The organism is Mesorhizobium sp. M8A.F.Ca.ET.218.01.1.1 (assembly GCF_004791165.1).
GTDB lineage: Bacteria > Pseudomonadota > Alphaproteobacteria > Rhizobiales > Rhizobiaceae > Mesorhizobium.
Genome location: NZ_SRUZ01000001.1, coordinates 556,808 through 612,772, shown reverse-complemented (window position 1 = coordinate 612,772; position 55,965 = coordinate 556,808). Strand labels below are relative to the sequence as shown.

Here is a 55,965-nt window from a genome sequence, read left to right as displayed (position 1 = left end):
GCGAAATTGGTCAGCCACGGCCCGAGCGAAATCCGCTTGACGCCGGCCATGGCAAGGTCGGCGATGGTGAAGCCGGGTCTCGCCATGACGTTGACCGGCTTGGTCACCGCCGAGCAGAGCGTGCGCACCATCTCGACGTCGCCGATGCCCGGCGCATAGAGCACGTCGGCGCCGGCCTTTTCGAAGGCCTGCAGCCGCTTGATCGTGTCGTCGAGGTCGGACTTGCCCCACAGGAAATTCTCGGCCCGCGCCGTGAAGACAAAGTCGCGCTTCAGCGCCCGCGCCGCCTCCACCGCGGCGGCGACACGCTCGACCGCGTGCGAAAACTCATAGATCGGCTTTTCCGGATCGCCGGTATGGTCCTCGATCGAGCAGCCGGCAAGCCCCGCGGCCTCCGCCGCGAAAATGGTCTCGGCGGCCTGCTCGGGGCTGTCGCCCTTGCCTTTTTCGAGATCCGCCGAGACCGGCAGTTCGGTCGCGGCCGTCACCTCGCGGCAATGATGGATCATCTGGTCGAAGCTCACGGCCCCGTCCGGCAGGCCGCGCGAAAAGGCAAAGCCGGCGCTGGTCGTGGCCAGCGCCTTGAAGCCGAAGGAGCCAAGCAGCTTCGTCGTGCCCGGGTCCCAGGGATTGGGCATGACGAAGGTCGAGGCATGCAGGTCGCGAAAGATCTTGCCCTTGTCCATGAATGGCTCCCCATGACGAGTGTCGGGGCGGATGCTAGCGCGCCGTTTCCGGCCGGGCAAACAAATGCGGTTGGTTCAGAAGCGTTTCTCGTTGTCTGCTGCCAATTTTTCGAAGGCATCGGAATCGGCGACGTAGCCCGCTGTTTTCTTGTCCCAGCGGTAGGTTACGGAAATGTCGTTCGAGACGGCTTTGGGGGCGGGTTCGTCGCACGTCTCTTCGCCAGGTGCCGTCTTGTCGGTTATCGTCGCCTTGATCGCGGCGTAGGGCTGGCCATCGCTCACGGCCTGGAAGGTCAGGTCCTGGGAGCGCCGATAGGAACAGACATTTTCGTCGAACGTGTTGATGAGGTCGATCAGCTCAAAACGGTCGTCTCGCACCAGGATAAGCGGCGTCGACATGTAGCCCTGGTTCGAGTTGAAATGCGTGCTGGAGATCATCAGCGCATCGTCGCTGGCGCCGAGCGAAAGTTTGCCGGGGTGGCGAAAGAAGGTGAAACGGTCGGTCGCCACATTGACGGCATCGAGCAACCTCGGTTTGCCGGTGAGATCGTAAAGCGCCAGCACCGCATAGCCCTCCGCGCTGTCGGGCGATTCGCCGAGATCGAAAAGCATGGCCAGCCGCTCCTTGCCTCCGGCCTTGATGCCAAGCACGCCGGCGCTGAAAACGCTCGGTGCTTCTGGTGGCGAGCTGTCATTGTCGGGACCGGCAATGTGCCGCATCTCGATCGGCGAGGAGCCGACATAGTAGTCGCCCTTCGCCGTCAGATCCGGAATGACCATCCTGATGAGATCGGCATAGGTCGTGCCGGCGTGGCCATCGATGGGTTTGCCGAGGTCCGGGCTGGCCGCGTCCTGGGCGCCGGCCGCGCCGCCCAGCAATGGCAGCAGCAACAGGCAGGCAAAGACGAGCCGATGCAAAAATCCCGACATGCTTGATATCGTCCCCTCACCGCAAGCACCGCGAAGCTGACACTTCCGGGCGACATGCATTAGCCCATCCGGCCGGCAAAATCAGTGGATCGGCACCAGCCCGGCGAGTTCGCGCATGTCGTCGAACAGGATGCCGCCGGCCTGGATCAGGCCGTCGCGGTCGGAATAGGGGTCGCCATGATAGGAGAACACCCGCATGCCGGCAGCGATGCCTGCCTGCGTGCCGGCGACGCTGTCCTCGATGACGATGCAGTCGGCCGGCTCGAAGCCCATGGCTTTGGCCGCATGCAGGAACAGGTCGGGGAACGGCTTGCCGCGCGAGACCATGGTGGCGCTGAACATCGCATGTTCGAACAGCGGCAACAGCCCGGTCTGGCCAAGCGTTATGTGCATCTTCGAGATCCTGGCCGAGGTGGCGACGCAGTAGGCGAGGCCGGCGGCGCGGACCGCCTCGATGAACTCCCGGACATAAGGGATCGCCTCGACGCCATGAGCGAACAGATCCGGCAGGCCGGCATTCCAGCGCTCGACGAAATCGGCGCCGAGCCTGGCGCTGGTCGTCTCCTCGATCTCCTTCTGCACCGAGACCATGCTGCGGCCGGAGAAGTTCTTGCGGCAATATTCGAAGGTCGTTGGATAGCCGCTCGCGCTGAGCCATTCGGCCAGGCGTCGGTTGGCGAGGTTCTCCGTGTCGACCAGGATCCCGTCGCAGTCGAAGATGACAAGTTTCGGCAAGGGCATTGGATTCGCTATCAGGCGGTGCCGGTCGATCCGAATCCGCCCGAGCCGCGCGCCGTGCCGCCGGCGAGCGAACGCTCTTCAACCGCCACCTGCGTCACGGCGGCGAAAACGATCTGGGCAATGCGCATGCCGCGCGTAACGGCAAAGTCCTCGTCGCCGAGATTGACCAGCAGCACCTTCACTTCGCCGCGATAGTCGCTGTCGACCGTGCCGGGTGAATTGAGGACGGTAAGGCCGTGTTTGAAGGCAAGGCCCGAGCGTGGCCGCACCTGGCCTTCCATCCCTTCGGGAATTTCCAGGATCAGCCCGGTCGGCACCAGAGCGCGCTTGCCCGGCAGGATCAGAAGCGGCCGGTCTTCGGGCACCGCTGCGCGCAAATCCATGCCGGCGGCGCCGGTGCTTTCATAAGCGGGAAGCGGAAGTCCCTCGCCATGCGGCAGCCTGACGAAGCCGACGGTGGGACCGATGACGGAGGGTGTTTGAAGGGCTGCGCGCATAAAATCGATCCTATCGGCGCGATTGCCGATTCGGTCAATTCGCCCGCAGGGCTATCAACGGCTTTCTTTCGGGCATCACTATGGCCTGAGGGCGGCTCAACGCACTTCCATCGGAACCACCGTCGTCTCCTTGATCTCCTCCATGACGAAGGAGGCGGAAACATCCGACAGCGCCACCTTGGCGATGAGCCGCTGGTAGAGCCGGTCATAGGCCTTCACGTCGGCGACACGGGCGCGCAGTACATAATCGAGATCGCCAGACATGCGATAGACGCCGATGATCTCTGGCAAGCCGCTTACCGCAGCGCGGAATTTCTGCAGCCAGTCCGGGTCGTGGTTGGATGTGCGGATCAGGATGAACACCGAAAGGCCAAGCCCGAGCTTTTCGGCATCGACCAGCGCCACGCGGCCGGTGATGACGCGATCTTCCTCCAGCCGCTTGACGCGACGCCAGCAGGCATTGCGCGACAATGCCACCCGCTCCGACAGCTGGTCGACCGACAACGTGCCGTCTCGTTGCAATTCGGCAAGCAATTTTCGGTCGATTTCATCGATTTCCAGTGTCATTTGGGATGTTTGTCCCATGAAGTGGCAAAATACAAGGATATTTTGGGACCAATGAACCGGTGAGACGTGTCAGGATACTCATATCAGGAAGCTCCAGCGCTGAAGGGGAACCAGCATGTCGCTCGCAAGCATTTTCACCTCTCATCCGGCCAAGGTCGGCGAAACCTATTTCGGCCATATGGCCTTCGCCGCCTGGTTCTCGTCGCGCCTGCTGATGGCGGCGGGAGCAGCGCTCGTTCACGCTTTCTTGCCATTTCTCTTCGAGACTACCGCCAGCCGAATCATTCGCGAGCTCTACGAGCGGACGCACAACAGAGGCAATCATACGGTCGATGCGCCGGCGGCGCTTGCGGATCGTGCCTAGGGGACGACAAAGCGATGTGCCGATGGGCGGCCTATCTCGGTGAAGCGGTCGTTCTCGAAGATATCCTCACGGCGCCCTGTCACTCGCTGATCGCCCAGAGCCACTGCGCCCAGGAAGCCAAGTCGCCGACCAATGGCGACGGTTTCGGCCTTGCCTGGTATGGCGAGAGGCCCGAGCCCGGCCTCTACCGCGACATCCTGCCGGCCTGGTCCGACCCCAATCTGAAAAGCCTGTGCCGGCAGATCAAGTCCGGCCTGTTCCTCGCCCATGTCAGGGCCTCGACCGGCGGCGCCACCAGCCGCATGAACTGCCATCCGTTCATCTCCGACCGCTGGTCGTTCATGCACAATGGCCAGATCGGCGGTTTCGAGAAAATTCGCCGCGCGCTGGAGAACTCGCTGTCCGACGCTGTCTTCGACCAGCGCGAAGGCACCACCGATTCCGAACTGTTTTTTCTCCTGATGATCGACGAGGGCCTTTCGGCCGACCCGCAAGGCGCCGTCTCGCGTGCCACCAGCCGCGTGCTGGAAGCCTCTCGCCGCGCCGGTCTCGAGCCGGCGCTTAAACTCACCGCCGCTTTCTCCGACGGACAGGCGCTGTATGCGGTCCGCTACGCCACCGACGCCCACGCGCCCACGCTCTACACGTCCATCTTCCGCAAGGGCGCTGGCCGCTGCATCGTCTCCGAGCCCTTCGATCGCGAGGGCGGCGACTGGCAGGCGATCCCGCCATCGAGCTTCGTCACCATGACCAGGGATGGCATCGACATAAGTCCATTCGTTCCGGTCGCGGCGAAGCTGGCGCTGGTTGGATAGCAAATCGTTTCGGTCGAGTTCCTCCGCGCCCCTCTCTGTCCTGCCGGACATCTCCCCCAGAGCGGGAGGCCAGATGTCGCGATGGCCTTCCCAATCTCGAACGTTGAAGAGCGAAGCCGCCGGCGAAGCTGACGTCTCCCACTTGTAGGGGAGATGTCCGGCAGGACAGAGGGGGGCGCCGTAGAGTGCCGCCTCGGAAGCAGCCATTGCTACTGCGCAAACCGCGCCAGCCCGTAAGGCGCCAACAATGCATCGCGCTCGCCTTCAAGAATCTCCCGCGCGGCAAACAGGCCGACGGCTGGTGCCAGCGTGATGCCGGAATGCATGACCGCGACGTAGAGCCCATCCAGGCCCTCGGCGCGGCCGATGATCGGAAAGCCGTCGATCGGATTGGGGCGGTAGCCAATGGTGTGGAAATCGAGTTCCAGCCCCTCGGCGCCACGCAATGCTGCTTTCGTGACCGCGAACAGCGCGCGGGCGGTCGCTTCGGCGTCCATACCGGGATCGCCGCCGGCGAAATCCGAGCCGGCGATGATGCGGCCCTCGGCGGTCTGGCGCATGTGTAGCCTCTCGGCGTGCACCAGTCCGTTGAGCAATTTCCTGTAAGGCCGCGAATGGACGATAAGGCCGGGCGGCGTCTCGATCGGCAAGGTGATGCCGGCCGTCGCCGCAATATCCGGAGAGCCGACGCCAGCGGCGATCACCACCTCGTCGGCGGCAACGAGCCCATGTGATGTGTCCACGCCGGTAATCCTGCCGTTGCTCTGGGCCAGCGCGGTCACCGTGCCGGAGAGGATGCGCGCGCCTTGCCGCGCTGCATCCGCCAGCAGCGCCTTCGCTGTGGCCGCGGGCTCGGCGACACCTTCCTCAGCGATATGCAAGGCAAAATCTGGAGGCTCGGCGAGATTGGGCTCAATGCGTGCCACCTGCTCTCGGCCAACCCGTTCGATGCCGTAGCCCCAGGCCGAATGCTCGTCCGCATAGGCTTCGAGCCTCTCCGCCTGCAGGTCCCAGTTCAGGCCGCCGCACCAGGCCAGCGGCAGGCCGGGCAAATCATTTGCAAGTCGCTTCCACTCGGCCATGGCACGGATGCGCAGCCGGAAATAGGTTTCCGGATTGCCCCAACTGGCGTTGATCCAGGCAAACGAGTTCGGCGTCGCCACGCCGCCCGGCGCGCTGTCGGCAATGACCGTCACCTGCGCGCCAGCTCTGGTCAGATGCCAGGCAACCGAGGCACCAATAATGCCGGCGCCGATGACGATCACTTGTTTCGACGCAGCCATGGTCACTCCTCTGTCTCCTGATTCCAAGGGATGTTCATCCAAGTGGCATTCCTATGGCCGCTTGCCAATGTTGAAATACACGGCTCCCGGCCATTGCTGGCTTCAGCAGAGAGACGGCATCCGGCGGCATCCGTGCCGCCGGAACGGTCGACAGCCCGGCGTAGCGCTGCTAGAAGCCCGGCCTGTCACACGGAAATCCCAACAGAATGCCCGATACAATACCAGAGGAAGTGGCGCGCCGCCGCACTTTCGCGATCATCGCCCACCCCGACGCCGGCAAGACGACGCTGACCGAAAAGCTGCTGCTGTTCGGCGGCGCCATCCAGCTTGCCGGCGAGGTCAAGGCCAAGAAGGACCGTATCCAGACGCGTTCCGACTGGATGAAGATCGAGCGCGAGCGCGGCATTTCGGTCGTCACCTCGGTGATGACCTTCGAATATGAGGACAACGTCTTCAACCTGCTCGACACGCCCGGCCACGAGGACTTCGCCGACGATACCTATCGCACGCTGTCGGCGGTCGACTCGGCCGTCATGGTCATCGATGCCGCCAAGGGCATCGAGCCGCGCACGCTGAAACTGTTCGAGGTCTGCCGGCTGCGCGACATCCCGATCATCACCTTCGTCAACAAGATGGACCGCGAAAGCCGCGATCCGTTCGAGATTTTGGACGAGATCGAGCAGAAGCTGGCGCTGGACACCGCGCCCATCACCTGGCCGATCGGCCGTGGCAAGACCTTCTCCGGCACCTATCACCTGGCGCTGAATGCCGTGCGCAAGGGCGACGACGAGAAGGAGCGCACGCCGGTCAACGGTCCCGATTCCAACCGCGTTGCCGGCCTTCTGCCGGAAAATGAGCGCGAGGCCTTCATCGAGGAACTCGAACTGGCGCGCGAAGCCTGCCGTCCGCTCGACATCGACGCTTTTCGCGAAGGCCATCTGACACCAGTCTATTTCGGCTCGGCGCTGCGCAATTACGGCGTGCGCGACCTGATCGAGGCGCTTGGCGCCTTCGGGCCGCCACCGCGCGCGCAGGAGGCCGACACCCGCACTATCGAGGCGACGGAGGAGAAGATGACCTCCTTCGTCTTCAAGATCCAGGCCAACATGGATCCCAACCATCGCGACCGCATCGCCTTCGTGCGCGTCTGCTCGGGCAAGCTCGAGCGCGGCATGAAGGCCAAGCTGGTGCGCACGGGGAAGCCGATGTCACTCTCGGCGCCGCAATTCTTCTTCGCCCGCACCCGCGTCACCGCCGACGAGGCTTTCGCCGGTGATGTCGTCGGCATCCCCAACCACGGCACGCTGCGCATCGGCGACACGTTGACCGAGGGCGAGGAAATCCTGTTTCGCGGCGTGCCGAATTTCGCCCCGGAAATCCTGCGCCGCGTGCGCCTCGGCGACGCGATGAAGGCCAAGAAGTTGAAGGAAGCGCTGCACCAGATGGCCGAGGAAGGCGTCGTGCAGCTGTTTTCGCCGGAAGATGGTTCGCCGGCCATCGTCGGTGTCGTCGGCGCCCTGCAGCTGGATGTGCTGAAAGAGCGGCTGAACTTCGAATACACGCTGCCCGTCGAGTTCGAAATGTCGCGCTTTTCGGTCTGCCGCTGGATCTCGGCCGACGACAAGGCCGAAGTGCTTCGCTTCATCGAAGCGCATCGCGGCGACATCGCCCGCGACCTCGACAACGACCCGGTGTTCCTCGCCCAGCACGCCTTCTCGCTGAACTACGAAGCCGAGCGCTGGAAGGCGATCCGCTTCGCCACGATCAAGGATTATCAGGTCCGCGACAAGGCGGCGTAACAGCCCTCTTTCCTTCTCCCCGTTCACGGGGAGAAGGTGCCCGAAGGGCGGATGAGGGGCAGCGCCGGCGTTGACTATTCTTTCGCCGCCGCCTCCAATTTGTCGATCTCGATCTTGCCCATCTGCATCATCGCCGACATCACCCGGCCGGCCTTGGCCCTGTCCGGGTCCTGAAGCAGCCTCGGCAGTTGCTCCGGCACGACCTGCCAGGAGACACCGAACTTGTCTTTCAGCCAGCTGCATTGCGACGGTTCGCCACCGCCTTCGATGAGCCTGTCCCAGAAATAATCGACCTCTTCCTGCGTCTTGCAGTCGATCGACTGCGACATTGCCTCGTTGAACTTGAATTGCGGTCCGCCGTTGAGCGCCTGGAACTGCACGCCGTCGAGTTCGAACGTGGTCACCAGCGCCTTGCCTTCATTTGCATGACCCTCTGGCCAGCGCATCACGCTCAGCACCTTCGAGTTCTTGAAAATGGAGACGTAGAAATTCATCGCCTCTTCGGCCTGGTCGTCGAACCACAGGCAGGTGGTGATCTTTTGCATGTCGCGCTCCTCGGTTGCTTCTTGCTGCTACGGTGAAACGGCTGGCTCCGGGAATGGTGCCATTCCCTTGCCGTTGAACCAAGGACGGGCGTCCGGCGCGCGATCCGACAGGGCATGCAATTTTTTTGCAGACGCCGATTTTCGGTAAGACTCTGGCGCATTGCAAAAATGTGGCCAGACCATACTTGCCGGTCTATAAACCCTGCGATCAAAATTCAGCGCCGCCACGCTCCTCACCGAGCGCAGCCAAGCCAGCCAAGGAAAATTCATGCCCGCCTATCGTTCCCGCACCACCACCCATGGCCGCAACATGGCCGGCGCCCGCGGCCTGTGGCGCGCCACCGGCATGAAGGACAGTGATTTCGGCAAGCCGATCATCGCGGTAGTCAATTCCTTCACCCAATTCGTGCCTGGCCATGTCCATCTGAAGGACCTTGGCCAGCTCGTCGCGCGCGAGATCGAGAAGGCCGGCGGCGTCGCCAAGGAATTCAACACCATCGCCGTCGATGACGGCATCGCCATGGGCCATGACGGCATGCTCTATTCGCTGCCGTCGCGCGAACTGATCGCCGATTCCGTCGAATACATGGTCAACGCCCATTGCGCCGACGCCATGGTCTGCATCTCCAACTGCGACAAGATCACCCCCGGCATGCTGATGGCCTCGCTGCGCCTCAACATCCCGACCGTCTTCGTCTCCGGCGGACCGATGGAAGCCGGCAAGGTCGTGCTGGCCGGCAAGACCCAGGCGCTCGACCTTGTCGACGCCATGGTCGCGGCCGCCGACGACAAGATCTCTGACGAGGACGTCAAGGTCATCGAGCGCTCGGCCTGTCCGACCTGCGGTTCGTGCTCCGGCATGTTCACCGCCAATTCGATGAATTGTTTGACCGAGGCGCTGGGGCTTTCGCTGCCCGGCAACGGCTCGACACTGGCCACGCATGCCGACCGCAAGCGGCTGTTCGTCGAGGCCGGCCATCTCGTCGTCGATCTCGCCCAGCGCTATTACGAACAGGATGACGAGAGCGCATTGCCGCGCAGCATCGCTTCCAAGGGCGCCTTCGAGAACGCCATGACGCTTGACATCGCCATGGGCGGCTCGACCAACACCGTGCTGCACATCCTGGCCGCCGCGCATGAGGGCGAGGTCGACTTCACCATGGAAGACATCGACCGGCTGTCGCGGCGCGTGCCGGTGCTGTGCAAGGTGGCGCCGGCCAAGTCGGACGTGCACATGGAAGACGTCCACCGCGCCGGCGGCATCATGGCCATCCTCGGCCAACTCGACGAGGCCGGACTGATCAACCGCGACCTGCCGACGGTGCACACCGCCAGCCTCGGCGAAGCGCTCGACCATTGGGATATTTCGCGCACCTCGAGCCAGAATGTGCGCGACTTCTTCCTCGCCGCTCCCGGCGGCGTGCCGACGCAGGTCGCCTTCAGCCAGGACCGCCGTTGGGACGAGCTCGACACGAACCGCGAGACCGGCGTCATCCGCTCGGCGAAGACGCCATTCTCCAAGGACGGCGGCCTCGCCGTCCTGAAAGGCAATCTGGCGCTCGACGGCTGCATCGTGAAGACGGCCGGTGTCGACGAGTCGATCCTGAAATTCACCGGTCCGGCTCGCGTCTTCGAAAGCCAGGACGCCAGCGTCAAGGCGATCCTCGCCAATGAGATCAAGGCCGGCGATGTCGTCGTCATCCGCTATGAGGGCCCGCGCGGCGGCCCCGGCATGCAGGAGATGCTCTACCCGACCAGCTACCTGAAGTCGAAGGGCCTCGGCAAGGCCTGCGCGCTGGTCACCGACGGACGCTTCTCCGGCGGCACGTCGGGCCTGTCGATCGGCCATGCTTCGCCGGAAGCGGCGGAAGGCGGGCTGATCGGGCTGGTGCATGAGGGCGACACGATCGAGATCGACATCCCCAACCGTACCATCCGCTTGGCCGTCAGCGACGCCGAACTCGACGCGCGCCGCGCGGCGATGGAGGCCAAGGGCGCGAACGCCTGGAAGCCGGAGGAAAAGCGCAAGCGCAAGGTGACGACCGCGCTGCGCGCCTACGCCGCCTTCGCCACCAGCGCCGACAAGGGCGCGGTGAGGCACGTGCCGGAGTAAGGTTCGCGCCGGCCCCCTCATCCGGCCGCTTGCGCGGCCACCTTCTCCCCGTTGGGGAGAAGAGGCTGACGCCCGCGTTGACGACCTCTTCTCCCCTCGGGGAGAAGGTGGCCCGGAGGGCCGGATGAGGGGGTCTGGCACCTACATTCGAAGGCACCCTCACGGCATCAGCTGATATTCATAGAGCTTCTGGTAAAGCCCGCCCTGCTTGAGCAGGGCACGATGCGCCCCGCTTTCCACCACCTTGCCGGCTTCCAGCACCACGATCGTGTCGGCCTGGTGCACGGTGGACAGGCGGTGCGCGATGACGATCGTGGTGCGCCCTTCCGTCAGTTGTTGCAGCGCGTCGCGGAACAGCGCCTCCGACTCCGCGTCGAGCGCGCTGGTCGCTTCGTCCAGCAGCAGGATTTCGGCGTTGCGCAGCATGGCACGCGCGATGGAAATGCGCTGGCGCTGGCCGCCTGACAAAAGGCCGCCATTCTCGCCGACATCGGTTTCGTAGCCTTTCGGCTGCGCGACGATGAAGTCATGCGCGTTGGCCGCCTTGGCCGCGGCGATCACCTCGTCGTCGGTGGCGCCCTCGCGCCCAAGACGGATGTTATGCATGATCGTGCCGGCAAACAGGAACGTGTCCTGGCTGACATAGGCGATCTTTTCCCTGAGCGAGGCCAGCGTGGCATGGGAAATATCCTGGCCATCGAGCAGCACCCTGCCGCTCTTGGGGTCATACATGCGCATGATCAGGTTGAGGATCGTCGACTTGCCGCCGCCGGAAGGCCCGACCAGCGCCGTCATCTTGCCGGCCTCAAGGGTCAGGTCGAACCCTTCCAGCACCGGCGGGCCGTTCTGATAGGCGAAGCTGACGGCGTCGAACCGTATCTCGCCGGGCCCGGCCTGAAGCGGCTTGGCATCCGGCTTCTCGGCCAATGTCAGCGGCTCGTCGGCCAACTGGAACATCATGCGCACGCCGACAATGCCGCTCTCCAACGAGATACGGACGCGTGCGAGGCGTTTAGCCGGCTCGTAGGCAAGCAGCAGCGCGGCGATGAAGGCCATGATGTTGCCAGGCATCTGGCCGCCCTGCAGAACCAGCAAGCCGCTGATCATGACCGCGCCGGCGATCGCCAGCCCGGCCAGCGTTTCCATCACCGGATTGGTAACCGCTTCCAGAGCGGCGATGTTGTTGGCCCGGTCCTCGACATCGGACACCGCCCTGTACATGCGCTTGCGCATCAGGCCTTCGAGGTTGAAGGACTTGACCACGCGCACTCCGATCGCGGTTTCCTGCATCACCTGGACGATCTGGCCGACCGAGCGGAACTCCATGGCAGCGAACTTGCGGACGCGTTTCAGGATGCGGTTGACGCCATAGATGGCCAGCGGACCGACGACGAAGCAGATCAGCGACAGCGCCGGCTGCTGCCAGACCATGACTCCAATCAAGGCGGCCAGCGTCACCAGATCGCGCACATAGGAGGTGACGATGAGGTCGAGCACGTTGCGCGCCGCCTGGGCATTGTTGGTCATGCGGGTGATCAGGTCGGATGACGAGGTCGAATGGTAGAACTCGATGCCTTGCGCCAGGATGCGGTCATAAATCTTGCGCTGCCGTTCGGCGATGATGGCGTTACCGACCCGGCTCATGAAGTAGGCCTGGACGAAGTTGGCGATGCCCTTGACGATGAAGATCGCGGCGACCGCCACGGCAATCATGTTGACGCGGTCGATCCTTTTGTCGATCACGAATTCATTGGTGATTTCGCGCAGGATCCAGGCGCTGGCGGCCGTCATGCCGGCGACCACCAGCATCGACAGGATGGCGGCGGCGTAGCCGGCCCTGTGCTGCCGGAACGATTCCCTGAGCAGCCTTGCGACGAGGCGCTGGTTTTCCGTCGAGCGGAAGAAGCGAAACAACGGCTGATCCTTGATGCCGGGATGACGAAGGCGGCTTATAGAGGGAGTTGCCGCCGGAGGGAACCTTTCGCGACCATGGAAAGAAACCCGCTGCGGCAGGCTGTCTTTTGAGACACGATGCGACTGTGATTCTTCAAGCGGGATGATGAGAGATGGATTTCGACCTAATCGTTCGTGGCGGCACGCTTCCGGATGGCGGCATCGCCGACATCGGCATCAGCGGCGAGACGATCGCGGCGATCGAGCCGAAGCTCGAGGGTTCCGCGCGGACCGAGGTCGACGCCCGTGGCAATCTGGTGTCGCCGCCCTTCGTCGATCCGCATTTCCATATGGACGCCACGCTGTCCTACGGCATACCGCGCATCAACGCATCGGGCACGCTGCTTGAAGGCATCGCGCTGTGGGGCGAACTGAAGCCGCTTTTGACGCACGAAGCGGTGCGCGACCGCGCGCTCGCCTATTGCGACTGGGCGGTGTCGATGGGGCTGCTTGCCATCCGCACCCATGTCGATGTCTGCGATGACCGGCTACTGGCGGTCGAGGCGCTGCTGGAGGTCAAGAAGACCGTCGCCCCCTATATCGACCTGCAATTGGTGGCCTTCCCGCAGGACGGCTTCTATCGCTCGCCGACGGCGCGCCAAAACACCATTCGCGCGCTGGACATGGGCGTCGACATCGTCGGCGGCATTCCGCATTTCGAGCGCACCATGGCCGACGGCACGTGCTCGGTGACCGAACTGTGCGAAATCGCGGCAGAACGCGGCCTGATGGTCGACCTGCATTGCGACGAGACCGACGATCCCCTGTCGCGCCACATCGAGCAGCTGGCCTATGAAACGCAGCGGCTCGGCCTGCAGGGCAGGGTCGCCGGCTCGCATCTCACTTCGATGCATTCGATGGACAATTACTATGTCTCGAAGCTTCTGCCGCTGATCGCCGAGGCCGGCGTTTCCGCGATCCCCAATCCCTTGATCAACATCATGCTGCAGGGCCGCCATGACACCTTTCCCAAGCGGCGTGGCATGACGCGGGTCAAGGAAATGCTGGCGCTCGGCATCCGTGTCGGCTGGGGTCAGGATTGCGTGCTCGATCCCTGGTATTCGCTCGGCACCGCCGACATGCTCGACGTCGCCTTCATGGGCCTGCATGTCGCCCAGATGTCGAGCCCCGCCGACATGGCGCGCTGCTTCGACATGGTCACCAACGTCAACGCCGCGATCATGGGCCTCGATCATCTCGGTCTGGAGGTCGGCAAGCGCGCCAGCCTGGTGATCCTCGATGCCGGCAATCCGATCGAGGCCCTGCGCCTGCGCGCCGAGCGCATCTGCGTCATCGCCAAGGGTAAGGTGGTGGCGGAAAGGACAAGGCAGGATACCAGGCTGTCCATTCCCGGCAGGCCGGGTCAGGTGAACCGCAGACATATATCCACCTAGATACAGCCGATTCCCGACGCTGGTCTTACTCATTTCCTGATTTCTCCTCGTCAAAGCCACCGCTTCCGTCTACGACGCGGCCAGGCGAGGGAGGAATCGGGGTCGGCATGACGCAACCCGTGGCGCGGAATTCCCCAATCAGGAATGTTCTTCTGGCCGGCATCCTGCTGATGCTGGCCGGCGACTTCCTGTTTGCGCTGAACGACGCAATGGGCAAGTGGCTGGTCGCCAGCTTTTCCGTCGGCCAGGTGGTGCTGATCCGTTCGATCGGCGCCTTTATCGTGCTCGGCCCGATGATCGCCAACCAGGGCGCCGGCAGACTGTTCCAGATGGAGCGGCCCGGGCTGCAGATCCTGCGCGTGGTTGCGACTACGCTCGACACCGCTTTGTTCTACGCCGCCGTCGTCTATCTGCCGCTTGCCGATGTGATGAGCTTCTACATGGCCGGGCCGATCTATGTGGCGGCGCTGTCACATTTCCTGCTTGGCGAAAAGGTCGGCTGGCGCCGCTGGGTGGCGATCCTGCTCGGCTTCTGCGGCGTGGTGATCATGCTGAAACCGTCCTCCGCCGCGTTTTCGTTGTCGTCGAGTTTCGCGCTTGTCGGCAGCCTCGCCTTCGCCTTCGCCATCATCCTCAACCGGCGCCTGCGCGGCACGAGCGACACCAATCTGGTGACATGGCAGACGATCGGCACGCTGGCGGTTGGCGGCGTGCTGACCATCGGCGCCTGGAAGACGCCGTCGCCGCTCGATCTCGGCGCCATGCTGCTGCTCGGCATCGTCTCCTGCGGTGCGCATCTAATGATCACCCGGGCGCTGAAACTGGCGCCGGCCTCGACGCTGGCGCCGCTGCACTACACGCTGCTCCTGTGGGCGGTGGTGTTCGGGCTGGCATTCTTCGGCGACGTGCCCAGCCCGCGCATCCTGACCGGCTCGGGCATCATCGTTCTCGCCGGCCTGTTCATCTTCCACCGCCAGAAGGTGGTCGATACCACGGTGCCGCCGGAGAACGTGCCGAAGGGTGTGAACTAAAGCCCGGATTTCGGGTGACTAGCCCTGGCGTATCGCCGCAAGGTGCCTGGAAAACTCTGGCGTCTCCATCAGCGCCTTGCAGCGCGCGAAGCGGCCGTCGGCATAGGCGCGGAAATCGTCCACCGGATTGTTGTTGGCGAGCTGGATCAGCCCCCACAGCGTCCATAACAGGTCGCACATAGCCTTGTAGATGGCGACGCGGCCGCGCTCCGCCGGCTTCGCCTCGCCGCCGAAATAGGCGCGCATCAGCTCTTCGTCCTGGGCGACGTCGAACTTGCCTTCCACGCTGAGATCGCCGAGGTCCCAGAGCGGATCGTTCATCCCGGAATATTCCCAGTCGACGATCCACATCCGCTCGCCCGTATCGAGGAAGTTTTCGCACAGCGGGTCGCAATGGCAGGCGACGAGAGGCAAGGGGCGGACGGCCAAGGCCTCGCGCACGCCGCCGGCCTCGCGCACCACGTCGTGATAGCCGGCGGGCAGGGCGACATCCCTGGTCGACAGCACCTTGAGATAGTCGTCGATCATCGAAAACAGCTCGAAGCGGAAGGGGAAGACCGCGCCGGACGCGTGCAGCTTGCGGAAGGCCTCGGCCGCCCGGGCCGGACTGCCCTGCCGGTCCCTGAATTTCTCCGGGGACATCGTCTCGGCACCGGCGATGTAGCGCGTCATCATGACTCCAGTACCGGGATCGACATGCAGCACCTCGGGGCTGACACCGGCCTTTGCAGCCTTGCGCGCGGCCACCGCTTCATTGGCGCGGTTGATGTATTCCTCGGTGCCTTTGCCTGGAATGCGCAGGCAGTAGTCGCCGGCCTTGAAGACGAGATTGGTCAGGCCGCCGAGCCGTTCCAGCGGCCCGGTGTAGCCGGCCAGCACCGGAATGGCGGCAAGTCTTGCCCGCGCCTCGTCTGTCCCCATGCCTGCGTTCCCACGCGTTATTTCTTCGCTGCAACGGTTCCACAATTTTCGCCGTTTGGCTATCATTCCGGCAAGACGAAGGAGTTAGTGGGCACGTGGCGGACAGCAAACATCATGGCGCGCTCGGCGAAGTCTACGCGGCCAAGCGCCCGGAAGAGGTGGCGGCACTCTATGATCGCTGGTCGCAGACCTACGACGCCGACATGTCGGCGGCCGGTTACCGCCACCCGACGATCTGCCTTGCCTTGCTCGCCCGTCATCTGCCGCGCGGGTCAGCCCCGCTGCTCGACGCCGGGGCAGGGACCGGGCTGATCGGCGAATGGCTCGATATTGCCGGCTATCCCCAGGTCGAGGCGCTGGATATCTCGCAAGGCATGCTGGATCAGGCCGCGCGCAAGGGTGTCTATTCGGCGCTGCATTGCCTGGCGCTCGGCGGCGCCTTGCCTTTTGCCGACGACGCCTATGCCGGCATCATCTCGGCCGGCGTCTTCACCTCGGGTCATGTCGGCGCCGAGGGCTTGGACGAATTGATCCGCATCTGCCGGCCGGGCGGGGTGATCGTGCTGACGGTCAAGAACACGCTATGGGATCAGGGCTTTGCCGCGCGCATCGCCGAACTCGAAGCGCAAGGCCTCGTCACCCGCGCCGAGGAAACCCGCCCTTACGTCTCCATGCCTGGCGAGGCCGATACCGTGCCCAGTCGTGGCCTCGCCTTGCGCGTAAGCTAAGCCTTCACGCGCTCCATTGCCGGGTCGTATAGTGGCTCGAGATGGATATTCGCCGGCGTCCGCTGCATCGCGACCACCAGTTCATAGCTGCCCGAGGCGAGGAAATCATCGCTCACCCCGTCGGCGCTGCGCACATAGCCATTGCCGATATTCTTGCCCACCGTGTAGCCATGGCCGCCGCTGGTCAGATAGCCGACTGGCTCGCCGTCGCGCAGAATGGTTTCGCGGCCGAGCAGCACGATCTCCGGATCGTCGACCGTGAAGCCGGCAAAGCGCTTCTTCAGGGACGCGCCGCCAACCTTCTCGAGTGCACGCCGTCCGACGAAGTCGGTGTTCTTCCTGAGCTTGACCGCCCAGCCGAGCCCGGCCTCCAGCGGTGTGTCGTTGGGCGTGATGTCGGAGCCCCAGGCGCGATAGCCCTTTTCCAGCCGCAGCGATTCCAGCGCGCGGTAGCCGACCGGCCGGATGTCGTGCTCTTTGCCGGCCGCCATCAGCGCGTCGAAGACTTCGCCGGTGGCGGCGATCGGCACGTGCAGCTCCCAGCCCAGTTCGCCGACATAGGTGACGCGCAGCGCCCGCACCGTGTGACCGGCGATGACGATCTCCCTGATATGGCCGAACGGGAAGCTGGCATTCGACACATCGCTCCCGGTCACCGCCGAAAGCACGTCGCGGGCACGCGGCCCCATCAGCGACAGCGTGCCGAAATCCTCGGTGACGTCGGTCAGCCTGGCATCGAGGCCCTCGCCAATATGATCGCTGATCCACGAGGCGTCATGAGTGCGGAAACCGGTGCCGGTGACGATGTAGAATTTCTCCTCGGCAAGCCGCGACACGGTCAGGTCGGCCTCGATGCCGCCGCGCGTGTTGAGAAGTTGCGTGTAGGTCAGCCGGCCGACCGGCTTGCTGACGTCGTTGGCGCAGATCCAGTCCAGCGCCTTCGCCGCGTCGGGGCCGCTCAGCTCGTACTTGGCGAAGGACGACTGGTCGAAGATGCCGACATGTTCGCGCACATGCCGGTGCTCGTCGCCGACGGCAGCAAACCAGTTCTGCCGACCCATCGAATAGACGTCCTTTGGCTCGACGCTCTCCGGCGCGAACCAGTTCGGCCGCTCCCAGCCGAGCTTCGAGCCGAACACGGCGCGCTGCCGTTTCAACCGCTCATACAGCGGCGAGACGATGCGCGGCCGGCCGCTGGCATACTCCTCGTGCGGAAAGCCGATCGTGTAATGCTTGCCATAGGCTTCCAGCGTGCGCTCGCACACCCAGTGCCGGTCGCGGTGCAGGTTGGAAAAGCGCCTGATGTCGACCACCCACAGGTCGAGCGGCGCCTCGCCGTCGACCACCCATTGCGCCAGCACCCAGCCGGCGCCGCCGCCCGAGGCGATGCCGAAGGCGTTGAAGCCGGCGCCGACGAACATGTTGGCGCATTCGGGCGCTACGCCGAGGATGAAATTGCCGTCCGGCGTGAAGCTTTCCGGCCCGTTGATCATCTGCTTGACGCCAACGGTTTCCAGCGCCGGCACCCGCGCGATCGCCTGAATCATGTGCTGCTCGAAATGATCGTAGTCGTCGTCGAACAGCCGGAACTCCCAGTCATTGGGCACCTCCCCTGTCGTCCATGCCAGTGGGTTAGGCTCATAGCCGCCCATCACCAGGCCGCCGACCTCCTCCTTGAAATAGGTGCGCCGATCGGGGTCGCGCAGCGTCGGCGCGTCGGTTGCCAGCCCCGCGATCTTCTCGGTGACGATGTACTGGTGTTTCACCGGCTGCAGCGGCACGTTGATGCCGGCCATGGCCCCGACTTGCCGTGCCCATTGTCCGGCGCAGTTCACCACCTTGTCACAGGCAATGTCGCCCTGGTCGGTGTTCACCGCCGTGATGCGGTCGCCCTTCATCTCGAAGCCGGTGACGCGCACGTCCTCATAGAGCTTGGCGCCATGCATGCGCGCGCCCTTGGCCAGCGACTGCGTGATGTCGGAAGGGCTCGCCTGGCCGTCGGTCGGCAGCCAGGAAGCGCCGACCAGATCGCCGGTCTCCATCAGCGGCCACATCGCCTTGACCTCCGCCGGAGACAGCAAGTGCATGTCCATGCCGAAGCTCTTCGCTGTCGTCGCCAGCCTTTTGTACTCGGTCCAGCGGTCGGCATTGGTGGCGAGCCGCAGGCAGCCGGTCATCTTCCAGCCGGTGGCGAGCCCGGTCTCGGCCTCCAGTCCCTTGTAAAGGTCGACGGAGTATTTCAGCACTCGCGTGATCGAGGCCGAAGAGCGCAATTGCCCCACCAGCCCGGCGGCATGCCAGGTCGAGCCCGAGGTCAGCTTGCCCTGTTCGAGCAGCACCACGTCGACCTTGTGGTCGCGCGCAAGATGATAGGCCGTCGAACAGCCGATGATGCCGCCGCCAATGACGACGACCGCGGCCTGGCTAGGCAAGGTCATGATTTCAGGATCCCGTATTTTGTCCGGTAGTTTTCCAGCGCCGCGTCGAGCCGCACCAGGTTTTCCTCGGTGTAGGCGACGTAGTCGATGCCGGGCGCGTCGAGATAGAGCTCCGACACCATGCTCCACATCGCCTCGCGCAGCAGCGAGGCGCATTGCATGGCGGCGTGCGAGCGGCGGATCGCCTCGTCCGGCTCCTTCATGAAATAGGCGGTCAGGAAGGCGAAGGATTCCGCGTCGCTCATGCCGGCGTTCGAGGCGACGCCGGCAAGGTCGAACATGGCAGTATTGAAGCCGGCATATTCGAAATCGATCAGCCACAGCCTGCTGCCGTCGTCGAGAATATTGGCCGGCAAGAGATCATTGTGGCCAAAGACGATCGGCAGCAGTTTCTGCGCACGCTCCAGTTCGTCGGCCAGCGCTAGGAAGCGTGGCAGGTCACCGCGCTTGCGGCTGCCCCCTTCGTCAAGCGTGCGCGCATAGTCGCGGATGACGTGGAACACCCAGAACATGAAGCCGGCGCCGGAGATATGGTTGGGCATCTCCCGGTGAAAGCCGCGCATCAGCGCCGCGACGCGGCCGAGATTGGCGCGCACGTCCTCGGCCAGATAGGTTTTGGCGCCAAGAAACGCCGTTACCAGGATTCCTGGTTCGGCATAATGGACCGCCGGCGCGAAGCCGGCGGCGTGAGCCGCCCGTGCGGTCATCACCTCGCGTTCGCGGAAGACATGGTGGAACGGATAGTCCTGGCCGAAGCGCACCACATGTTTGCCGGCCGTGTCGGTGACCACATAATTGGCATTGCTCAAGCCGCCGGGCAGCGGCGCGATCTCGATGGCGCCCGTCCAGCAGGGCAGGGCGCGGATGCGGTCTTCGGCAATCACGGAATCATCCCTGGTTTGCTGACCTGGTTTGCTGGGCTTCGACACGGCGCCACGGGCAGCGCAACCACGGCGGAGGGAAGTGCAAACAATCTCGTCGGTGCGGGACGCCAGGATTGGTATCCCGCACCGCACCGACGAGCCCCTTGGCCAGGTTTTTGAACCCGGCATCCGCCCCCGCGGATCTGAAAATTCCTTGCGCCAGGCACGTTACAGGCTGCCTGGTCAGTGAGTTTCGGCCCTGCCAATTACCCTCCCGCGCAGCTCCGAACCCCTCTTGAGGTTGGATTTCACGCCAGGGTTGCCCTTCTGTCAATAAAAAGATGTGACTTTTTTTGGGTATTTTGCCCGAAAGCATGGGCAATTCCTTTAAAAGCGTTAGGAATGCCCTAGAATCGGTCAATTCTCCAGGACTCAAAATGATTCACTCGAAACGGCATGGCGAAATCCTGCGGCTGCTGCAGGAAGAGGGAACCGTCACCATCGCCAGCCTGGCCGACCGGTTGGGCGTGTCGCTCGAAACCGTGCGCCGTGACGTCAAGCCGCTCACCACCGACGGCTCGGTTCTGAAGATGCATGGCGCCATCGGCCTGCCGTCGATGATCGGCGAAGCGCCGTTCGAACGGCGCATGCGTGAGCATGCCGACGCCAAGCGCAGCATTGCCCGCGCGGTCGCGGCCACCATCCGTGACGGCGAATCGATCATGCTCGACACCGGCACCACGACGTCGTTCCTGGCACGCGAACTGCTCGGCCACCGGCGCCTCACGGTCGTCACCAACTCGTCCGATATCGCTCGCACGCTGGCCACCATCAACGGCAACAAGGTCTATATGGCCGGCGGCGAGTTGCGCAGCGATTCAGGCGCCGCGTTCGGGACGTCGGCCATCGAGTTCGTCAGCCGCTTCTCGGTCAGCCACGCCATTATCTCCACCGGCGCCGTGGATGCGCTGACGGGCGTCATGGACTATGATCTGGAAGAGGCGGAATTTGCCCGCATGGTGCTGTCGCGCGGCCAGCGCTCGCTCGTCATCACCGACCACACGAAATTCGGCCGCCAGGGCCTGGTTCAGGTCTGCGGCTTCGACGGCTTTTCCGAGCTCGCCACCGACCGCGCGCCGCCGCATGACATTGCCGCCGCCCTCGCACAGGCCGGCGCGCGGCTCAGCATCGCCCGCGGCGAAGCCGGAATTTAGCCAAACACCAAGGATTGATGGGCGCACACGCCCGCGAAAGTGCCACCCGACACGGCGAAGGCGATGTTATGCATCGCGCGTGCCGCGTCTCCGGCGGCATAGACGCCGGGTATCGTCGTCTGCTGCCTGTCATCGACTGATATCATCGGGCCAAGCAGGCCGTCCTTGAAGTCGCAGCCGAGCTGTTCGGCCAACGGGCTCGTCATCGTGTTGCGGGGCGCGGTGAACATCGCCTTGACGCCCGCCTTTCGGCCGCCGTCGAGGTGGACAACCAATCCGCCGGCGCCGTCTTCCCCGAGTTCGCTGACCGGCGCGGGCTCAAAGCTGACATTCTTGCCCTCCAGGGCAAGCATCTCCTCGGCGTCGGGCTCGATCAGGCCGTTGCCGAACAGCGTGACGTCACCCCAGTCGGAAATCAGCTGGGCCTGATGTATGGACATCGGACCGGTCGCGAGCACGCCAAGCGGCCCGCCGGAAACCTCGTAGCCATGGCAATAGGGACAGTGCAGCACGGTCCTACCCCATTGTCCGGCGAGCCCGGGAACCTCCGGCAGGATGTCGCGAACGCCGGTGGCAAGCACCAGCCGGGCGGCGCCGAATGTGTCGCCGCCATCGACGGCGATTTCGAAATCGCTTGTGCTGTTGGCAATGGCTTTGTCCGCACGTGCGGTGACAAGCCTGGCCGTCGGATAGGCAAGCAATTGCCGCCTTGCATCGTCGAGGATCGCGCCGGGCGTTCGCCCGTCCTGGCCGAGGAAGCCGTGCGAATGCGTGGCGAAGCGGTTGCGTGGCTGGCCGGCGTCGATCACCAGCACGTTGCGCCGCGCCCGCGCCGCCTGGATGGCGGCGGACAGGCCGGCGAAGCTGCCGCCGACGACGGCAAGATCATACTGCATGGCTGGAGACTCCAATGAGGGCGTAACGGCGGCGGAAATCGGCGGTCAGGTCGGCCAGCGTGATGCGGCTGAGCTTCTCCGCCAGCAGCTTCTCGGCCGCGACGCGAAAATCGTCGAGAACGGCGATCACCGCTTGCTCGACCAGACAGCCTGGGCTTTCCGGCTCGGTGCTGAAGGGCAGTAGCGTCTCGCCAAGAGCCACGCTGATCTCGGCCAGTGAAATGTTTTCGGGCGCGCGCCCGAGCAGCCAGCCGCCGCCATGCCCGCGCGACGAGGTGACGATGCCGGCATCGCGCAAGCCGCCAATGGTCCGGCGCACCACCACCGGATTGGTGTGGATGAAGGTGGCAAGCTGCTCGGAGGTCAGCGCCTGTTCGGGCTTCTCCGCCATGTGGACGAGAATGTGCAGGGTGGAAGACAGGCGACTGTTGCGTTTCATGTAACTTAATTAGTTACGATTCTTCGCGATGTCAAACACGCGAAGGTCGCTTAATGATTTACGGCGACGCTATGCCGGCAAAGCGCGAAAACTCATCCTGAAGCAGGCGCCGCTCGGTTTGCCGTCAAGGATCTCGATGCGGCCGCCATGGAGATGCATGATTTCCTGCACGAGGTTGAGGCCGAGGCCGGCGCCGTGATCCTGCGGACGCAGCCGGTAGAAGGGCTCGAAAATGCGCTCCCGCTCGCCCGGCGGCACGCCGTCGCCTTCGTCCCGGACCTCGATGATGGCGGGCATTGTGACGCTGACGGTGATCTTGCCGGCGCGGCCGCCATGCTCGATGGCGTTCTGCACGATGTTGGTCACCGCGCGTTCGATCGCGGTGCGGTCGCCGGTGGCAAAAAGCGTGTCCCGTTCCGGCTCGAACGACATTTCGTAGCCGGCCGAGAACGCCATCGGCGCGAGGTCGACGATGACGCCGCGCGCGATCGCCACGAGGTCTACCTTTTCGAAGGCCGTTGTCTGCCGGTCGAGGCGCTGCAGGTCGAGCAGCTGGTCGGTCAGCGTCGAAAGCCGTGCCGCATCCTGCAGCAGCCTTGCCCGCTCCGGCGTCGCCGGCAGCGAGGCAAGGCGCGTGTTGAGGATGGCGACCGGTGTCCTGAGTTCATGGGCGGCGTCGGTCAGGAAGCGCTTGTGGCGTTCATAGCCCTTGTCCAGGCGCGCAAGGGCGGCGTTCACCGCCTTGACCAGCGGCGTCACTTCCTTTGGCACATCCTTCAGCGGCAGCTGCACGCCACGCTGGTCGATGTCGATGCGTTCGGCCTCTGCGGCCGCATGGCCAAGGCCTGACAGTGCGCCGCGCACCACCCATGGTGTCGCGACCAGCGTGGCCAACGCCATCAGCCCGGCGAGCGGCAATATGCCTTGCAGGAAGAATTGCGGCGCCTGGCCGAGCAGGCGCAGCAGCGAAAGCCCGCCCTTGGTGCCGCTGAAGATCTGGACATTGCCGGCCGCCGTATCGGTCCAGCGGATCTTTCCCTCCGGCGGCGCGGCTTGTCCGATTGCGTGGTCGATACGGGCGTCGCTGATAGTGTCCAGCAGTCCGGCAAAGGGCTGGAAAATGGCCGGCACCCTGCCTTCTTCCAGTCGGTGCCCTTGCTTGTCGCGGATGATGAACCAGAGGTCCGGAACGTTCGAGCGCAGCTTTGCCATATCCGGCGTCTCGGTGATGACAAGCTTGCCGCCGGCATCGCGTGTCACTGCATCCGCCAGCACGTCCATCGTGCCGTCCTCGTAGTCATGCGGGATAAGGCCGGTGGCCAGCATGGCGCCGAGAATGCCGACGATGATCAGCGTCAGCATCGCGCATTGCAGCAGGGCGATGCGCAGCACCAGGCTCCATTTGAGCGAACGCGGGCGCTTGAGGCTCATAGCTCGGCGCTCATGTCGTTTCGCGCAGGAGATAGCCGACGCCGCGAATGCCATTGATCGTCACGCCGGCATCGGCATCGGCGAGTTTGCGGCGCAGGCGCGAGACGTGGGTGTCGAGCGCGTTGGACTGGATCTCGTCGTCGAGGCCGAACACCGCCTCCATCAGCGCCTCGCGCTGCACCATGCGACCGGTCCGGCGCATCAGCGCCTCCAGCACCAGGAGTTCGCGCCGCGGCAGGCTGAGCGGTTCGGCACGGATCGACGCTTCGCGATGCCCGACGTCGAGCACCAGGTCGCCGGCGCGGATGAATTGCGACTGCATCGGTGCCGGACGCCTGAGCAGCGCGCGCAACCGGGCAAGCAATTCCTCGAAGGCGAATGGTTTTGCCAGATAGTCGTCCGCGCCCATGTCCAGCCCATCGACCTTGTCCGCTGTGTCGCCTCTCGCCGTCAGCATCAGCACTGGCGTGGTGTTCTTGGCCGAACGCAATCTGGGCACCAGCGACAGCCCGTCGCCATCCGGCAACTGGCGGTCGAGCAGGATCGCGTCGTAGCTGTCGGCGGCGACGAAGCCTTCGGCTTCGATGAGCGTGCCGGCATGATCGACCACCATGTCGTGGCGCTTCAGCGCGGCACGTAAGGCAGAGACCATTTCGGGCTCGTCCTCGACCAGCAAGATTCGCATCGACAGTTCTCCAGCAACGGCAACAGCTTCGGGCGCTACCGCGCCAACATTGCGCAAACATGGCAAAGCCGAACGGCCGGGGTCGACAGGCGCTTTCTTTGGCTCTCCGAGATTGCGCAATGTCTATGCAACCCAGTCGCGGCAAACAGCGCCGGTCGGCACGAATCGCCCATGCCGGCGTGAAGGCGTCGGGCCCGAATATGCAACAGGTCGGGCCCGACGTTGAAGCGAAATGACGCTGACGCGAAATCAGGTGGCACACCAGACTGGTTGGCGTGCTGTTGTCTCGGATTGAGGTTACCATGCCCGCAAATGATGCTCTGTCTTTTCTCATGGCGTGGACCGTCGCGCCGTTCAGGGTCGGCTCCGTCACGCCGTCCAGCTCCAGCCTGGCGGTATTGATGACCCGTGACATCGGACCTGAGACAGGCCCCGTGCTGGAGCTCGGTCCAGGAACAGGTCCTTTCACACGGGCGCTGCTGTCGCGCGGGGTGAAGGAGGAAGATTTGATGCTGATAGAATCCGATCCGGATTTCGCCGCGCTGCTCATGCGTCGTTTTCCTGCCGCCCGGATTTTTGAAATGGATGCTGTCGGCCTGCGCCATCTGTCGCTCTTCCACCGGCCGGTGATTGGCGCTGCCGTCAGCGGCTTGCCTTTCCGGCTGATTTCGCCGCGCAAGACGCTCGCCATTCTCGAAGGTGTTTTCGCGAACCTTCGTCCCGGCGGAGCCCTCTATCAGTTCACGCTCGGACGGCGCTGTCCGTTCGACCAGTCGCTGCTCGACCGGCTCGATCTCGAGGTCACGCGGGTTGGTCATACGTTCCGCAATTTCCCGCCGGCGACGGTCTATCGCATCGCCAGAATCAAGCCAGCCGGAACCTATGACTGGCGCTTCGCATGACGGGACCATTGTCGGTCATTCTCGGCTTCGGCCTGTTCGGCGTCTTTTGCCTTGCCTTCACCGAGAAGATCCTGCCGGTTCCGCCCTCGCACGTGTTGCTGCTGTTTCTCGGCATGACGGCGGCGCCTGACGGTGCGTCGCTGGCGATCCTGTTGGCGGTGACGACTTCCGCCTCCTTCACCGGCTGTCTTGTCTGGTATGGGGTCGGCCGCCGGATCGGGTTCGACCGCGCCGACAGGCTGATCGGACGAGCCGGCAGATATGTCTTCCTGCGCCCCGAAACCTATCGCAAGCTTGGCCAGGCCTATCGCCGCAATCATGTCAGGGTATCCTTGCTGGCGCAGTTCATCCCGACCGTGCGCAATTACCTGCCGATCGCAGCTGGCGCGCTGTGTCTGCCTGCCTTGCCTTTCGCGGCCGCGACGCTGCTTGGCGCCACCATATGGAATGCGGGCTTTCTCCTGACCGGCTATCTCATGCACGGCAGCGGCCAGGATTCTTTCACGGTGGGCTTGCGCATCATCGTCATCGTCGTGGCGCTGGAGACGGCCTTCATGCTTGCGCTGCGCTATGGCCCGACATGGCGACGCCGCATCACGCTGATGCTCGGCTGAACGTGCACACCGGGTCATGGGATAAGCTCCGCGGTCGGCTTTCCTTCGCTTGCCTGCCGGTGTTTAGTCCGGCCATGGCCTTCACCATCCGCCAGTTGCAGTTCTTCGTCGCCGTCGCCGAGCAAGGCACGGTGTCGCGCGCGGCGCAAAACCTCTCCATCTCGCAATCGTCGGTCACCGAAGCGATCAAGGAACTTGAAAGCGATCTCGGCGTCGAACTGTTCGAGCGCCATCCGCGCGGCCTCAACATCACCCACAAGGGCCACCAGTTCCTGCGTCACGCGACAAAGATCCTCGCCGACGTATCCGACGCCCGCCGCTCTTTTTCCGGCGAACAGGCCGTCGCCGGTGGCCGGCTGCAGCTCGGCGTCACCTCTCTGGTCGCCGGCTATGTGCTGTCGGATCTGCTTTCCCGCTACCGCCGCGCCTATCCCGGCGTCGAGGTATCGGCCATAGAGGACAATGGCGACTACCTCGAACATTTGCTGATCGGCGGCAAGCTCGACATTGCCGTCATGGTCACCTCCAATTTGCGCGACCGCACTGCCCTGCAATCGGAAATCCTCGAAGTCTCGGCCTATCGGCTGTGGCTGCCGCTCGGCCATCCCTTGGCTGGCGCCGACATCATCGGCATCGGCGATATCGCCTCTGAACCGCTGATCATGCTCACCGTCGACGAGATCGAGGAGAACACCGGCAAGCTGCTGACGGCGATCGGCGCCAGGCCGCACGTCGCCTTCCGCACCCGTTCCGTGGAAGCCGTGCGCAGCCTCGTCGCCACCGGCGCCGGCGTGGCGCTGCTGCCCGATCTCGTCTACCGGCCCTGGTCGCTGGAAGGCGACCGCATCGAATCGCGCGACATTTCCGGTGCCTTGCCGGTGGTGCAGGTCGGCATGGTCTGGCGGCGCGGCTCCAGCCTGCCGCAGGCGGCGCGCGACTTCATCGGGCTTGCCCAGTCGCAACGGACGGTCCGCCAGCGGACCTGATCCGCGGCGATCTATCGGAAAAACCGATATCACCCTTCTGACAAATGAATTTGCGAAACCGGTATTTTCCAAGCACCTTCGGTTCAGCGACCAAAGCCGCCATCAGAGCGGCATCAGTCCATTGGACGAACTGGCACGTTTTTCAGTCCGCGCGTGATCTGGCGAAAACCGGAGCGGTTTCAGGGTCACGCGCCAAAATGGGAGATTGATGATGAATTCATTCCTGAAGTCATGCACTGCGCTGACGGTCGCGCTGACCTTCTCCGGTCAGGCCGTTGCCCAGGTCAAGGAACTGGGCAAGGGCGAAGGCCAGGTCAACATCGTTGCCTGGCCGGGCTATATCGAGCGCGGCGAGACCGACAAGGGCTATGACTGGGTCACCGCCTTCGAGAAGGAGAGTGGCTGCAAGGTCAACGTCAAGACCGCCAACACATCCGATGAGATGGTGTCGCTGATGAACGAGGGCGGCTTCGACCTCGTCACCGCTTCGGGCGATGCCTCGTTGCGCCTCGTCGCTGGCAAGCGCGTGCAGCCGATCAACACCGATCTCATCGCGAGCTGGAAGACGGTCGACGACCGGCTCAAGGACGCGCCCTGGTTCACCGTCGACAAAGTGCATTACGGCGTTCCCTATCAGTGGGGTCCGAACATCCTGATGTACAACACCGAGGTGTTCAAGGAAGCGCCGAAGAGCTGGAATGTCGTTTTCGAGGAAATGAAGCTGCCGGATGGCAAGTCCAACAAGGGCCGTGTCCAGGCCTATGACGGACCGATCCACATCGCCGATGCCGCCAACTACCTGATGTTCCACAAGCCGGAACTCGGCATCAAGGATCCCTACGAATTGAACGAGGACCAGTACAAGGCGGCGCTCGAATTGCTGCGCGTCCAGCGCACGCTGGTCGGCCGCTACTGGCATGACGCCGCCATCCAGGTCGATGACTTCCAGAACGAAGGCGTGGTTGCTTCGGGCTCGTGGCCTTACCAGGTCAACACGCTGGTTGCCGCCAAGAAGCCGGTTGCCTCGACCGTGCCGGAAGAAGGCGTCACCGGCTGGGCCGACACAACCATGATGGAAGCCGACGCGGCGCACCCGAACTGCGCCTATATGTGGCTAGAGCATTCGCTGGCGCCGAAGGTGCAGGGCGATGTCTCGGCCTGGTTCGGCTCGCTGCCGGTAGTGCCCGCCGCCTGCAAGGGCAACGAGTTGCTCGGCGAGGAAGGCTGCAAGACCAACGGCTACGACAATTTCGACAAGATCAAGTTCTGGAAGACGCCGGTCTCGAAATGCGTCACCCAGAATGATCAGTGCGTGCCTTACTATCGCTGGGTGTCGGATTATATCGGCGTCATCGGCGGACGGTGATTTTCGCCGCGCATCTATTGATAAGTTGACGCTGCCCCTCACCCTTACCCTCTCCCCGTGAAGAACGGGGAGAGGGGACCGTCAGCGTTGAAGCGCGTCCCTTCTCCCCGTCCCTATTACGGGGAGAAGGTGCCGGCAGGCGGATGAGGGGCAGCGCCAACGCCCCGAAATTTTTGACGAGCCTGACAGATCAGGACACCCAATGACCCCAGCCGTTTCCTTTCAAAAAGTCTCGCGCCATTTCGGCAGTGTTCACGCTGTCGACGCGGTCGACCTCGACATTGCGCCCGGCGAATTCTTCGCCATGCTGGGGCCATCGGGTTCGGGCAAGACGACGTGCCTGCGTCTCATCGCCGGCTTTGAGCAGCCGACGGCGGGTTCCATCTCGATCTTCGGCGAGCGCGCCGAGGGCGTGCCGCCCTATCGCCGCAACGTCAACACAGTGTTCCAGGACTATGCGCTGTTCCCGCACCTCAATGTGCTCGACAACGTCGCCTACGGACTGATGGTCAAGCGCGTCGGCAAGGCCGAGCGGCACAAGGCGGCGGAAGAAGCCTTGTCACTGGTGCGGCTGCCCGGCTACGGCGCGCGCCGGCCCGGCCAGCTCTCCGGCGGCCAGCGCCAGCGTGTCGCGCTGGCGCGTGCGCTGGTCAACCAGCCCAAGGTGCTGCTGCTCGACGAGCCGCTCGGCGCGCTCGACCTCAAACTGCGCGAAAACATGCAGGAGGAGCTGAAATCACTGCAGAAGGCGCTCGGCATCACCTTCGTCTTCGTCACCCACGACCAGGGCGAGGCACTGTCGATGGCCGACCGCGTCGCCGTCTTCAATGACGGCAGGATCATGCAGATCGGCACGCCGGAAGACATCTATCAGCGCCCAAGCACGCGCTTCGTCGCCGATTTCGTCGGCTCGTCCAACGTGCTGCCGCCGGACTTCGTCCAGCGTTATTCCGGCCAGCACCGCTGGGGGAGTCTCAGGCCCGAATCCATTCGCGTCGGCCGCGCCGCGAGCGGCGAGGGCGTGGCCGCGCGTCTCGTCTCGACCAACTATCTCGGCGCCACCACCAGGCTGGCGCTCGATGCCGACGGGTTGAAGCTGCACGCCGTCGTGCCGGCGGGGACAGTGCTGCCTAGGGAAGGCGAGGCTGTTGTGCTCACCTTCAATCGCGAGCATCTGCATCTGATGGACGAGCCGGCATGATGAAGGTTTGCGCGATTAGAGTCTCCAGCGTGGCGCTCTACGGCGCCCCCCTCTGGCCTGCCGGCCATCTCCCCCACGAGGGGGGAGATTGGATGTCGCGACTGCTTTCGCCAATCAGCAACGTTGCGGGAATGAGCGAGGCGCTGAAGCTGCCAATCTCCCCCCTCGTGGGGGAGATGTCCGGCAGGACAGAGGGGGGCGTGAAGGATCGCTGCCTCTCCTATAAGCCCCACTGCCACAGGGTGGTCCCATGACCATCGCCGCCCTCAACGCCAATCCCGCCCCAGCCATCCTGCCCGGCAGCGGCGGCCTGCGCGGCGCGCTGTCGGACCTGTTCTGGCGCCGACCGCAGCTCCTGCTGCTGCTCATGCTGCTGCCGCCGGTTCTGTGGCTCGGCATCGTCTATATCGGCTCGCTGTTCGCGCTGTTGGCGCAGAGCTTCTTCTCCATCGACGAGTTCTCCGGCCTCATCAACCGGCAGTTCACGCTGAAGACCTATGGCGACCTGTTGCAGGCCGCCAATCTCGACATCATCCTGCGCACGGTGACGATGGCGGCACTGGTCACACTGGCCTCGGCTATCGTCGCCTTCCCCATAGCCTACTATGCCGCGCGTTACGCGCGCGGCCGCTGGAAAGCGCTGTTCTATCTCGGCGTCATGCTGCCGCTGTGGTCGAGCTATCTGGTCAAGATTTATGCCTGGAAGCTGATCCTGGCCAAGGAAGGCATTTTGACCTGGCTGCTCGCCAAGCTGCACCTGCTGTGGCTGCTCGATAGCTGGCTCTCGCTGCCCGTGGTCGGCGGCAATTCGCTGTCGGTGTCCTTTACCGGCACCTTCATCGTCTTCGTCTATGTCTGGCTGCCCTTCATGATCCTGCCGGTGCAGGCGGCCCTCGAGCGCGTGCCCGGCAATCTGGTCGAGGCCTCGTCCGATCTCGGCGCCTCGCCCGGCCAGACCTTCCGCAACGTGCTGTTCCCGCTGGCGCTGCCCGGCATCGTCGCCGGCTCGATCTTCACCTTCTCACTGACGCTGGGCGACTACATCATCCCGCAGATCATCGGCACCTCGCGCCTGTTCATCGGCCAGGCCGTCTATTCGCAGCAAGGTACCGCCGGCAACATCCCGCTCGCCGCCGCCTTCACCGTGGTGCCCATCGTCATCATGGGTTTCTACCTCTGGGGCGCCAAGCGCATGGGGGCCTTCGATGCGCTCTGACCGCAGCCAGTCGGCTCCCCTTGGCCTGAAGATCGCGGCCGCCTGCGGCCTGCTCTTCCTGCATCTGCCGATCCTCCTGATCTTCGTCTATGCCTTCACCACCGAGGAGAAGAGCTTCGTCTGGCCGCCGCCGGGCTTGACCACGCAATGGTTCGCCGTCACCTGGAACCGACCCGATGTCTGGCAAGCGCTGTCACTGTCGGTCCGCGTCGCCGCCATCTCGACCACGATTGCGCTGGTGCTCGGCACGCTGTGCGCCGCCGCCGTGTCGCGAACGAAATTCTTCGGCCGCGAAACCATCTCGCTGCTGGTCATCCTCCCGATCGCGCTGCCCGGCATCATCACCGGCATCGCGCTGCGCTCGGCCTTTGCGCTGGCCGACATTCCGTTCTCGTTCTGGACGATCGTGCTCGGCCACGCCACTTTCTGCGTGGTCGTGGTCTACAACAATGCGGTCGCCCGGTTCCGCCGCACCTCGGGTTCGATGATCGAAGCTTCGATGGATCTCGGCGCCGACGGCTTCCAGACCTTCAGGCATGTCGTGCTGCCCAACATCGCCACGGCACTGCTTGCCGGCGGTATGCTGGCCTTCGCGCTGTCCTTCGATGAGGTCATCGTCACCACCTTCACCGCCGGCCAGCAGCAGACCGTGCCGATCTGGATGCTGGAGGAACTGATCCGCCCGCGCCAGCGACCGGTCACCAATGTCGTGGCCATGGTCGTCGTGCTGGTGACGCTGCTGCCGATCCTTTTTGCCTACTACCTGACCCGCGACGGCGACCAGATCGCCGGAAGCGGGAAATGAAAAAAAGCGAATAGGGAGTAGCGAGTAGCAGAAATCGACAGCCAAACCCTGCTCGCTATTCGCTGCTCCTCATTCGCTCCTTCCAAGGGAGAAATCTGATGGACACCCAGATGCTGATCGGCTCGAAATTCGAAAAGGGCACCGAGACCGACGAGCCGATCCTCAATCCGAAGACCGGGGCGACCATTCTCAACCTGCCGGAAGCCAGCCAGGCACAGATCGAGGCCGCCGTGGCGGCCGCCAAACAAGCGTTCGTCTCGTGGTCGCGCACCACGCCGGCGCAACGCTCCGGCTACCTGCTCAAAATCGCCGACCGCATCGAAGCCGAGGCCAGGGAGTTCGCCACGCTCGAAGCGCTGAACTGCGGCAAGCCGATCAACGCCGTGCTCAATGACGAAATCCCGGCCATCGTCGACTGCTACCGCTTCTTCGCCGGTGCGGTGCGATCCATGCCCGGCGTCGTCGCGGGCGAATATCTGCCGGGCCACACCTCGATGGTGCGGCGCGACGCGATCGGCATCGTCGCTTCGATCGCGCCTTGGAACTATCCGCTGATGATGATGGCCTGGAAGCTGGCGCCGGCGATTGCCGGCGGCAACACCGTGGTCTTCAAGCCGTCGGAACAGACACCGCTGACGACGTTGAAGCTGGCCAGGATTCTGGCCGACGTGCTTCCCGAGGGCGTCGTCAATGTCGTGCTCGGCCGGGGCGACAGCGTCGGCAACACGCTGATCAATCACCCCAAGGTCAATATGATCTCGATCACCGGCGACGTCGCCACCGGCAAGAAGGTACTGCAGGCCGCCGCCAAATCGGTCAAGCGCACGCATCTGGAACTCGGCGGCAAAGCGCCGGTCATCGTCTTCGACGACGCCGACCTTGGCGCCGTCGTCAACGGCCTGCGCGCCTTCGGCTACTACAATGCCGGCCAGGACTGCACAGCGGCCTGCCGCATCTATGCCGGCAAGAAAATCTACGACAAGCTTGTCGCCGATCTTTCTTCCGCCGTCTCGACCATCAAGTACAATCTATCAGACGACACCGAGAACGAGATCGGGCCGCTGATCTCGCGCCGCCAGCGCGACCGCGTATCGAGCTTCGTCGAGCGCGCTTCGGAACTGAAACACATCGAGATCACCACCGGCGGCAAGCCGGGCGAGGGCACCGGCTTCTACTACCAGCCGACGGTCGTTGCCGGGGCACTACAGGAAGACGAGATCGTGCGCCGGGAAGTGTTCGGCCCGGTCGTCTCGATCACTCGTTTCACGGATGTCGACGAGGCGGTGAACTGGGCCAACGACAGCGACTACGGCCTGGCCTCGTCGGTGTGGACGAAGGACGTCTCGCGCGCCATGGCGACAGCGGCACGCCTGCAATATGGCTGCACCTGGATCAACACCCACTTCATGCTGACCAACGAGATGCCGCATGGCGGCCTGAAACAGTCCGGCTACGGCAAGGACATGTCACTCTATGCGCTGGAGGACTATACCGCCGTGCGCCATGTGATGGTTGCGCATGGGTGAGGAGCGGTCCGCGCTGCGGACGAAAAGCCCCTAAAGGGGCTTTTCGAGCGACGAACGCCCGGAGCCATAGCGAAGGGCCGGGCGGTGGCCACTTTCCCTTCTCCCCTTGTGGGAGAAGGTGGCTTGTCGCGAAGCGGCAAGACGGATGAGGGGCGTTCCAGCTTGGCGCCAACTTACCCCTCACCCGGATTGCCAACCGATTTGTGAAGGACAAATCGGGGCAATCCGACCTCTCCCGCAAGGGGAGAGGTGCGGACGCGTTTGCCTACTCCACGATGCGATAAATGTTCCACAGGCTGGTGCCCGACACGACATAGGGCTCCATCTCCTTGCCCCATTTGGCGTGCGCGTCGATCCTGCCGATCTTGGCGAAGAACGCCTCCAGCTGGGCGAGGCTCTCGACCTCGTGGTGCGACTCGACGGTCGCTTCATGCGCGCCGATCGATCCGGTCATGATCTGGAATTTGAGGTCGGCGAGGCCGACCTGCGAACCGATCTCGCGTTCCCATTTTCTGAGCAGTTCGAGCACGGTCTGCTTGTGTCCGAACCTGGCGTCGATCTGCCATCTGGCGCTGAACATGTTGGTTCTCCTCCGAGATTGCGGTGAGCCCGCGGTTGATCTACTCGTCCCAGGCCTGCACGACGGTCTGCCGTGCGATCTGCCCGTTCTTGAGTTCCAGCATCGCCGCGGCGAACACTTTCGTGCCGTCCGGATAGGCGCAGGCCTGGGTGAAGGCGAGGCTGTCGCCGTTGGCGATGGTGGTGTCGACCTTGTGGGTCATCGCCCGGCTGCAGATATCGTCCCAGAACGTCGTGATCGCCGCGCGCCCACGGATTTCGCGTGGCTTGCTCGGCGGGTTGTTGCGGTCGATCACCCGCACCAGCGCATCGTCGGCATAGAAGCTCGACAGCATCTTTCCGTCACGGCCTTCGATCGCCTTTTTTATCGCCGCGCCGTCCACCGTTTGGGTCTTGGTCAGCATTTCATCCTCCATATGCCCATCTACACGATCGGGCGGTTGATGCTTTGAGGTGCGACCCGGCGCTCATCGCCGGGCCGGGGGCTTCACTGCGACTTGGCCTTCACGGCCGCGAACACGTCGTCGGTCTGCTTCTTGAAGGTCGCGAGATCGACCTGGCTGCCGTTGAGGATTGTCGACCAATGACGAACGATTGCCGCCATCGCGATCGTCTCCTTGATCTCCTCGTCGCTGGCGCCGTTGAGCTTGGCGGCTTCGGTGTGGAAATAGATGCAATACTGGCACGGGATCTGCGACGCGACCGCGAGCCCCATCAACTCCTTGGTCTTGCCGTCGAGCGCGGTCTTGGGGTTGAGCTGGACGCCTTTGATCTCGGCCCAGGCGCCGGCGATGGCGACGTCGGGCAGTGTCTTGAACATATCCGGCACCGAGCCGAGCGTCGCCTGGATGTCCTTGTAGGCGGCGGTCGCCGATGCATCCTCGGCTTTTGCGGGAGAGAGCGTTGACAGCGCGCCAATGCCTGCCGCGATCACAAGTAATCTGAGATTCAGCTTTGACTTGGGCATTTCATCCTCCGTTCGCAGCGCCTTCCGGGTGATATCCGCGTGGCCTGCATGGGGGAGATTGATAGCGCTTACATCGGTATGGCCGCTTCGCCCGAAAGCGCCATGGCACTCATGGCCCGTCCGGGCCAGCGTGCCTGATGGAAAATGCCGCCGCCGCCGCTCGCGATGGCAGGTCGAGCTTGAGCAGTATGTTGGCGACGTGGCGCTTGACCGTGTGTTCGCTCAGCCTGAGTTCAGCGGCGATCGCCGCATTGCTCTTGCCATCGGCGATCAAACTCACGACTTCGCTCTCGCGTGTGGTCAGGCAAGCCGGCTCGGTCGCCCTGGTCTTCGGCCGGCACGCCGGCTCCAGGTGCTGTTCGGACATCGCAAGTACGAGCGCCAGCGGCTCCTCCAACTCGTCGATGTCGACACGCCCGCGATCGACGAAATGAAGTCCCGAGCCGACTGCCAGATCGGCGACCAGCCTCGACGCCAATATCTCGCCGCGCCCTGCGTGAGCAGCGAGTTGTATCGTCACGCGGCCCGTCAATCCTGCTGGGGCCCCACGCGATTCGATCTCGCCGACATGCGCCCCTTGCGCGCTTGCCACCCCGATTTGCTGCGCCGCGTCGCGTAGCGCCGCCGCGCAGCGTAAGGCACGCCCCGGGCCGTCGAAGCGCGAAATCATCATTTCGCCGTGCATGTCCGCGCAGCGCCCGCCATGGCGCGCCACAAGTGTCGGCCATGTGTCGTGGAAATGCTCGCTGCGTTCGCTCCACATCCTATCGCCCAGCCGTGCAGTGTCGTAGATGCGTGTCACCAGAAGCGCGGCCAGGACGCGCTCGGCTCCTGCCACGGCGCGCTCGCCGGTCAGGAATTCTTCGATCAGGTCGGCCACCCGGTCGACATCGCCGGTCCAGATCGGATGGTCGCGCCCTGGAATCTCGACCAGCCGCGCATTCGGGATTTTCCTGGCCAGGAAGCGGCTGGCGTCTGGATCGACCCGCGCATCGTTGCGGCGATGGATCAGCAGCGTCGGCGCGCTGATCGCCGCCAACACTCCACGTATATCGATTTCCGCATTCATTCGCGCGAGCGCCGCCGCTGCCGTCGGGCTCGCCGACAGCCGCTCGAAACGGGCCCACCACTGGGTAAAATGCGCGTCGTCGACCCGGCCCGGCGCGAAATTCGGCAAGGTGGCACCGGTGCCCCAGGCAGTCTCGGCCGTAACGATGAAGGCGTTGAGGCGTTCCGGCGGCATCACCCATTTGTGGAAATGCGCATAGCCGCCATAGAGCGCCAGGGCCCGCGTCCGCTCCGGATAGGTGGCGGCGAACAGCATCGCCAGCGGCGCTCCCTCGGAGGCGCCGAGCAATGCGGCACGGCCGCTGCCGACCGCGTCCATCACCGCGCGCACATCATCCATGCGGGTCTCGAGGCTGGGCAGGTGATGGACATCGACGCGGTCCGAGAGACCCGTACCGCGCTTGTCGAACAGGATCAGCCGTGAGAAGGCCGAAAGCCGCCGCAAGAGTCTGGTATAACCCTCGTCTTCCCAATGCAGGTCGAGATTGGAAATGAAGCCGGGGACGAAGACGAGGTCAAACGACCCCTGCCCGACCACCTGGTAGGCGATCCGCACCTCGCCGCTAAGGGCGTAACGGGTCTCGATCGGCCTCACGAGGTTGTCCGCCCGGCCTGACGATTTCTGATCGCCAACCATAGCAGAGCCGCGCCGGGTGCGGCAGCCTAAACTTTAGCGACGCGGAATATAAACGGCGCGGCCCGGCGGCTATTTTTGCGAGGCTGCGACGTCGGCCGGGAAGGCCTTGAGGCCGAGCTTGATATCGGCCTCTGCCGGCGTGATCGGCCGCTTGATCCTGGCCGAGGCGACCACAACCAGTTCGTCGAACCCCTCACCGCCGCTGTCCAGCATCTCGAAGAACTGGCGCCGCATCCTCGGCTCCCAGAACTTGTTGATGTGCTCGGCGACGCCGGCAACGCCTTCCTCGCGTGGCCTGGAGTGGAAAAAGGCGGCGATCTGGTTGGCCATGCGCACCAGCTTTTCTCTTGTGCTCATGATGTGGTCTTCGTCATGCGACATGCTGGGCAACTCCGGAGATCACCCGGTCAGGGTGGGTAAAAACATCGAAATCGTCGCCGCGCACCAACGCCACCAGCGTCATGCCGGCGTCCTGCGCCGTGCGGATGGCAAGTGCGGTGGGCGCGGAAACGGCGATGATGAAGGCAGAACCGATCGCCGCCGTCTTCTGCACCATCTCGACCGAAACACGGCTGGTCACCACGACAGCGCCCGATGCGCCATCGATATTGGCCTTGGCCAGCGCGCCCGCCAGCTTGTCTAGCGCATTGTGGCGACCGACATCCTCGCGCGCCATGACGACGCCCTTGCCGGGCACGTAGAAACCGGCGGCGTGCACGGCCCCCGTCTCGGTATGCAGTGGCTGCACCTTCGACAACAGCTTGACCGAACGGGTGATGTCTTCGGCCTCAAGCGTAAGTTTCGACGCACCGACCGCATCGACCGAGCGCATTGCTTCCTCGATGGATTCGATGCCGCAGAGCCCGCAGCCGACCGGTCCAGCAAGCCGCCGCCGCCGCGCCTCGAAACGCGTATTGGCCTGGTCCTTCAACCGAATCTGGATGTCGATGCCGGCGCCGTGATCTTCCACTTCGATGGCTTCGATCTCTTCTGGCTCGGCGATGATGCCTTCGGTCAGCGAAAAGCCGAGCGCGAAATCCTCGAAATCGGCTGGGCTCGCCATCATCACCGCATGCGTGGTGCCGGCAAAGGAGAACGCCACCGGCGTTTCTTCAGGCACCATGCGGTTGGCCGCGGCCGTGCCGCTGGCGCGATGCGCCAGCCGCGAAATTTGCGTTGTCGCTTTGCGGCGCGCGGCCAAGACTACTCCGCCGCCTGCAGCGGAGCGATACGGCGGCTCTGCTTGGCCTGTTCGTCATAGTCGCGCTGCCATTCGGACGGGCCGTTGGACGCGCCGACCTGCACCGCCGTCACCTTGTACTCCGGGCAGTTGGTCGCCCAGTCGGAAAAGTCGGTCGTGATGACGTTGGCCTGTGTGTCGGGATGGTGGAAGGTGGTGTAGACCACGCCCGGCGACACCCGGTCAGTGATCAGCGCGCGCAGCGTCGTCTCGCCCGAACGGCTGGTCAGCCGCACCCAGTCGCCATCGCGCAGGCCACGATTTTCTGCGTCGTGCGGATGGATTTCCAGCCGATCCTCGGAGTGCCACATCACGTTTTCGGTGCGCCGTGTCTGCGCGCCGACATTGTACTGGCTGAGGATACGGCCGGTGGTCAGCAGCAGCGGGAAGCGCGGTCCGGTTCTTTCGTCCGTCGCCACATATTCGGTCCGGATGAACTTGCCCTTGCCGCGCACGAAGCCGTCGACATGCATGATCGGCGTGCCGAGCGGCGCCTTGTCATTGCAGGGCCATTGCACGGAGCCGACGCGGTCGAGCAGGTCGAAGGAGACATTGGCGAAGCTTGGCGTCGTCTTGGCGATCTCGTCCATGATTTCGGCCGGATGCGTATAGTTCCAGTCGAGACCGATGGAGCGGGCGAGCTCCTGCGTCGCCTCCCAATCGGCGTAGCGCGCCTTCGGCTCCAGCACCTTGCGCACCATGTTGATGCGGCGCTCGGCATTGGTGAAGGTGCCGTCCTTCTCGAGGAAGGTCGAGCCGGGCAGGAAGACGTGCGCGTAGTTCGCCGTCTCGTTGAGGAAGAGGTCGTGCACGACCACGCATTCCATGGCGGCAAGGCCGGCGGCGACATGCTTGGTGTCGGGATCGGACTGCAAAATGTCCTCGCCCTGGATGTAAATGCCCTTGAAGGAGCCGTCGACGGCGGCATCCAGCATGTTGGGGATGCGCAGGCCGGGTTCGTCGTCCAGCTTCACGCCCCACAGGCTCTCATAGATGTCGCGCACCGCGTCGCCCGAAATGTGCCGGTAGCCCGGCAGCTCATGCGGGAACGAGCCCATGTCGCACGAGCCCTGCACGTTGTTCTGGCCGCGCAGCGGGTTCACGCCGACGCCCGGGCGGCCGATATTGCCGGTGGCCATTGCGAGGTTGGCGATCGCCATCACCGTGGTCGAGCCTTGGCTGTGCTCGGTGACGCCGAGGCCGTAATAGATCGCGCCATTGCCGCCCTTGGCGTAGAGGCGCGCGGCGCCGCGGATCAGCTCGGGATCGACGCCGGACAGCTTGCCCACGGTTTCGGGGCTGTTTTCCGGCAGGGCGACGAAGGATGCCCAGTCCTGGAATTCCGTCCAGTCGCAGCGCTCGCGGATGAAGGCTTCGTCGAAAAGGCCCTCGGTGACGATGACATGCGCCAGCGACGTCAGCACGGCAACATTGGTGCCGGGCTTCAGCGGCAAATGGTAGTCGGCTTCGACATGCGCCGACTTGACCATCTCGGTGCGGCGCGGATCGAGCACGATCAGCTTGGCGCCCTGGCGCAGCCGCTTCTTCAGCCGCGAGGCGAACACCGGATGCGCGGAAGCCGGATTGGCGCCGATGATGACGGCGACGTCAGTGAATTCGACGGAATCGAAGTCCTGCGTACCGGCCGAGGTGCCGTAGGTCTGGCCGAGGCCGTAACCGGTCGGCGAATGGCAGACGCGCGCGCAGGTGTCGACATTGTTGTTGCGGAAGCCCTGCCGCACCAGTTTCTGGACGAGATAGGTCTCCTCATTCGTGCAGCGCGAGGAGGTGATGCCGCCGATCGCGGTGCGGCCGTACTGGTACTGGATGCGGCGGAATTCCTTGGCCGTATGGGCGATCGCCTCTTCCCAGCTCACTTCGCGCCAGGGATCGCTGACCTTTTCGCGGATCATCGGCGACAGGATGCGGTCCTTGTGCGTGGCGTAGCCATAGGCGAAGCGGCCCTTGACGCAGGAATGGCCGTGGTTTGCCATGCCTTCCTTGTAGGGCATCATGCGGATGACCTCGTCGCCCTTCACTTCGGCCTTGAACGAGCAGCCGACGCCGCAATAGGCGCAGGTGGTGACGGCGGAGCGCTCCGGCAGGCCCTTTTCGAGCACGGTCTTCTCGCGCAGCGCATCGGTCGGGCAGGCTTGCACGCAGGCGCCGCAGGACACGCATTCGGAAGCGATGAAGTCCTCGTGCATGCCGGCGACCATGCGCGATTCAAAGCCGCGACCCTCGATGGTCAGCGCGAAAGTGCCTTGCACCTCTTCGCAGGCCCGCACGCAGCGCGAGCAGACGATGCATTGCGCCGGATCATAGGTGAAATAAGGGTTGGATTCGTCGCGGGCGATGTAGTCGACCGCCAGCGAGCCATGGCCCGGCGCGACGCCATTTTCTTCCTTGACGTGGTTGCGGCCCTCGACGCCGTAGCGGTTTTCGGTCAGGCCGACGGACTTCGCCACCACATCGAACTCGCTGGCGCCGGTTCCGGCCTTCTCGTTCCAGCCGGTAGGATGGTCGGAGACATAGAGTTCCATGACGCCGCGGCGGATGGCGTCGAGCCTGTCCGACTGCGTACGCACCACCATGCCTTCGCCGACCGGCGTCGTGCAGGAAGCCGGCGTGCCGCCGCGTCCTTCGATCTCGACGAGGCAGACGCGGCAGGAACCGAAGGAGTCCAGCATGTCCGTGGCGCAGAGTTTCGGGATTTCGACCCCGCCCTCCATCGCCGCGCGCATGATCGACGTGCCTTCCGGCACGCTGATGCTGCGGCCATCGACGGTCAGCGTGACCTGTTTCTCAGCCTTCGATTGCGGCGTTCCGTAATCGAGTTCTTCGATGAGCGTCGGGAAGTCGGCCTTGATGTTCATCTGCCAGCTCCTATTCAGCAGCCACGCGCGCCGGCGCGGGCTTGAAATCCTCGGGGAAATGCGTGATCGAGCTCATCACCGGGTAGGGGGTGAAGCCGCCCAGCGCGCAGAGTGACCCGAACTTCATCGTGTTGCAGAGGTCGGTGACCAGAGCGAGGTTCTTCTCCGGCTCGATGCCGGCGGCGAGCCTGTCGATGGTTTCCACGCCTCGCGTCGAGCCGATGCGGCAAGGCGTGCACTTGCCGCAGCTTTCGATGGCGCAGAATTCCATGGCGAAGCGTGCCTGCTTCAGCATGTCGGCGGTATCGTCGAAAACCGTGATACCGGCATGGCCGATCAGTCCATCGCGCTTGGCGAATTCTTCGTAGTCGAACGGCGTGTCGAACAGCGCGCGCGGGAAGTAGGCGCCGAGCGGGCCGCCGACCTGCACCGCCTTGACCGGACGTCCGGTGGACGTGCCGCAGCCGATATCGTCGACGATCTCGCCCAGCGTAAGGCCGAAAGCGGTTTCGAACAGGCCGCCTTGCTTGACGTTGCCGGCGATCTGGATCGGGATCGTGCCGCGCGAGCGGCCCATGCCGAAATCCTTGTAGAAGGCGGCGCCCTTGTCCATGATGATAGGTACGGAAGCCAGCGAGATGACGTTGTTGATCACCGTCGGCTTGCCGAACAAGCCTTGGATCGCGGGCAGCGGCGGCTTGGCACGCACCACGCCGCGCTTGCCCTCCAGGCTGTTGAGCAACGAGGTTTCCTCGCCGCAGACATAGGCGCCGGCGCCGACGCGGATTTCCATGTCGAAGGCATTGGGCGAACCCAGCACATTGACGCCGAGCACGCCGTGCTTGCGGGCAATCTCGACGGCCTTGTTCATTGTTGCCACCGCGTGCGGATATTCCGAGCGGATGTAGACAAAACCCTTGGTCGCGCCGGTGGCGATGCCGGCGATCGCCATGCCTTCGATGAGCACGAAGGGGTCGCCCTCCATGATCATGCGGTCGGCGAAGGTGGCGCTGTCGCCCTCATCGGCGTTGCAGACGATGTATTTGCGTTCCGATGTCGTATCGAGCACCGTCTTCCACTTGATACCGGTCGGGAAGCCGGCGCCGCCACGCCCCCGCAGTCCGGAGTCGGTCACTTGGCTGACGATGTCGGCGGGCGCCATGGCCACTGCATTCTGCAGGCCTTTCAGTCCGCCGAGCGATTTGTAGGCATCGAGCGACAGCGGGTCGTTGATGCCGCAGCGCGCGAAGGTCAGCCGTGTCTGCTTGGCGAGGAACGGGATCTTGTCCGGGGCGCCGAGCCAGCGCTTGTGATGCCCGCCCTTGAGGAAGCCGCTGTCGAACAGGCTCTTCACGTCAGACGGCTTCACCGGCCCGTAGGCGACGCGGCCATTGGCTGTCGCCACTTCGACCATCGGTTCGAGGAAATAGGCGCCGCGCGAGCCGTTGCGCACGATCTTGGCCTCGATGCCGCGCTCGGCGAGTTCGTTTGCGATCGCCTTGGCGACCTTTTCCGCGCCCAGCGCCAGCGCGCCGGAATCGCCGGGAATGTAGATGCGGGGGGTCATGAGCGCACCTCGGCTACGATCTCGTCGATCTTTTCGTCATCGAGCCGTCCGATCACCTCGCCGTCTAGCATCGCCGACGGCGAACAGGCGCACAGTCCGAGACAATAGACCGGCTCGAGCGTAACCGATCCGTCACGCGTGGTCTCGTGGAAATCGATACCGAGCAACTGCTTGATCCTGGCTGCGACCGCATCCGAACCCATCGACTGGCAGGCTTCCGCCTGGCAGAGCTTGAGCACGTGCCGGCCGGCCGGGCGGGCGCGGAAATCGTGATAGAAGGTCACGACGCCGTGCACCTCGGCCCTGGACAGGTTCAGCCCATCGGCAATCACGGGCACGGCGTCGTGCGGTACGTGGCCGAACTCTTCCTGAATGCCGTGGAGGATCGGCAGCAACGGACCCTCGAGGTCCTTCAACTCCTGGATAATCGCCGCAGTGCGTGGCGCGATCTCGGTACTTGCAGGCTGCATCGTCATGCAGCGCCCTCCCTGGTCGATAGCTTTTAGCGCTAAGTCTTTACAAAATCAGAGGAAACCCGCGAAATCAATAAAGCGGTTTCGTTGCTCGATAGAAAATTTCTATCGATGGGCTTCAGCTAGCATTGTCTAGCCTAGCGGTGCGCCCGGAAATCGTCTGCCAGCGCCATCGCCTCGTCCAGCAGCGCCTGGACCAGCGGCGTGTGCGGCTCACGCGGTGCGGCGACCAGCCCGACCGTGTGGCTGGCATCGGGCTCGACGATCGGAATGGCCCGGATCGGTTCGGAAAAACCGAATGTTTCCGCAAGGTTGAGCGGCATGATCGATGACCATTTGCCGGTCCGGATGTGCGAGAACAGCACGATCATCGAATTCGATTCCAGCGTCGGCCGCACCTGCACGCCGGCTTCGGCCAGGTGCTGGTCGATGATGCGGCGGTTCTGCATGTCCGGCGTCAAAAGGCAAAGCGGCAGCTGGCTGATCTCGGCCCATGTCACTTTGTCGCGGTCGGAATAGGGATTGCCGATTGCGGTGATCAATTGGTAGCGCTCGTCATAGAGCGGCACGCTGGTCACCCGTCCCAGCGGTTCGTTGTCGAGATAGGTGATGCCGGCATCGACATCGAAATTGCCGAGCAGCGAAAGCACTTCGATCGAGGTTCGCGACAGCACCGAAAAGGTGACACCCGGGTGCTTGTCTCGAAAGGGCGTCGTCAATCTGGCCACCATGGCCAATGCTGTCGGGATGGCGGCAATACGGATGCGCCCGGAGAGGCCGTGGCGCGCCGCCCGCATCTCCTCGCGCATGGTTCTGGAGTCGCCGACGATGCGGCGCGCCCACACCAGCACCTGCTTGCCCTCCGGCGTCAGGCCCTGAAAGCGCGAGCCGCGCAGGACGAGCATGACGCCGAGCTGGCCTTCCAGTTGCTTGATGCCGGCCGACAGCGTCGGCTGGGTGACGCCACACACTTCCGCGGCCCGGCCGAAATGCTCTTCCCTGGCCAGCGCGATGAAGAATTCCAGCTTTTCGATCATTGGCGGAGGCTATCCGGCGCGGCGGCGGCGCGCCAGATGGTGCCGTGCTCAATCATCCAATGCATGTCGCCCAAAAGTGACTTCGGTTTTGGGGTGACGGCATGCATAGGAAAACTCTCGCGCCGCGCTGCCCGATCCCGAGATTTACCGGTCCACGAGATTGAGGATATTGCCGTCCGGATCCTTGAACCATGCGACTTTCATGCCGCCGCCGACATGGAGGTCACCCTCCATCGTCAGGCCGGACATCTCGTAATGCTCGAAGGTGACACCCTTTGACCTGAGGGCGTTGACGACATCGGCGATTTTGTCGCCGACCATCCAGGTCACCGCAGTCGCCTTGTTGGTCCCCGCGAATTTGGAACGATAGACATTGATGGTGGTGCCGCCGCTTTTGTACACGATCAATTCGCCGCCCTCATCGTGCACCTGTTTCAGGCCGAGCGTCCCCTCATAGAAAGCCTTTGCCTTGGCAAGGTCCCTGACCGCGAGATTGGCTGTTGCGTTGCTGTTTTCAAGCATGATCGTCTCCTTTCCTGGTTGTTCCCTCGTCATTGAACTGCGTCGAACGTGCCATTTCTGAAGTAGGGCCGCCCAGCCGCTTGACGAGCGTCAAGGACATGCGCCCTTGCTGCAAGTTGTGCCTTCAAACGGCGCCGATCCACATCTTTCAGCCGGTTTACTGTTTCCTGCGGCCGCGTGCGACGCTATGTGGATGCAACTGGTGCGCAGGGAGGGACGAACATGCTGGGCTGGTTCCGCAAGCTGTTGCCGCGCGAGGATCGCTTCTTCGACCTGTTCGAACAGCATTCCCGTACCGTGGTCGCCGGCGCCGAGGCACTCCAGTTGCTTCTCCAGGGCAAGGATATCGAACGCAGGTGCCAGGAGATCATCGATCTCGAAAACGAGGCGGACGACATAACCGCGCAGGTGCTGCTTGCGGTGAGGCGGTCTTTCATCACGCCTTTCGACCGCGGCGACATCAAGGATCTGATCCAATCGATGGATGACGCCATCGACACGATGCACAAGACCGTCAAGACGGTGCGGCTGTTCGAAAAGCGCGAATTCGATCCGCTGATGCAGGAAATGGGCGGCGTCATCGTCGACACCGCCAAGCTGGTCGCGGAGGCGATCCCGCTGCTCGCCAAGGTCGGCGCCAACAGCACACGCCTCAATGAACTCGCCGAGGAGGTCATGCGTGCCGAGGGCCGGGCAGACGACCTGCATGAGCAGGGTTTGAAGGATTTGTTCAAGCACCACAATGGCGGTGATGCGATGGCCTATCTGATCGGCTCGGAAATCTATGGCCAGCTCGAGAAGGTGGTCGACCGTTTCGAGGACGTCGCCAACGAGATCAGCGGCATCGTCATCGAGAACGTCTAGCGATGGAAGCGACCATCGCCTTTCCCCTGCTCGTCGGCCTCGTCGCCGTGGCGCTGTTCTTCGATTTTCTCAATGGCCTGCACGACGCGGCCAACTCCATCGCCACCATCGTCTCCACGCGGGTGCTGCGGCCGCATTATGCGGTGCTGTGGGCGGCCTTCTTCAATTTCATCGCTTTCCTGTTCTTCGGCCTTCATGTCGCCGAGACCGTCGGCAAGGGCATCGTCGACGTCAGTGTCGTCACCCCGGCGGTGATCTTCTCGGCGCTGGTCGGCGCTATTGTCTGGAACATCGTCACCTGGATCGCCGGTATTCCGTCGAGCAGCTCGCACGCGCTGATCGGCGGGCTGGTTGGGGCCGGGGTCGCAAAGGCGGGCTTCGGCGCCATCGTCTGGTCGGGCCTGGGCAAGACGGTCGCCGCGATCGTGCTGTCGCCGGCAACCGGTTTCGTCCTGGCGCTTCTCCTGGTCCTGGTGGTTTCATGGCTGTTCGTGCGACAGACGCCATTCGCTGTCGACAGCACGTTTCGCGTCCTGCAGTTCTTTTCGGCCTCGCTCTATTCGCTCGGCCATGGCGGCAACGACGCCCAGAAAACCATGGGCATCATCGCCGTGCTGCTCTATTCGCAAGGCATGCTCGGCACCTCGTTCTATGTACCGCTGTGGGTCGTCCTCACCTGCCAGTCGGCGCTGGCGCTGGGCACGCTCTTGGGCGGCTGGCGCATCGTCCACACAATGGGCTCGAAGATCACGCGCCTCAATCCGATGCAGGGTTTCTGCGCCGAGACCGGCGGCGCGATCACCCTGTTCGCAGCCACCTGGCTCGGCGTCCCGGTCTCGACCACGCACACGATCACCGGTGCCATCATCGGTGTCGGCGCGGCTCGGCGTATCTCGGCCGTCCGCTGGGGCATCGCCGGCAACATCGTTGTCGCCTGGGTCGTCACCTTGCCGGCGACGGCGGCGATTTCCGCTCTCACCTACCTGGCGCTCAGCCTGGCCCGGTGATGTCGCGGCGTGGCGCTTGGAGCCGTCCGCGTTCTGCACTATGTGAGCTGCAGCCGAACGCCAGGGAATAACCGCCATGTCCATTACCAAGGAAATCGTCACCGAGCGCCTGAAGACGGTGAACGGGCCGGATTTCACCGGCAACATCGTCGACCTCGGCATGGTTTCCGAGATTTTCATTGCCGATTCGAAAGTGTTCTTCTCGATCACCGTTCCCGCCGCGCGCGCCCCGGAGATGGAGCCGTTGCGCGCCGCCGCCGAGCGGGTGGTGAAGGCCATTCCCGGCGTTGCCGGCGCGGTCGTCGCGCTGACGGCTGAAAAGAAAGGCGGCGGCATGGAGGCGCCGGTTCCATCGCGCCCCGCACCCAGGCCGGCACCGCCCGCCGCCGCACCGCGCGCGGCTCCGCATGCTCCTGCTTCGCAGAGCCACGGCAAGCGCGGTGTGCCCGGCATCGAGGCGATCATCGCGGTCGCCTCCGGCAAGGGTGGCGTCGGCAAGTCGACCACGGCCGTCAATCTGGCGCTCGGTCTTGCCGCCAATGGCTTGCGGGTCGGCGTGCTCGATGCCGACATCTATGGCCCATCCATGCCCAGGCTGCTCAACATCCATGGCCGGCCGCAGACGGTCGACGGCAAGATCCTGAAACCCATGGAGAATTATGGCCTCAAGGTGATGTCGATGGGTTTCCTCGTCGATGAGGAGACGCCGATGATCTGGCGCGGGCCGATGGTGATGTCGGCGCTGACGCAAATGCTGCGCGAGGTTGAATGGGGGCGGCTCGACGTGCTCGTCGTCGACATGCCGCCCGGCACCGGCGACGCCCAGCTCACCATGGCCCAGCAGGTGCCGCTGGCCGGCGCCGTCATCGTCTCGACGCCGCAGGACCTGGCGCTGATCGATGCCCGCAAGGGTCTCAATATGTTCAAAAAAGTCGATGTGCCGCTGCTCGGCATCGTCGAGAACATGAGCTACTTCCTCGCCCCGGATACCGGCAAGCGCTACGATATTTTCGGCCATGGCGGCGCACGCCGCGAGGCAGAGAGGCTGGGCGTCACCTTCCTCGGCGAGGTGCCGCTGGAAATGGGCATTCGCGAGAGCTCGGACGCCGGCACGCCGGTGGTTGTCTCCAAGCCCGACGGCGCCGAGGCGAAAATCTATCGCGATATCGCTTCCAAGGTCTGGGACAGGGTCAATGAGGAACGCGGCGCGGCGGAAGCCGCGGTGCCGAGCATCGTGTTTGACTGACCCCTCGAGGGGAGGGATCAGCCGCCGACTTTCTCGCCGAATGCCGAAAAGAACTGTCCGGCCAGTTTCTTCGAGGTCGATTCGATCAGTCGGCTGCCGAGTTGCGCGATCTTGCCGCCGACTTCCGCCTTGGCAGCATATTTGAGGACCGTCGCGTCCGGCCCGTCGGCGGTCAGGGTGACGTCGGCACCGCCCTTGGCGAAGCCGGCAATGCCGCCCTTGCCTTCGCCCTGGATGGTGTAGGCATGCGGGGGCTTGAGATTCTTCAGCGTCACTTCGCCGTTGAAGGTCGCCTTGATCGGCCCGATCTTCAGCACCACCGTCGCCGCCATCTCGGTCGCCGATTTCATTTCCAGGCTCTGGCAGCCCGGAATGGCGTCCTTCAGGACGGCCGGGTCATTCAGCGCTTCCCACACTTTCTGCACGGGTGCGGCGATACGTTCCTCGCCTTCGATCACCAAAGCCATCAAAACCTCCCCGATCGCCGATGTCGGATTGGTCGTAGCGCGCGGCTCGATAGCTGTCTATCGCACCAAAGTCCGGATTCAGATCACGCGTGCCCCTTGCCTGCATCCGCGCGTTGTCATATCGATTTGTCATACAAATACGGAGACCATGATGGCTGGCGCCCCTACGAAAAAGAAAAAGTTCCGCTCGCAGGAGTGGTTCGACAATCCCGACAATCCGGGAATGACGGCGCTTTATCTCGAGCGCTACCTTAATTACGGGCTGACACGCGCCGAGCTGATGTCGGGCAAACCGCTGATCGGCATCGCCCAGACGGGCTCTGATCTTTCGCCTTGCAACCGGCACCACATCGAGCTCGCCAAGCGCGTGCGCGAAGGCATCGTCTCGATGGGGGGCATTCCTTTCGAATTCCCCTGTCACCCGATCCAGGAGACCGGCAAGCGGCCGACCGCCGCCCTTGACCGCAACCTCGCCTATCTCAGCCTTGTCGAAGTGCTCTATGGCTATCCGCTGGACGGCGTCGTGCTGACCATCGGCTGCGACAAGACCACGCCTGCCTTGCTGATGGCGGCGGCCACCGTCAACATCCCGGCCATCGCGCTGTCGGTCGGCCCGATGCTCAATGGCTGGCACAAGGGCAAGCGCACCGGCTCGGGCACTATCGTCTGGGAATCGCGCCAGCGCCTGTCGGCCGGCGAGATCGACTATGACGAGTTCATGGACATCGTTGCCTCCTCGGCGCCGTCCACGGGCTACTGCAACACGATGGGCACCGCCACCACGATGAATTCGCTGGCCGAGGCGCTCGGCATGCAGTTGCCCGGTTCGGCCGCCATCCCCGCGCCGTACCGCGAGCGCGGCCAGATCGCCTATGAGACTGGAAAGCGCATCGTCGACATGGTGCACGAGGACCTGAAACCGTCCGACATCATGACGCGCAAGGCCTTCGAAAACGCCATCGTCGTCAATTCGGCGATCGGCGGTTCCACCAACGCGCCGATCCATCTCAACGCGATCGCCCGCCATCTCGGCGTGCCGCTCGACAATGATGACTGGCAGAAGGTCGGTCTCAAGGTGCCGCTCATCGTCAACCTGCAGCCGTCGGGTGAATATCTCGGCGAAGATTATCACCATGCCGGTGGCGTGCCTGCCGTGGTGGCCGAGCTGATGAAGGCCGGAATGCTGCCGCACCCCGATGCCCTGACCGTCAACGGCAAGTCGATCGGCGACAACTGCAAGGGGGTCGCCAACGAGAACACCGACGTCATCCGCACCGTGGCCGAGCCGCTGAAGGCCAATGCCGGCTTCATCAACTTCAAGGGCAATCTGTTCGATTCGGCGATCATGAAGATGAGCGGCATCTCGCCCGAATTCCGCGAGCGCTATCTATCGAACCCGAACGACCCGGAAGCCTTCGAGGGCAACGCCATGGTCTTCGATGGGCCGGAGGATTACCACGCCCGCATCGACGACCCGGCGCAAGGCATAGACGAGCACACCATCCTGTTCATGCGCGGCGCTGGCCCGGTCGGCTATCCCGGCGGCGCCGAGGTCGTCAACATGCAGCCGCCGGCCTACCTCATCAAGAAGGGTATCCACGCGCTGGCCTGCATCGGCGACGGCCGCCAGTCCGGCACGTCGGGCTCGCCGTCGATCCTGAATGCCTCGCCGGAAGCCGCGGTCGGCGGCGGTCTGGCGTTGCTCAAGTCCGGCGACCGCGTCCGCATCGATCTGAGGAAAGGCACCGCGAACATCCTCGTCAGCGACGACGAGATCACGCGGCGGCGCGCCGAGCTGCAGAAAGATGGCGGCTACCATTATCCCCAGCACCAGACGCCATGGCAGGAGATCCAGCGCGGCATGGTCGACCAGTTCTCGGCCGGCATGGTGCTGAAGCCGGCGGTGAAATACCAGGATGTCGCCCATACCATGGGCGTGCCTCGCGACAATCACTGATTATTCCACGGAATAGTCATCGATTATTCCTGGCTGGTCACGGATGAGGATGGACGAGGACCGGCGGCCTGATCGATCAGGCCGCCGGTCTGACGGCGTAGCCGGGAATGCTCCGTCCTTGACAAGACCGCCCAACAATTCCAACATCACCGCAAGGGGTGCATCGCGACCACCCCGTGAGGCGTCAGCCCAATGTTCGCGTCCAAGCTTCTCTTTTCAGGAGGTGGACGCCATGCCGTCAACAACCGAAATTACCGTACAGCAACTATCCCGTCTGGTTGGTTTGCCCGGCGCGCCTGTAATCGTCGATGTCCGCCTCGATGAGGACTACGATGCCGACCCGCGCCCGCTGCCGGCCTCGCACCGGCGCAACTTCAAGACCGTCTCGACCTGGGCAGCCGACCTTGCCGGCAGCCAGGTGGCCGTGGTCTGCCAGAAGGGGCAAAAGCTCTCGCAAGGCGTGGCCGCCTGGCTGCGGCACCAGGGCGTTGCCGCCGAATCCCTCGAAGGCGGTTTCGAGGCCTGGCGTGATGCCGGCGGCCTACTGGTCCACGCCGCCAAGATCCCGTTCCGCGATGAAAAAGGCCGCACCGTCTGGGTGACGCGGGCTCGCCCCAAGGTCGATCGCATCGCTTGCCCCTGGCTGATCCGGCGCTTCGTCGATCCGCATGCGGTCTTCCTCTTTGTCGAGGCGGCCGAAGTGCCTGCTGTCGCGGACCGCTTTCAGGCCGTGCCCTTCGACATCGACAATGTATTCTGGAGCCATCGCGGCGAACGCTGCACCTTCGACACGATGATCGAGGAGTTCGGGCTGGAATCCCAGGCACTCGATCGCCTTGCCACGATCGTGCGCGCGGCCGACACCGCCAGGCTCGATCTCGTTCCCCAAGCCGCCGGATTCCTTGCCGCCTCGCTTGGCCTGTCACGCATGTTCCGCGACGATCTGGAACAGCTGGAGGCGGGGATGGTTCTCTATGACGCGTTCTTCCGCTGGTGCCGCGACGCCACTGAGGAGACGCACAACTGGCCGGGCGGGGCGAAGCCAACATGAGCAGCCTCATTTCGGGAGAAAGTGCAGACATCGTCGAGGTGCCGGCGGTCCCGAGCTTCCGCGAAGCCACGAAACTCTGGGCGAAGATCGGATTGCTGAGCTTCGGCGGGCCAGCGGGGCAGATCGCGCTCATGCACAAGGAATTGGTCGAGGATCGGCGCTGGATCGGCGAGCAGCGTTTCCTGCATGCCTTGAACTACTGCATGCTGCTGCCCGGTCCCGAAGCCCAGCAACTCGCCATCTACATCGGCTGGCTGCTGCACAGGACGGCCGGCGGTCTCGTCGCCGGCATCCTGTTCGTGGTGCCGGGCGCACTCGTCATGCTCACCTTGAGCATCCTCTATGCGCTCTACGGCGATGTCCCGCTGGTCGAGTCTCTGTTCTTCGGCGTCAAGGCCGCCGTGCTCGCGGTCGTGGTCGAGGCGGTGATCCGCATCGGCCGCCGCGCCTTGAAGAACCGGGTGATGGTGGCGATCGCGCTTTGCGCTTTTCTCGGCATCTATGTCCTCAGCATTCCGTTCCCGCTCATCGTCCTGATTGTGGGATTGGTGGGATGGGCGGGAAACCGCGTCGCGCCAGCCCTGTTTTCCGGTGCGGCGCACGGCAAGAACGATGCTCCCGACATCAAGGGCGCGGTCGACCTGATGTTCGAGCGCGGCCAACTGGCCCATGCCAGACCGACAAGATGGCATGCGCCGCGCATTATCGCGATCTGGCTGCCGATCTGGCTCGGGCCGGTTCTGTTGCTCTGGGCGCTCACCGGGACAAACAGCGTATGGACGCAGATAGGCGGTTTCTTCAGCCTGATGGCGGTCGTCACCTTCGGCGGCGCCTACGCGGTTCTTGCCTATGTCGCACAGGCGGCCGTCGAATCCTTCGGCTGGCTGGCGCCCGGCGAGATGGTCGATGGCCTCGGGCTTGCCGAGACCACGCCGGGGCCGCTCATTCTGGTGTTGCAGTTTGTCGGCTTTATCGCCGCCTTTCGCCACTCCGGCGCGATAGGCCCGTTGTTTGGCGGATCGCTTGGAGCGCTGCTGACCTTATGGGTTACGTTCACGCCCTGCTTCTTCTGGATATTCCTCGGCGCGCCCTATATCGAGGCCCTGCGCGGCAACAAGGCTCTGTCGGCTGCGCTCGGCGCCATCACCGCCGCCGTGGTCGGCGTCATCCTGAACCTGGCTCTATGGTTTGCCTTGCACGTCATCTTCCACGACGTGCGCAAGTTGGGCCTCGGCATGAACGTGCCGGTGCCGTCGTCGATCGACTGGCGCGCCGCACTGCTGTCCTGCGCCGCCATGATTGCCATCCTCAGGCTGAAGGTCGGCATGCTGCCGACACTTGCCGGGTCGGCCCTGGCCGGCGTCTTGCTGCTGGCGGTGAGCGGATAGACGCCGGTCACTATCTTTGTATTCCGCCGGCCAACCACCTAACTGGTGGGAAAACGGATTGGACACTCATGGCGCAACGACGCTCTTCTCTTGGCTTTCTCGGCATGTTCGGCCGCTCGGGTGATCTGCGGCAGCTCGATGCCGCCTTGCGCGGCGCCGACCTGCATCCGGCCCTGGTGCCGGAGGGCGTAAAACTCACCATCGTCAATCTGATGAAGGACCACTGGCCCGAGGAACCGCCGCCGCGGGCCTATCCGCGGGTGGCGACCCTGTTCAGCTACTGCATCGCCGGACCGGAAACCTTCGAGCGGGCGCAAGGTCCGCAACAGCGGCTCGATGCGGAGCGCCGGATCGAGGCGGCTCTCGAAGCCGGCGACGGCCTCGATGCCCAGATCGTGCTGATGGCGCTGCACGCCAAGCTGATCAACGCCGAAGTCGTCGAACACTACGGGCTGGCAGCCGAGTAGACTGTTTGACGAGGAGCGGCTACCCGCCCATACCGCCGCGCGGCAGCTTGATCATGTCGCCGAAGCGGGCGCGCAATTTGTCGTCGAGCAGCTTCGGCACATGGCGCGGAAAGCGCTCGGCAAGGATGCGTTTCTTCTCGATGATCGCCCGCTGCAATATGTCGGGCCGGCCCTTCTCATTCCATTCCTTCGGCGAAAACCGGTCGCCAACGGCGGGATAGAAATATTCCGTCTGCATCAGCCGCAGCGTCTGCTCGTTGCCGAGATAGTGCCCCGGGCCTTTCAGGCAGACATCGGCGATGGTGGCGATCGACAGCGCTTCGTCGGTCACCTCGATGCCGCGCACGCAGCGCAGGCAATGACCGAGCATGTCGTTGTCGATGATCAGGCTTTCCAGGCAGAAGCCGAGCAGCGAGGCATGCATGCCGGCCGATTCATAGACCAGGTTGAGCCCGGCAAGGCCGGCCATTACGTCGGTGATGCCCTTTTCATAACCGGACTGGATGTCGGGCAGCTTCGAATCCGTCATGCCTGCGGCCGAGCCGCCCGGCAGGTCGTAGAATTGCGCCATCTGGGCGCAGGCGGCGGTCAGCACCGCCTGTTCGGCCGAGCCGCCCGACATGGCGCCTGTGCGCAGGTCCGATACGAACGGCCAGGTGCCGAAGATCGCCGGATGCCCCGGCTTGATGGCGTTGACATAGACCAGACCGGCCAGCACTTCGGCCACCGCTTGCACCACGGCGCCGGCAATCGCCGCCGGCGCCGTGGCGCCGGCCTGTCCGGCCGACAGCAGCAGGATTGGAATGCCGCCCTCGACGCATGCTTCGAGCACGCCGCAGGCATCCTCGGCGAATTTCATCGGCGGCACGACGAAGCAGTTCGAGTTCGACACGAACGGCCTGGCGCGGAAATTGTCCTCGCCGCCGGCAATCGCGTAGAGCATTTCGAGCGCCGGCTGCACGTTCTCGCGCACCGTGAACGAGGTGCCGACATGCTTGGACGTGCCCATCACGCAGGCGTAGAGCGTGTTGAAGTCCATTTCGAGCGGATCGGGAATGTCGCGCGGCACCATCGGCCGCTGAAAGAAATGGATGTTGTCGAGCCCTTCGACGATGCGGGCCGCGTCATAGATGTCCTGCAGCAGCGACTCACGGTATTCGCGCTTCTCGACATCGACCAGATGCACGGCGGCACCCGCCGTGCCGTAATGCACGCGCTTGCCCTGTATCACCATGTCGTGTTTGGGATCCTGGCCGTGCAAGGTGAAATTCCGTGCCGCCTTCTTGATCGTCTCGAGCACCAGCGCGCGCGGGAACCGGATGCGGCCGTCATCGCCATAGGTGGCGCCGGCCTGGGTCAGCGCCTCGATGCAGGAGGGGATGGCGTTGGCGAAGCCGACTGTCTCCAGAAGCGTCAGCACCGCTTCGTGGATACGCTCGCGATCATTGCCCTTGAGTGGTCCGTAGCTGCCGCCCTCGAGGCCGGCACGCACCGGTTTGATGTCGTCGGCGAGCGGCGCTGCCCGCATCGCGCGACGCGCTTCGCGCCCCCCGGAGCGGCGGGAGCGTTGATCCGCCGCGTCCTGCTTTTCAAGAACCACTGACATGGAAAACACTCCACCTTTCCTGAGAAACAGCGCGGCGGTTGGTCCACCATCGGCTGCTTCTTCCCCTTTGTGCCACGACTATGCCGCCGGCATTGGCACAGCCTATGAGCCAGCGGGTTCAGTCGAGTATGCCAGAGAAAAGGGAGCGGGAGCCGCTTGAAGGCGGCTCCCGTCAAAGGATCGAAGAATGGATCAGGCCGCGGCGGGTCTGCGGCCAGCGGCGGTGGCCAATTCCCGGATGCCGGGCTCGATGTGCTGCAGCGCGATCGAGGAAATGCCCAACCGCATGAAACGCGAAGGCTTTTCGGTACGGTCGAAGAAGCGGTCGCCCGGCTCGATGATGACGCTGCGCGAGGCGGCGGCCTCGGCCAAACCGCGGGAATCGGTACCCCGTGGTCCTTCCAGCCAAAGCGAGGTGCCGCCGGCCGAATCCGTCGAGCGCCACTCCGGCAAGAAGGCGGAAATCGCATGGACCAGGCGCTTGCGCCGCTCGTCGAAGGCGCTCGACAGCCGCCGCACCAGCGCTTCGTGATGGCCGAGCGAGAGGAACAATGCCACGGCGCGCTGGTTGTTGGCCGGCGGATGGCGCAGCATGAAACGGCGCAGCGCCCGGAGTTCGGCGATCAGTCCAGCCGAGGCCACGATGTAGCCAAGCCGCAGGCCCGGCGCCAGCGTCTTCGACATCGAGCCGACATAGACGACACGGCCGGAGCGGTCGAGGCTCTTCAGCGCCTGCTGCGGTGCCTCGTCGAGAAGCTGGCTGTCATAGCCGTCCTCGATGATGATCTGGTTGTGCCGGTTGGCGCGCGCCAGGAGGTCCTGCCGTCGCTCGGCCGACATCGGCACCATGGTCGGGCAATGATGGCTGGGGGTGACGAAGACGAAGCCGGAATCATTGGGAATGGAAGAGGTTACGATACCCGACTGGTCGACCGGCACCGGCTCGATGTCGGCGCCCGCGAGGCGGAAGATCGAGCGTGCATCGGGGTAGCCCGGATCCTCCATCGCCACTTTCGAGCCCTTGGTCATCAGCAGCGAGGCCAGCATGTAGAGCGCGTTCTGGGCGCCCAGCGTGACGATGATTTCGTCGGGATTGGCGAAGATGCCGCGCCTGGGCAAGAGCCGTGCCTGGATCTGCTCGATCAGCAGCGGATCGTCGCGGTCGACCATGTCGGACGCCCAGTTGCGGATCTCCAGCACGGCCAGCGCCATGCGGTTGCACTCGCGCCACTCGGCGGTCGGAAACAGCGCCGGGTCGAACTGGCCGTAGACGAAGGGGTAGGACGACTTGATCCAGTTCTCGTGCTTGGCCGGCGGCGGCATGTCGCTGGCCGCGATCTGCCGGCGCGCCTTCCAGTCGATCTCGTTGGCCTGGTCGGGCGCCTTCTGGTGCGGCTTGGCCGGCGTCGCCAGCACTTCGGGATTGACGAAATGGCCGCGCCGCTCGCGCGCCACCAGGAAACCCTGGTCGACGAGCTGCTGGAAGGCCAGCACCACCGTGCCGCGCGCCACGCCGAGTTTCTCGGCCAGGATCCGGCAGGAGGGAAGCGGCATCGAAGCGGCGATCTGGCGGTCGAGAATGGCGGCCACGATGGCTTGGCGGATCTGCGCCTGCAAGGTTTGGCCGGATTCGGCCGAAATCCGGAACAGGCCGGACCATATCGCCGTGTCGTTTCTCTGTGGCATGGGAGATGTTCCTCGATGGCCAGCTTTTTTGCTTGGCTGGACCAGCCGAACGTAACCGTGGCACAAGGGGTTGCGCCAATCAATTTTTCTGATCTTTGGGATTTATGCCAGTGATCCTTCAAGCTCGAAATAAGCCGCGACCACCTCGCCGCCCGATACATTGTGTCATCGCATCGTGATGCGCTGCGTCATCGCCGCGTATTGACCGGATGGAATTCGGCTCAATAGTTGTGGCGCGACGACACGCGCCGGAAACATCCGGTCTGATATGGTGCGTCCAAAACGCCAGGAGTCCCCGCCAGTGGATCAGT

The 55,965-nt window shown here is 64.0% G+C and carries 53 protein-coding genes (2 of these 53 only partly in view); 24 read left to right on the top strand and 29 right to left on the bottom strand.

All coding sequences use genetic code 11. The features are described 5' to 3' along the window. From EN861_RS02955 to EN861_RS02935, 5 genes are all read right to left on the bottom strand, one after another. Window positions 1–686, bottom strand: the 5' portion of a protein-coding gene (locus EN861_RS02955) for an oxaloacetate decarboxylase (RefSeq protein WP_127278803.1). Its footprint begins 118 nt before the window's first position; the window shows 686 of its 804 coding nt (coding positions 1–686); it begins with the start codon at window positions 684–686; the stop codon falls past the left edge of the window. 75 nt (window positions 687–761) lie between these two features. After that, window positions 762–1,616, bottom strand: coding sequence for a hypothetical protein (locus tag EN861_RS02950; protein WP_127873030.1), 855 nt, complete (start codon window positions 1,614–1,616; stop codon window positions 762–764). Window positions 1,617–1,697: 81 nt separating this feature from the next. Beyond that, window positions 1,698–2,357, bottom strand: a complete 660-nt coding sequence (locus tag EN861_RS02945) for an HAD family phosphatase (RefSeq protein ID WP_127278801.1) — start codon at window positions 2,355–2,357, stop codon at window positions 1,698–1,700. 11 nt (window positions 2,358–2,368) lie between these two features. Then, complete coding sequence (gene dut / locus EN861_RS02940) at window positions 2,369–2,854, bottom strand: dUTP diphosphatase (protein WP_127278800.1); 486 nt, start codon at window positions 2,852–2,854, stop codon at window positions 2,369–2,371. A gap of 96 nt (window positions 2,855–2,950) precedes the next feature. Continuing rightward, window positions 2,951–3,421: an Lrp/AsnC family transcriptional regulator gene (locus EN861_RS02935; protein ID WP_127278799.1), complete on the bottom strand. Its 471-nt coding sequence runs from the start codon at window positions 3,419–3,421 to the stop codon at window positions 2,951–2,953. Window positions 3,422–3,536: 115 nt separating this feature from the next. Here EN861_RS02935 and EN861_RS02930 point away from each other — a divergent pair, with 115 nt between their 5' ends. Both EN861_RS02930 and EN861_RS02925 read left to right on the top strand, forming a co-directional pair. Further along, a complete protein-coding gene (locus tag EN861_RS02930; protein WP_127278798.1) occupies window positions 3,537–3,785 on the top strand; it encodes a DUF6356 family protein in 249 nt (82 codons plus the stop codon). Window positions 3,786–3,799: 14 nt separating this feature from the next. Further along, complete coding sequence (locus EN861_RS02925) at window positions 3,800–4,600, top strand: class II glutamine amidotransferase (RefSeq protein WP_135862264.1); 801 nt, start codon at window positions 3,800–3,802, stop codon at window positions 4,598–4,600. 209 nt (window positions 4,601–4,809) lie between these two features. Here EN861_RS02925 and EN861_RS02920 read toward each other — a convergent pair whose 3' ends face one another. Then, window positions 4,810–5,883, bottom strand: a complete 1,074-nt coding sequence (locus EN861_RS02920; RefSeq protein ID WP_135862262.1) for an FAD-binding oxidoreductase — start codon at window positions 5,881–5,883, stop codon at window positions 4,810–4,812. A 206-nt stretch (window positions 5,884–6,089) separates the two neighbouring features. Here EN861_RS02920 and EN861_RS02915 point away from each other — a divergent pair, with 206 nt between their 5' ends. Further along, window positions 6,090–7,682, top strand: coding sequence for a peptide chain release factor 3 (locus EN861_RS02915; protein ID WP_135862259.1), 1,593 nt, complete (start codon window positions 6,090–6,092; stop codon window positions 7,680–7,682). Window positions 7,683–7,756: 74 nt separating this feature from the next. Here the strand turns inward: EN861_RS02915 and EN861_RS02910 are convergent, their stop codons facing one another. Next, window positions 7,757–8,227, bottom strand: coding sequence for a VOC family protein (locus EN861_RS02910; protein WP_127278651.1), 471 nt, complete (start codon window positions 8,225–8,227; stop codon window positions 7,757–7,759). 268 nt (window positions 8,228–8,495) lie between these two features. Here EN861_RS02910 and ilvD point away from each other — a divergent pair, with 268 nt between their 5' ends. Continuing rightward, window positions 8,496–10,340 carry a dihydroxy-acid dehydratase gene (gene ilvD, locus EN861_RS02905; protein ID WP_127278650.1) on the top strand — a complete coding sequence of 615 codons (1,845 nt, stop codon included), beginning with the start codon at window positions 8,496–8,498 and terminating at the stop codon, window positions 10,338–10,340. 159 nt (window positions 10,341–10,499) lie between these two features. On the opposite strand, the gene EN861_RS02900 is transcribed toward ilvD, so the two are convergent. Continuing rightward, window positions 10,500–12,254 carry an ABC transporter ATP-binding protein gene (locus EN861_RS02900; RefSeq protein ID WP_127278649.1) on the bottom strand — a complete coding sequence of 585 codons (1,755 nt, stop codon included), beginning with the start codon at window positions 12,252–12,254 and terminating at the stop codon, window positions 10,500–10,502. Between the two features lie 152 nt (window positions 12,255–12,406). Here EN861_RS02900 and EN861_RS02895 point away from each other — a divergent pair, with 152 nt between their 5' ends. Together EN861_RS02895 and EN861_RS02890 are read left to right on the top strand one after the other, a co-directional pair. Next, window positions 12,407–13,687: an amidohydrolase family protein gene (locus tag EN861_RS02895; RefSeq protein ID WP_135862256.1), complete on the top strand. Its 1,281-nt coding sequence runs from the start codon at window positions 12,407–12,409 to the stop codon at window positions 13,685–13,687. Window positions 13,688–13,794: 107 nt separating this feature from the next. Continuing rightward, window positions 13,795–14,718, top strand: coding sequence for a DMT family transporter (locus EN861_RS02890; protein ID WP_135862255.1), 924 nt, complete (start codon window positions 13,795–13,797; stop codon window positions 14,716–14,718). 18 nt (window positions 14,719–14,736) lie between these two features. On the opposite strand, the gene EN861_RS02885 is transcribed toward EN861_RS02890, so the two are convergent. Next, window positions 14,737–15,639 carry a phosphotransferase family protein gene (locus EN861_RS02885; protein WP_135862253.1) on the bottom strand — a complete coding sequence of 301 codons (903 nt, stop codon included), beginning with the start codon at window positions 15,637–15,639 and terminating at the stop codon, window positions 14,737–14,739. Window positions 15,640–15,734: 95 nt separating this feature from the next. On the opposite strand from EN861_RS02885, the gene EN861_RS02880 reads away from it, so the two are divergent. Further along, the gene (locus EN861_RS02880) at window positions 15,735–16,367 is read left to right on the top strand and encodes a class I SAM-dependent methyltransferase (RefSeq protein ID WP_127278645.1); all 633 of its coding nucleotides are present in this window, start codon (window positions 15,735–15,737) and stop codon (window positions 16,365–16,367) included. On the opposite strand, the gene EN861_RS02875 is transcribed toward EN861_RS02880, so the two are convergent. Together EN861_RS02875 and EN861_RS02870 are read right to left on the bottom strand one after the other, a co-directional pair. Further along, the gene (locus tag EN861_RS02875) at window positions 16,364–18,805 is read right to left on the bottom strand and encodes an FAD-dependent oxidoreductase (protein ID WP_135862251.1); all 2,442 of its coding nucleotides are present in this window, start codon (window positions 18,803–18,805) and stop codon (window positions 16,364–16,366) included. The two genes, EN861_RS02880 and EN861_RS02875, sit on opposite strands and share 4 nt — an antisense overlap. Further along, window positions 18,802–19,689 (bottom strand): phosphotransferase family protein, encoded by an 888-nt coding sequence (locus EN861_RS02870; protein ID WP_127280249.1) that lies wholly within the window; start codon window positions 19,687–19,689, stop codon window positions 18,802–18,804. Before EN861_RS02870 ends, EN861_RS02875 begins: the two co-directional genes overlap by 4 nt. Before the next feature lie 416 nt (window positions 19,690–20,105). Here EN861_RS02870 and EN861_RS02865 point away from each other — a divergent pair, with 416 nt between their 5' ends. Next, window positions 20,106–20,882 carry a DeoR/GlpR family DNA-binding transcription regulator gene (locus EN861_RS02865; protein ID WP_135862250.1) on the top strand — a complete coding sequence of 259 codons (777 nt, stop codon included), beginning with the start codon at window positions 20,106–20,108 and terminating at the stop codon, window positions 20,880–20,882. Here the strand turns inward: EN861_RS02865 and EN861_RS02860 are convergent. From EN861_RS02860 to EN861_RS02845, 4 genes are all read right to left on the bottom strand, one after another. Continuing rightward, a complete protein-coding gene (locus EN861_RS02860) occupies window positions 20,879–21,778 on the bottom strand; it encodes an NAD(P)/FAD-dependent oxidoreductase (RefSeq protein ID WP_135862248.1) in 900 nt (299 codons plus the stop codon). The two genes, EN861_RS02865 and EN861_RS02860, sit on opposite strands and share 4 nt — an antisense overlap. Then, the gene (locus EN861_RS02855) at window positions 21,768–22,217 is read right to left on the bottom strand and encodes an Rrf2 family transcriptional regulator (RefSeq protein WP_127873574.1); all 450 of its coding nucleotides are present in this window, start codon (window positions 22,215–22,217) and stop codon (window positions 21,768–21,770) included. The genes EN861_RS02860 and EN861_RS02855 overlap by 11 nt, the downstream gene beginning before the upstream one ends. Before the next feature lie 69 nt (window positions 22,218–22,286). Next, window positions 22,287–23,648, bottom strand: coding sequence for a HAMP domain-containing sensor histidine kinase (locus tag EN861_RS02850; RefSeq protein WP_135862246.1), 1,362 nt, complete (start codon window positions 23,646–23,648; stop codon window positions 22,287–22,289). A 10-nt stretch (window positions 23,649–23,658) separates the two neighbouring features. Beyond that, the gene (locus tag EN861_RS02845) at window positions 23,659–24,333 is read right to left on the bottom strand and encodes a response regulator transcription factor (protein WP_127280137.1); all 675 of its coding nucleotides are present in this window, start codon (window positions 24,331–24,333) and stop codon (window positions 23,659–23,661) included. A gap of 401 nt (window positions 24,334–24,734) precedes the next feature. Between EN861_RS02845 and EN861_RS02840 the strand changes: the two genes are divergently transcribed. The 8 genes from EN861_RS02840 to EN861_RS02800 all read left to right on the top strand — a co-directional run bounded on the left by EN861_RS02840 (window position 24,735) and on the right by EN861_RS02800 (window position 32,949). Continuing rightward, a complete protein-coding gene (locus EN861_RS02840) occupies window positions 24,735–25,235 on the top strand; it encodes a phospholipid methyltransferase (RefSeq protein ID WP_245511983.1) in 501 nt (166 codons plus the stop codon). Further along, window positions 25,232–25,849, top strand: a complete 618-nt coding sequence (locus EN861_RS02835) for a DedA family protein (protein WP_135862242.1) — start codon at window positions 25,232–25,234, stop codon at window positions 25,847–25,849. Before EN861_RS02840 ends, EN861_RS02835 begins: the two co-directional genes overlap by 4 nt. 74 nt (window positions 25,850–25,923) lie before the next feature. After that, window positions 25,924–26,835 carry a LysR substrate-binding domain-containing protein gene (locus EN861_RS02830; RefSeq protein ID WP_127280134.1) on the top strand — a complete coding sequence of 304 codons (912 nt, stop codon included), beginning with the start codon at window positions 25,924–25,926 and terminating at the stop codon, window positions 26,833–26,835. A gap of 211 nt (window positions 26,836–27,046) precedes the next feature. Beyond that, window positions 27,047–28,201, top strand: a complete 1,155-nt coding sequence (locus EN861_RS02825) for an ABC transporter substrate-binding protein (RefSeq protein WP_135862241.1) — start codon at window positions 27,047–27,049, stop codon at window positions 28,199–28,201. Between the two features lie 202 nt (window positions 28,202–28,403). Continuing rightward, complete coding sequence (locus tag EN861_RS02820; RefSeq protein WP_135862237.1) at window positions 28,404–29,402, top strand: ABC transporter ATP-binding protein; 999 nt, start codon at window positions 28,404–28,406, stop codon at window positions 29,400–29,402. Between the two features lie 250 nt (window positions 29,403–29,652). Continuing rightward, window positions 29,653–30,618: an ABC transporter permease gene (locus tag EN861_RS02810; protein ID WP_127279627.1), complete on the top strand. Its 966-nt coding sequence runs from the start codon at window positions 29,653–29,655 to the stop codon at window positions 30,616–30,618. After that, a complete protein-coding gene (locus EN861_RS02805) occupies window positions 30,608–31,423 on the top strand; it encodes an ABC transporter permease (RefSeq protein ID WP_127279628.1) in 816 nt (271 codons plus the stop codon). The genes EN861_RS02810 and EN861_RS02805 overlap by 11 nt, the downstream gene beginning before the upstream one ends. A gap of 98 nt (window positions 31,424–31,521) precedes the next feature. After that, the gene (locus EN861_RS02800; RefSeq protein WP_135862234.1) at window positions 31,522–32,949 is read left to right on the top strand and encodes a gamma-aminobutyraldehyde dehydrogenase; all 1,428 of its coding nucleotides are present in this window, start codon (window positions 31,522–31,524) and stop codon (window positions 32,947–32,949) included. Window positions 32,950–33,214: 265 nt separating this feature from the next. Here the strand turns inward: EN861_RS02800 and EN861_RS02795 are convergent, their stop codons facing one another. The 11 genes from EN861_RS02795 to EN861_RS02745 all read right to left on the bottom strand — a co-directional run bounded on the left by EN861_RS02795 (window position 33,215) and on the right by EN861_RS02745 (window position 43,915). Further along, window positions 33,215–33,529, bottom strand: a complete 315-nt coding sequence (locus tag EN861_RS02795; RefSeq protein WP_135862232.1) for a hypothetical protein — start codon at window positions 33,527–33,529, stop codon at window positions 33,215–33,217. Between the two features lie 40 nt (window positions 33,530–33,569). After that, complete coding sequence (locus EN861_RS02790; RefSeq protein WP_135862229.1) at window positions 33,570–33,932, bottom strand: nuclear transport factor 2 family protein; 363 nt, start codon at window positions 33,930–33,932, stop codon at window positions 33,570–33,572. An 83-nt stretch (window positions 33,933–34,015) separates the two neighbouring features. Next, window positions 34,016–34,495: a carboxymuconolactone decarboxylase family protein gene (locus EN861_RS02785; RefSeq protein WP_135862227.1), complete on the bottom strand. Its 480-nt coding sequence runs from the start codon at window positions 34,493–34,495 to the stop codon at window positions 34,016–34,018. A gap of 109 nt (window positions 34,496–34,604) precedes the next feature. Continuing rightward, window positions 34,605–36,158: an alpha/beta fold hydrolase gene (locus EN861_RS02780; protein ID WP_135862224.1), complete on the bottom strand. Its 1,554-nt coding sequence runs from the start codon at window positions 36,156–36,158 to the stop codon at window positions 34,605–34,607. A gap of 111 nt (window positions 36,159–36,269) precedes the next feature. Then, window positions 36,270–36,581: a formate dehydrogenase subunit delta gene (locus tag EN861_RS02775; RefSeq protein ID WP_135862222.1), complete on the bottom strand. Its 312-nt coding sequence runs from the start codon at window positions 36,579–36,581 to the stop codon at window positions 36,270–36,272. Further along, complete coding sequence (gene fdhD / locus EN861_RS02770; RefSeq protein WP_135862220.1) at window positions 36,571–37,401, bottom strand: formate dehydrogenase accessory sulfurtransferase FdhD; 831 nt, start codon at window positions 37,399–37,401, stop codon at window positions 36,571–36,573. The genes EN861_RS02775 and fdhD overlap by 11 nt, the downstream gene beginning before the upstream one ends. Window positions 37,402–37,403: 2 nt before the next feature. Beyond that, window positions 37,404–40,316 (bottom strand): formate dehydrogenase subunit alpha, encoded by a 2,913-nt coding sequence (gene fdhF, locus EN861_RS02765; protein WP_135862218.1) that lies wholly within the window; start codon window positions 40,314–40,316, stop codon window positions 37,404–37,406. A 10-nt stretch (window positions 40,317–40,326) separates the two neighbouring features. After that, on the bottom strand, window positions 40,327–41,883 hold the full coding sequence (locus EN861_RS02760; protein WP_135862216.1) for an NADH-quinone oxidoreductase subunit NuoF: 1,557 nt from the start codon (window positions 41,881–41,883) through the stop codon (window positions 40,327–40,329). Next, entirely contained in the window at window positions 41,880–42,359 is a 480-nt protein-coding gene (locus EN861_RS02755) for a formate dehydrogenase subunit gamma (RefSeq protein ID WP_135862214.1), read from the bottom strand. Before EN861_RS02755 ends, EN861_RS02760 begins: the two co-directional genes overlap by 4 nt. A gap of 134 nt (window positions 42,360–42,493) precedes the next feature. Beyond that, window positions 42,494–43,393, bottom strand: coding sequence for a LysR family transcriptional regulator (locus EN861_RS02750; protein ID WP_135862212.1), 900 nt, complete (start codon window positions 43,391–43,393; stop codon window positions 42,494–42,496). Window positions 43,394–43,537: 144 nt separating this feature from the next. Beyond that, on the bottom strand, window positions 43,538–43,915 hold the full coding sequence (locus tag EN861_RS02745) for a VOC family protein (RefSeq protein ID WP_135862210.1): 378 nt from the start codon (window positions 43,913–43,915) through the stop codon (window positions 43,538–43,540). Between the two features lie 222 nt (window positions 43,916–44,137). On the opposite strand from EN861_RS02745, the gene EN861_RS02740 reads away from it, so the two are divergent. The 3 genes from EN861_RS02740 (at window position 44,138) to EN861_RS02730 (ending at window position 47,032) form a co-directional block, all read left to right on the top strand. Beyond that, complete coding sequence (locus EN861_RS02740; protein WP_135862208.1) at window positions 44,138–44,779, top strand: DUF47 domain-containing protein; 642 nt, start codon at window positions 44,138–44,140, stop codon at window positions 44,777–44,779. Between the two features lie 2 nt (window positions 44,780–44,781). Beyond that, entirely contained in the window at window positions 44,782–45,786 is a 1,005-nt protein-coding gene (locus tag EN861_RS02735; protein WP_127870681.1) for an inorganic phosphate transporter, read from the top strand. A gap of 76 nt (window positions 45,787–45,862) precedes the next feature. Then, window positions 45,863–47,032: an Mrp/NBP35 family ATP-binding protein gene (locus EN861_RS02730; protein WP_135862206.1), complete on the top strand. Its 1,170-nt coding sequence runs from the start codon at window positions 45,863–45,865 to the stop codon at window positions 47,030–47,032. A gap of 17 nt (window positions 47,033–47,049) precedes the next feature. Here EN861_RS02730 and EN861_RS02725 read toward each other — a convergent pair whose 3' ends face one another. Then, on the bottom strand, window positions 47,050–47,499 hold the full coding sequence (locus EN861_RS02725; RefSeq protein WP_127276411.1) for a carbon monoxide dehydrogenase subunit G: 450 nt from the start codon (window positions 47,497–47,499) through the stop codon (window positions 47,050–47,052). Between the two features lie 151 nt (window positions 47,500–47,650). On the opposite strand from EN861_RS02725, the gene EN861_RS02720 reads away from it, so the two are divergent. The 4 genes from EN861_RS02720 to EN861_RS02705 all read left to right on the top strand — a co-directional run bounded on the left by EN861_RS02720 (window position 47,651) and on the right by EN861_RS02705 (window position 52,362). After that, window positions 47,651–49,456, top strand: a complete 1,806-nt coding sequence (locus tag EN861_RS02720) for an IlvD/Edd family dehydratase (protein WP_135862204.1) — start codon at window positions 47,651–47,653, stop codon at window positions 49,454–49,456. Window positions 49,457–49,688: 232 nt separating this feature from the next. After that, the gene (locus tag EN861_RS02715) at window positions 49,689–50,507 is read left to right on the top strand and encodes a sulfurtransferase/chromate resistance protein (protein ID WP_135862201.1); all 819 of its coding nucleotides are present in this window, start codon (window positions 49,689–49,691) and stop codon (window positions 50,505–50,507) included. Next, entirely contained in the window at window positions 50,504–51,895 is a 1,392-nt protein-coding gene (gene chrA, locus EN861_RS02710) for a chromate efflux transporter (RefSeq protein WP_135862199.1), read from the top strand. The genes EN861_RS02715 and chrA overlap by 4 nt, the downstream gene beginning before the upstream one ends. A gap of 68 nt (window positions 51,896–51,963) precedes the next feature. Beyond that, window positions 51,964–52,362: a hypothetical protein gene (locus EN861_RS02705; protein WP_127276403.1), complete on the top strand. Its 399-nt coding sequence runs from the start codon at window positions 51,964–51,966 to the stop codon at window positions 52,360–52,362. 19 nt (window positions 52,363–52,381) lie between these two features. On the opposite strand, the gene EN861_RS02700 is transcribed toward EN861_RS02705, so the two are convergent. Both EN861_RS02700 and EN861_RS02695 read right to left on the bottom strand, forming a co-directional pair. Continuing rightward, a complete protein-coding gene (locus EN861_RS02700) occupies window positions 52,382–53,968 on the bottom strand; it encodes a trimethylamine methyltransferase family protein (RefSeq protein WP_135862197.1) in 1,587 nt (528 codons plus the stop codon). Window positions 53,969–54,160: 192 nt separating this feature from the next. Continuing rightward, on the bottom strand, window positions 54,161–55,654 hold the full coding sequence (locus EN861_RS02695) for a PLP-dependent aminotransferase family protein (protein ID WP_127278323.1): 1,494 nt from the start codon (window positions 55,652–55,654) through the stop codon (window positions 54,161–54,163). A gap of 301 nt (window positions 55,655–55,955) precedes the next feature. Here EN861_RS02695 and pgi point away from each other — a divergent pair, with 301 nt between their 5' ends. Next, window positions 55,956–55,965 carry the 5' portion of a glucose-6-phosphate isomerase gene (gene pgi / locus EN861_RS02690; RefSeq protein WP_135862194.1) on the top strand. Its footprint extends 1,634 nt past the window's final position, so 10 of the gene's 1,644 nt are visible here — the first part of the coding sequence; it begins with the start codon at window positions 55,956–55,958; the stop codon falls past the right edge of the window.

Bases quoted from the DNA above. Each gene is read 5' to 3' on its own strand.
- EN861_RS02950 (WP_127873030.1), bottom strand. From the start codon at position 1,616: ATGTCGGGATTTTTGCATCGGCTCGTCTTTGCCTGCCTGTTGCTGCTG.
- EN861_RS02945 (WP_127278801.1), bottom strand. From the start codon at position 2,357: ATGCCCTTGCCGAAACTTGTCATCTTCGACTGCGACGGGATCCTGGTC.
- dut (WP_127278800.1), bottom strand. From the start codon at position 2,854: ATGCGCGCAGCCCTTCAAACACCCTCCGTCATCGGTCCCACCGTCGGC.
- EN861_RS02935 (WP_127278799.1), bottom strand. From the start codon at position 3,421: ATGACACTGGAAATCGATGAAATCGACCGAAAATTGCTTGCCGAATTG.
- EN861_RS02930 (WP_127278798.1), top strand. From the start codon at position 3,537: ATGTCGCTCGCAAGCATTTTCACCTCTCATCCGGCCAAGGTCGGCGAA.
- EN861_RS02925 (WP_135862264.1), top strand. From the start codon at position 3,800: ATGTGCCGATGGGCGGCCTATCTCGGTGAAGCGGTCGTTCTCGAAGAT.
- EN861_RS02920 (WP_135862262.1), bottom strand. From the start codon at position 5,883: ATGGCTGCGTCGAAACAAGTGATCGTCATCGGCGCCGGCATTATTGGT.
- EN861_RS02915 (WP_135862259.1), top strand. From the start codon at position 6,090: ATGCCCGATACAATACCAGAGGAAGTGGCGCGCCGCCGCACTTTCGCG.
- EN861_RS02910 (WP_127278651.1), bottom strand. From the start codon at position 8,227: ATGCAAAAGATCACCACCTGCCTGTGGTTCGACGACCAGGCCGAAGAG.
- ilvD (WP_127278650.1), top strand. From the start codon at position 8,496: ATGCCCGCCTATCGTTCCCGCACCACCACCCATGGCCGCAACATGGCC.
- EN861_RS02895 (WP_135862256.1), top strand. From the start codon at position 12,407: ATGGATTTCGACCTAATCGTTCGTGGCGGCACGCTTCCGGATGGCGGC.
- EN861_RS02890 (WP_135862255.1), top strand. From the start codon at position 13,795: ATGACGCAACCCGTGGCGCGGAATTCCCCAATCAGGAATGTTCTTCTG.
- EN861_RS02885 (WP_135862253.1), bottom strand. From the start codon at position 15,639: ATGGGGACAGACGAGGCGCGGGCAAGACTTGCCGCCATTCCGGTGCTG.
- EN861_RS02875 (WP_135862251.1), bottom strand. From the start codon at position 18,805: ATGACCTTGCCTAGCCAGGCCGCGGTCGTCGTCATTGGCGGCGGCATC.
- EN861_RS02865 (WP_135862250.1), top strand. From the start codon at position 20,106: ATGATTCACTCGAAACGGCATGGCGAAATCCTGCGGCTGCTGCAGGAA.
- EN861_RS02860 (WP_135862248.1), bottom strand. From the start codon at position 21,778: ATGCAGTATGATCTTGCCGTCGTCGGCGGCAGCTTCGCCGGCCTGTCC.
- EN861_RS02855 (WP_127873574.1), bottom strand. From the start codon at position 22,217: ATGAAACGCAACAGTCGCCTGTCTTCCACCCTGCACATTCTCGTCCAC.
- EN861_RS02850 (WP_135862246.1), bottom strand. From the start codon at position 23,648: ATGAGCCTCAAGCGCCCGCGTTCGCTCAAATGGAGCCTGGTGCTGCGC.
- EN861_RS02845 (WP_127280137.1), bottom strand. From the start codon at position 24,333: ATGCGAATCTTGCTGGTCGAGGACGAGCCCGAAATGGTCTCTGCCTTA.
- EN861_RS02840 (WP_245511983.1), top strand. From the start codon at position 24,735: ATGACCCGTGACATCGGACCTGAGACAGGCCCCGTGCTGGAGCTCGGT.
- EN861_RS02835 (WP_135862242.1), top strand. From the start codon at position 25,232: ATGACGGGACCATTGTCGGTCATTCTCGGCTTCGGCCTGTTCGGCGTC.
- EN861_RS02830 (WP_127280134.1), top strand. From the start codon at position 25,924: ATGGCCTTCACCATCCGCCAGTTGCAGTTCTTCGTCGCCGTCGCCGAG.
- EN861_RS02825 (WP_135862241.1), top strand. From the start codon at position 27,047: ATGAATTCATTCCTGAAGTCATGCACTGCGCTGACGGTCGCGCTGACC.
- EN861_RS02820 (WP_135862237.1), top strand. From the start codon at position 28,404: ATGACCCCAGCCGTTTCCTTTCAAAAAGTCTCGCGCCATTTCGGCAGT.
- EN861_RS02810 (WP_127279627.1), top strand. From the start codon at position 29,653: ATGACCATCGCCGCCCTCAACGCCAATCCCGCCCCAGCCATCCTGCCC.
- EN861_RS02805 (WP_127279628.1), top strand. From the start codon at position 30,608: ATGCGCTCTGACCGCAGCCAGTCGGCTCCCCTTGGCCTGAAGATCGCG.
- EN861_RS02800 (WP_135862234.1), top strand. From the start codon at position 31,522: ATGGACACCCAGATGCTGATCGGCTCGAAATTCGAAAAGGGCACCGAG.
- EN861_RS02795 (WP_135862232.1), bottom strand. From the start codon at position 33,529: ATGTTCAGCGCCAGATGGCAGATCGACGCCAGGTTCGGACACAAGCAG.
- EN861_RS02790 (WP_135862229.1), bottom strand. From the start codon at position 33,932: ATGCTGACCAAGACCCAAACGGTGGACGGCGCGGCGATAAAAAAGGCG.
- EN861_RS02785 (WP_135862227.1), bottom strand. From the start codon at position 34,495: ATGCCCAAGTCAAAGCTGAATCTCAGATTACTTGTGATCGCGGCAGGC.
- EN861_RS02775 (WP_135862222.1), bottom strand. From the start codon at position 36,581: ATGTCGCATGACGAAGACCACATCATGAGCACAAGAGAAAAGCTGGTG.
- fdhF (WP_135862218.1), bottom strand. From the start codon at position 40,316: ATGAACATCAAGGCCGACTTCCCGACGCTCATCGAAGAACTCGATTAC.
- EN861_RS02760 (WP_135862216.1), bottom strand. From the start codon at position 41,883: ATGACCCCCCGCATCTACATTCCCGGCGATTCCGGCGCGCTGGCGCTG.
- EN861_RS02755 (WP_135862214.1), bottom strand. From the start codon at position 42,359: ATGACGATGCAGCCTGCAAGTACCGAGATCGCGCCACGCACTGCGGCG.
- EN861_RS02750 (WP_135862212.1), bottom strand. From the start codon at position 43,393: ATGATCGAAAAGCTGGAATTCTTCATCGCGCTGGCCAGGGAAGAGCAT.
- EN861_RS02745 (WP_135862210.1), bottom strand. From the start codon at position 43,915: ATGCTTGAAAACAGCAACGCAACAGCCAATCTCGCGGTCAGGGACCTT.
- EN861_RS02740 (WP_135862208.1), top strand. From the start codon at position 44,138: ATGCTGGGCTGGTTCCGCAAGCTGTTGCCGCGCGAGGATCGCTTCTTC.
- EN861_RS02735 (WP_127870681.1), top strand. From the start codon at position 44,782: ATGGAAGCGACCATCGCCTTTCCCCTGCTCGTCGGCCTCGTCGCCGTG.
- EN861_RS02730 (WP_135862206.1), top strand. From the start codon at position 45,863: ATGTCCATTACCAAGGAAATCGTCACCGAGCGCCTGAAGACGGTGAAC.
- EN861_RS02725 (WP_127276411.1), bottom strand. From the start codon at position 47,499: ATGGCTTTGGTGATCGAAGGCGAGGAACGTATCGCCGCACCCGTGCAG.
- EN861_RS02720 (WP_135862204.1), top strand. From the start codon at position 47,651: ATGGCTGGCGCCCCTACGAAAAAGAAAAAGTTCCGCTCGCAGGAGTGG.
- EN861_RS02715 (WP_135862201.1), top strand. From the start codon at position 49,689: ATGCCGTCAACAACCGAAATTACCGTACAGCAACTATCCCGTCTGGTT.
- chrA (WP_135862199.1), top strand. From the start codon at position 50,504: ATGAGCAGCCTCATTTCGGGAGAAAGTGCAGACATCGTCGAGGTGCCG.
- EN861_RS02705 (WP_127276403.1), top strand. From the start codon at position 51,964: ATGGCGCAACGACGCTCTTCTCTTGGCTTTCTCGGCATGTTCGGCCGC.
- EN861_RS02700 (WP_135862197.1), bottom strand. From the start codon at position 53,968: ATGTCAGTGGTTCTTGAAAAGCAGGACGCGGCGGATCAACGCTCCCGC.
- EN861_RS02695 (WP_127278323.1), bottom strand. From the start codon at position 55,654: ATGCCACAGAGAAACGACACGGCGATATGGTCCGGCCTGTTCCGGATT.